General features: G+C 70.0%; 56 protein-coding genes (1 of these 56 running past the window's edge). 21 read left to right on the top strand and 35 right to left on the bottom strand.

Going from position 1 to position 56420, the window contains the following annotated elements; translation table 11 throughout:
• The 3 genes in view from AB0G04_RS40565 to AB0G04_RS40555 are tightly spaced (at most 18 nt apart) and all read right to left on the bottom strand, a layout consistent with a single transcriptional unit that may run on beyond the window.
• A protein-coding gene (locus AB0G04_RS40565; RefSeq protein WP_360994839.1) for an aldehyde dehydrogenase family protein crosses the window boundary here: on the bottom strand, positions 1 to 1215 show its 5' portion. Its footprint begins 147 nt before the window's first position; 1215 of the gene's 1362 nt are visible here — the first part of the coding sequence; it begins with the start codon at positions 1213 to 1215; its stop codon lies beyond the left edge, outside the window.
• Positions 1216 to 1233: 18 nt separating this feature from the next.
• Positions 1234 to 2580: a glutamine synthetase family protein gene (locus AB0G04_RS40560; RefSeq protein WP_360994836.1), complete on the bottom strand. Its 1347-nt coding sequence runs from the start codon at positions 2578 to 2580 to the stop codon at positions 1234 to 1236.
• A 13-nt stretch (positions 2581 to 2593) separates the two neighbouring features.
• The gene (locus AB0G04_RS40555) at positions 2594 to 4090 is read right to left on the bottom strand and encodes an amino acid permease (RefSeq protein ID WP_360994833.1); all 1497 of its coding nucleotides are present in this window, start codon (positions 4088 to 4090) and stop codon (positions 2594 to 2596) included.
• A 602-nt stretch (positions 4091 to 4692) separates the two neighbouring features.
• Between AB0G04_RS40555 and AB0G04_RS40550 the strand changes: the two genes are divergently transcribed.
• From AB0G04_RS40550 to AB0G04_RS40525, 6 genes are all read left to right on the top strand, one after another.
• On the top strand, positions 4693 to 5019 hold the full coding sequence (locus tag AB0G04_RS40550; protein ID WP_360994830.1) for a MerR family transcriptional regulator: 327 nt from the start codon (positions 4693 to 4695) through the stop codon (positions 5017 to 5019).
• 33 nt (positions 5020 to 5052) lie between these two features.
• A complete protein-coding gene (locus AB0G04_RS40545) occupies positions 5053 to 6300 on the top strand; it encodes a sensor histidine kinase (protein WP_360994827.1) in 1248 nt (415 codons plus the stop codon).
• Positions 6297 to 6953 (top strand): response regulator transcription factor, encoded by a 657-nt coding sequence (locus tag AB0G04_RS40540; protein WP_360994824.1) that lies wholly within the window; start codon positions 6297 to 6299, stop codon positions 6951 to 6953. The genes AB0G04_RS40545 and AB0G04_RS40540 overlap by 4 nt, the downstream gene beginning before the upstream one ends.
• Positions 6954 to 7010: 57 nt before the next feature.
• Positions 7011 to 7904 (top strand): ATP-binding cassette domain-containing protein, encoded by an 894-nt coding sequence (locus AB0G04_RS40535; protein WP_360994821.1) that lies wholly within the window; start codon positions 7011 to 7013, stop codon positions 7902 to 7904.
• Complete coding sequence (locus tag AB0G04_RS40530) at positions 7901 to 8968, top strand: ABC transporter permease (RefSeq protein WP_360994818.1); 1068 nt, start codon at positions 7901 to 7903, stop codon at positions 8966 to 8968. The genes AB0G04_RS40535 and AB0G04_RS40530 overlap by 4 nt, the downstream gene beginning before the upstream one ends.
• 101 nt (positions 8969 to 9069) lie before the next feature.
• Complete coding sequence (locus AB0G04_RS40525) at positions 9070 to 10050, top strand: LLM class F420-dependent oxidoreductase (RefSeq protein WP_360994815.1); 981 nt, start codon at positions 9070 to 9072, stop codon at positions 10048 to 10050.
• Positions 10051 to 10067: 17 nt separating this feature from the next.
• Here AB0G04_RS40525 and AB0G04_RS40520 read toward each other — a convergent pair whose 3' ends face one another.
• Both AB0G04_RS40520 and AB0G04_RS40515 read right to left on the bottom strand, forming a co-directional pair.
• Positions 10068 to 12050, bottom strand: a complete 1983-nt coding sequence (locus AB0G04_RS40520; protein WP_360994812.1) for a PAS domain S-box protein — start codon at positions 12048 to 12050, stop codon at positions 10068 to 10070.
• Between the two features lie 236 nt (positions 12051 to 12286).
• Entirely contained in the window at positions 12287 to 12898 is a 612-nt protein-coding gene (locus tag AB0G04_RS40515; RefSeq protein ID WP_360994809.1) for a PadR family transcriptional regulator, read from the bottom strand.
• A 121-nt stretch (positions 12899 to 13019) separates the two neighbouring features.
• Here AB0G04_RS40515 and AB0G04_RS40510 point away from each other — a divergent pair, with 121 nt between their 5' ends.
• Positions 13020 to 13859, top strand: a complete 840-nt coding sequence (locus AB0G04_RS40510) for a GNAT family N-acetyltransferase (RefSeq protein ID WP_360994807.1) — start codon at positions 13020 to 13022, stop codon at positions 13857 to 13859.
• Between the two features lie 367 nt (positions 13860 to 14226).
• On the opposite strand, the gene ispG is transcribed toward AB0G04_RS40510, so the two are convergent.
• From ispG to dxr, 3 genes are all read right to left on the bottom strand, one after another.
• Positions 14227 to 15399 (bottom strand): flavodoxin-dependent (E)-4-hydroxy-3-methylbut-2-enyl-diphosphate synthase, encoded by a 1173-nt coding sequence (ispG, locus tag AB0G04_RS40505; RefSeq protein ID WP_360994804.1) that lies wholly within the window; start codon positions 15397 to 15399, stop codon positions 14227 to 14229.
• Positions 15400 to 15477: 78 nt separating this feature from the next.
• Entirely contained in the window at positions 15478 to 16737 is a 1260-nt protein-coding gene (locus tag AB0G04_RS40500; protein WP_360994802.1) for a site-2 protease family protein, read from the bottom strand.
• The gene (gene dxr, locus AB0G04_RS40495) at positions 16737 to 17945 is read right to left on the bottom strand and encodes a 1-deoxy-D-xylulose-5-phosphate reductoisomerase (protein ID WP_360994799.1); all 1209 of its coding nucleotides are present in this window, start codon (positions 17943 to 17945) and stop codon (positions 16737 to 16739) included. The genes AB0G04_RS40500 and dxr overlap by 1 nt, the downstream gene beginning before the upstream one ends.
• 114 nt (positions 17946 to 18059) lie before the next feature.
• Between dxr and AB0G04_RS40490 the strand changes: the two genes are divergently transcribed.
• Both AB0G04_RS40490 and AB0G04_RS40485 read left to right on the top strand, forming a co-directional pair.
• Positions 18060 to 18881 carry a YhjD/YihY/BrkB family envelope integrity protein gene (locus tag AB0G04_RS40490; RefSeq protein ID WP_360994796.1) on the top strand — a complete coding sequence of 274 codons (822 nt, stop codon included), beginning with the start codon at positions 18060 to 18062 and terminating at the stop codon, positions 18879 to 18881.
• A gap of 17 nt (positions 18882 to 18898) precedes the next feature.
• A complete protein-coding gene (locus AB0G04_RS40485) occupies positions 18899 to 20452 on the top strand; it encodes an NAD(P)/FAD-dependent oxidoreductase (RefSeq protein ID WP_360994793.1) in 1554 nt (517 codons plus the stop codon).
• Here AB0G04_RS40485 and AB0G04_RS40480 read toward each other — a convergent pair.
• On the bottom strand, positions 20449 to 21999 hold the full coding sequence (locus AB0G04_RS40480; RefSeq protein WP_360994790.1) for a Rieske 2Fe-2S domain-containing protein: 1551 nt from the start codon (positions 21997 to 21999) through the stop codon (positions 20449 to 20451). The two genes, AB0G04_RS40485 and AB0G04_RS40480, sit on opposite strands and share 4 nt — an antisense overlap.
• A gap of 159 nt (positions 22000 to 22158) precedes the next feature.
• On the opposite strand from AB0G04_RS40480, the gene AB0G04_RS40475 reads away from it, so the two are divergent.
• A complete protein-coding gene (locus AB0G04_RS40475) occupies positions 22159 to 22398 on the top strand; it encodes a DUF2631 domain-containing protein (RefSeq protein ID WP_360994787.1) in 240 nt (79 codons plus the stop codon).
• Positions 22399 to 22450: 52 nt separating this feature from the next.
• Here the strand turns inward: AB0G04_RS40475 and AB0G04_RS40470 are convergent, their stop codons facing one another.
• The 7 genes from AB0G04_RS40470 to rpsB all read right to left on the bottom strand — a co-directional run bounded on the left by AB0G04_RS40470 (position 22451) and on the right by rpsB (position 29628).
• Entirely contained in the window at positions 22451 to 23722 is a 1272-nt protein-coding gene (locus AB0G04_RS40470) for a DivIVA domain-containing protein (RefSeq protein WP_360994784.1), read from the bottom strand.
• Between the two features lie 37 nt (positions 23723 to 23759).
• Positions 23760 to 24953 (bottom strand): 23S rRNA (adenine(2503)-C(2))-methyltransferase RlmN, encoded by a 1194-nt coding sequence (gene rlmN / locus AB0G04_RS40465; protein WP_360994782.1) that lies wholly within the window; start codon positions 24951 to 24953, stop codon positions 23760 to 23762.
• A 43-nt stretch (positions 24954 to 24996) separates the two neighbouring features.
• Positions 24997 to 26037, bottom strand: a complete 1041-nt coding sequence (locus tag AB0G04_RS40460) for a phosphatidate cytidylyltransferase (protein ID WP_360994779.1) — start codon at positions 26035 to 26037, stop codon at positions 24997 to 24999.
• 257 nt (positions 26038 to 26294) lie between these two features.
• Positions 26295 to 26852, bottom strand: coding sequence for a ribosome recycling factor (frr, locus tag AB0G04_RS40455; protein ID WP_360994777.1), 558 nt, complete (start codon positions 26850 to 26852; stop codon positions 26295 to 26297).
• A gap of 62 nt (positions 26853 to 26914) precedes the next feature.
• The gene (gene pyrH / locus AB0G04_RS40450; RefSeq protein WP_360994922.1) at positions 26915 to 27625 is read right to left on the bottom strand and encodes a UMP kinase; all 711 of its coding nucleotides are present in this window, start codon (positions 27623 to 27625) and stop codon (positions 26915 to 26917) included.
• 159 nt (positions 27626 to 27784) lie between these two features.
• Positions 27785 to 28615 carry a translation elongation factor Ts gene (tsf, locus tag AB0G04_RS40445; RefSeq protein ID WP_360994774.1) on the bottom strand — a complete coding sequence of 277 codons (831 nt, stop codon included), beginning with the start codon at positions 28613 to 28615 and terminating at the stop codon, positions 27785 to 27787.
• Between the two features lie 77 nt (positions 28616 to 28692).
• The gene (rpsB, locus tag AB0G04_RS40440; RefSeq protein ID WP_360994771.1) at positions 28693 to 29628 is read right to left on the bottom strand and encodes a 30S ribosomal protein S2; all 936 of its coding nucleotides are present in this window, start codon (positions 29626 to 29628) and stop codon (positions 28693 to 28695) included.
• Positions 29629 to 29969: 341 nt separating this feature from the next.
• On the opposite strand from rpsB, the gene AB0G04_RS40435 reads away from it, so the two are divergent.
• From AB0G04_RS40435 to AB0G04_RS40425, 3 genes are all read left to right on the top strand, one after another.
• On the top strand, positions 29970 to 30329 hold the full coding sequence (locus tag AB0G04_RS40435) for a YraN family protein (protein ID WP_360994768.1): 360 nt from the start codon (positions 29970 to 29972) through the stop codon (positions 30327 to 30329).
• On the top strand, positions 30329 to 31864 hold the full coding sequence (locus AB0G04_RS40430; protein WP_360994765.1) for a YifB family Mg chelatase-like AAA ATPase: 1536 nt from the start codon (positions 30329 to 30331) through the stop codon (positions 31862 to 31864). The genes AB0G04_RS40435 and AB0G04_RS40430 overlap by 1 nt, the downstream gene beginning before the upstream one ends.
• Positions 31865 to 32175: 311 nt before the next feature.
• Complete coding sequence (locus tag AB0G04_RS40425) at positions 32176 to 33438, top strand: DNA-protecting protein DprA (RefSeq protein ID WP_360994763.1); 1263 nt, start codon at positions 32176 to 32178, stop codon at positions 33436 to 33438.
• 116 nt (positions 33439 to 33554) lie between these two features.
• Here AB0G04_RS40425 and AB0G04_RS40420 read toward each other — a convergent pair whose 3' ends face one another.
• On the bottom strand, positions 33555 to 33740 hold the full coding sequence (locus AB0G04_RS40420; protein ID WP_052164533.1) for an AlpA family phage regulatory protein: 186 nt from the start codon (positions 33738 to 33740) through the stop codon (positions 33555 to 33557).
• 532 nt (positions 33741 to 34272) lie between these two features.
• Here AB0G04_RS40420 and AB0G04_RS40415 point away from each other — a divergent pair.
• Both AB0G04_RS40415 and AB0G04_RS40410 read left to right on the top strand, forming a co-directional pair.
• Positions 34273 to 34530: a hypothetical protein gene (locus AB0G04_RS40415; RefSeq protein WP_360994760.1), complete on the top strand. Its 258-nt coding sequence runs from the start codon at positions 34273 to 34275 to the stop codon at positions 34528 to 34530.
• Between the two features lie 158 nt (positions 34531 to 34688).
• The gene (locus AB0G04_RS40410; protein ID WP_360994758.1) at positions 34689 to 35093 is read left to right on the top strand and encodes a winged helix-turn-helix domain-containing protein; all 405 of its coding nucleotides are present in this window, start codon (positions 34689 to 34691) and stop codon (positions 35091 to 35093) included.
• Between the two features lie 212 nt (positions 35094 to 35305).
• Here the strand turns inward: AB0G04_RS40410 and AB0G04_RS40405 are convergent, their stop codons facing one another.
• The gene (locus AB0G04_RS40405) at positions 35306 to 35767 is read right to left on the bottom strand and encodes a pyridoxamine 5'-phosphate oxidase family protein (RefSeq protein WP_360994755.1); all 462 of its coding nucleotides are present in this window, start codon (positions 35765 to 35767) and stop codon (positions 35306 to 35308) included.
• A gap of 86 nt (positions 35768 to 35853) precedes the next feature.
• Between AB0G04_RS40405 and AB0G04_RS40400 the strand changes: the two genes are divergently transcribed.
• Both AB0G04_RS40400 and AB0G04_RS40395 read left to right on the top strand, forming a co-directional pair.
• Complete coding sequence (locus tag AB0G04_RS40400) at positions 35854 to 36963, top strand: tyrosine-type recombinase/integrase (protein ID WP_360994752.1); 1110 nt, start codon at positions 35854 to 35856, stop codon at positions 36961 to 36963.
• A gap of 32 nt (positions 36964 to 36995) precedes the next feature.
• Positions 36996 to 38183 (top strand): aminotransferase class V-fold PLP-dependent enzyme, encoded by a 1188-nt coding sequence (locus AB0G04_RS40395; protein ID WP_360994919.1) that lies wholly within the window; start codon positions 36996 to 36998, stop codon positions 38181 to 38183.
• Positions 38184 to 38362: 179 nt separating this feature from the next.
• On the opposite strand, the gene AB0G04_RS40390 is transcribed toward AB0G04_RS40395, so the two are convergent.
• The 13 genes from AB0G04_RS40390 to proS form a co-directional block, all read right to left on the bottom strand.
• Positions 38363 to 39040 carry a M23 family metallopeptidase gene (locus tag AB0G04_RS40390; protein ID WP_360994749.1) on the bottom strand — a complete coding sequence of 226 codons (678 nt, stop codon included), beginning with the start codon at positions 39038 to 39040 and terminating at the stop codon, positions 38363 to 38365.
• A gap of 73 nt (positions 39041 to 39113) precedes the next feature.
• Positions 39114 to 39437, bottom strand: a complete 324-nt coding sequence (locus tag AB0G04_RS40385) for a DUF2469 domain-containing protein (RefSeq protein WP_360435634.1) — start codon at positions 39435 to 39437, stop codon at positions 39114 to 39116.
• Positions 39434 to 40273, bottom strand: a complete 840-nt coding sequence (locus AB0G04_RS40380) for a ribonuclease HII (RefSeq protein WP_360994747.1) — start codon at positions 40271 to 40273, stop codon at positions 39434 to 39436. The genes AB0G04_RS40385 and AB0G04_RS40380 overlap by 4 nt, the downstream gene beginning before the upstream one ends.
• A 1-nt stretch (position 40274) precedes the next feature.
• On the bottom strand, positions 40275 to 40748 hold the full coding sequence (locus AB0G04_RS40375) for an NUDIX domain-containing protein (protein WP_360994744.1): 474 nt from the start codon (positions 40746 to 40748) through the stop codon (positions 40275 to 40277).
• Positions 40749 to 40773: 25 nt separating this feature from the next.
• Positions 40774 to 41433, bottom strand: a complete 660-nt coding sequence (lepB, locus tag AB0G04_RS40370) for a signal peptidase I (protein WP_360994741.1) — start codon at positions 41431 to 41433, stop codon at positions 40774 to 40776.
• Entirely contained in the window at positions 41430 to 42320 is an 891-nt protein-coding gene (gene lepB, locus AB0G04_RS40365) for a signal peptidase I (protein WP_360994739.1), read from the bottom strand. Before lepB (AB0G04_RS40365) ends, lepB (AB0G04_RS40370) begins: the two co-directional genes overlap by 4 nt.
• 170 nt (positions 42321 to 42490) lie before the next feature.
• The gene (gene rplS / locus AB0G04_RS40360) at positions 42491 to 42847 is read right to left on the bottom strand and encodes a 50S ribosomal protein L19 (protein WP_360994736.1); all 357 of its coding nucleotides are present in this window, start codon (positions 42845 to 42847) and stop codon (positions 42491 to 42493) included.
• A 124-nt stretch (positions 42848 to 42971) separates the two neighbouring features.
• Positions 42972 to 43736: a tRNA (guanosine(37)-N1)-methyltransferase TrmD gene (gene trmD, locus AB0G04_RS40355; protein WP_360994733.1), complete on the bottom strand. Its 765-nt coding sequence runs from the start codon at positions 43734 to 43736 to the stop codon at positions 42972 to 42974.
• Positions 43737 to 43746: 10 nt separating this feature from the next.
• Positions 43747 to 44325: a ribosome maturation factor RimM gene (rimM, locus tag AB0G04_RS40350; protein WP_360994916.1), complete on the bottom strand. Its 579-nt coding sequence runs from the start codon at positions 44323 to 44325 to the stop codon at positions 43747 to 43749.
• A 6-nt stretch (positions 44326 to 44331) separates the two neighbouring features.
• The gene (locus tag AB0G04_RS40345) at positions 44332 to 44589 is read right to left on the bottom strand and encodes an RNA-binding protein (protein ID WP_014447131.1); all 258 of its coding nucleotides are present in this window, start codon (positions 44587 to 44589) and stop codon (positions 44332 to 44334) included.
• Positions 44567 to 45085: a 30S ribosomal protein S16 gene (rpsP, locus tag AB0G04_RS40340; RefSeq protein WP_360994731.1), complete on the bottom strand. Its 519-nt coding sequence runs from the start codon at positions 45083 to 45085 to the stop codon at positions 44567 to 44569. Before rpsP ends, AB0G04_RS40345 begins: the two co-directional genes overlap by 23 nt.
• A 133-nt stretch (positions 45086 to 45218) precedes the next feature.
• On the bottom strand, positions 45219 to 45899 hold the full coding sequence (locus tag AB0G04_RS40335; RefSeq protein WP_360994728.1) for a DUF402 domain-containing protein: 681 nt from the start codon (positions 45897 to 45899) through the stop codon (positions 45219 to 45221).
• Positions 45900 to 45907: 8 nt separating this feature from the next.
• Positions 45908 to 47314 (bottom strand): proline--tRNA ligase, encoded by a 1407-nt coding sequence (proS, locus tag AB0G04_RS40330; protein WP_360994725.1) that lies wholly within the window; start codon positions 47312 to 47314, stop codon positions 45908 to 45910.
• An 83-nt stretch (positions 47315 to 47397) separates the two neighbouring features.
• On the opposite strand from proS, the gene AB0G04_RS40325 reads away from it, so the two are divergent.
• Both AB0G04_RS40325 and AB0G04_RS40320 read left to right on the top strand, forming a co-directional pair.
• Positions 47398 to 47898, top strand: coding sequence for a SigE family RNA polymerase sigma factor (locus AB0G04_RS40325; RefSeq protein ID WP_360994723.1), 501 nt, complete (start codon positions 47398 to 47400; stop codon positions 47896 to 47898).
• Complete coding sequence (locus tag AB0G04_RS40320; protein WP_360994720.1) at positions 47888 to 49354, top strand: PQQ-binding-like beta-propeller repeat protein; 1467 nt, start codon at positions 47888 to 47890, stop codon at positions 49352 to 49354. The genes AB0G04_RS40325 and AB0G04_RS40320 overlap by 11 nt, the downstream gene beginning before the upstream one ends.
• 3 nt (positions 49355 to 49357) lie before the next feature.
• Here the strand turns inward: AB0G04_RS40320 and AB0G04_RS40315 are convergent, their stop codons facing one another.
• The 4 genes from AB0G04_RS40315 to AB0G04_RS40300 form a co-directional block, all read right to left on the bottom strand.
• The gene (locus AB0G04_RS40315; protein ID WP_360994717.1) at positions 49358 to 50434 is read right to left on the bottom strand and encodes an amidohydrolase family protein; all 1077 of its coding nucleotides are present in this window, start codon (positions 50432 to 50434) and stop codon (positions 49358 to 49360) included.
• An 18-nt stretch (positions 50435 to 50452) separates the two neighbouring features.
• Positions 50453 to 51046, bottom strand: coding sequence for a Uma2 family endonuclease (locus tag AB0G04_RS40310; protein ID WP_360994714.1), 594 nt, complete (start codon positions 51044 to 51046; stop codon positions 50453 to 50455).
• Between the two features lie 61 nt (positions 51047 to 51107).
• A complete protein-coding gene (gene ffh, locus AB0G04_RS40305) occupies positions 51108 to 52676 on the bottom strand; it encodes a signal recognition particle protein (RefSeq protein ID WP_360994712.1) in 1569 nt (522 codons plus the stop codon).
• A 65-nt stretch (positions 52677 to 52741) separates the two neighbouring features.
• Positions 52742 to 52960, bottom strand: a complete 219-nt coding sequence (locus tag AB0G04_RS40300) for a hypothetical protein (protein ID WP_360994709.1) — start codon at positions 52958 to 52960, stop codon at positions 52742 to 52744.
• 230 nt (positions 52961 to 53190) lie between these two features.
• Between AB0G04_RS40300 and AB0G04_RS40295 the strand changes: the two genes are divergently transcribed.
• Positions 53191 to 54948 carry a stealth family protein gene (locus AB0G04_RS40295; RefSeq protein WP_360994706.1) on the top strand — a complete coding sequence of 586 codons (1758 nt, stop codon included), beginning with the start codon at positions 53191 to 53193 and terminating at the stop codon, positions 54946 to 54948.
• Between the two features lie 23 nt (positions 54949 to 54971).
• Positions 54972 to 56234, top strand: coding sequence for a nucleotide sugar dehydrogenase (locus AB0G04_RS40290; protein WP_360994703.1), 1263 nt, complete (start codon positions 54972 to 54974; stop codon positions 56232 to 56234).
• Positions 56235 to 56420 lie beyond the last annotated feature (186 nt).

Raw genomic sequence — 56420 nt, 5'->3', positions numbered from 1 at the left:
TCCGGTCTCGACAGCCCGGGAGACCCGCAGCGCGCGGCCCACGTCTCGCGTCCAGAGCGAGCCGGAGAGGCCGTACTCGGTGTCGTTCGCCAGCCGGACCGCTTCCTCCTCGTCACGGAACGGGAGCACGGAGACGACCGGGCCGAAGATCTCCTCGCGCCAGTGCCGGTCGGCGGTGGAGCCGGCCAGCAGCACGGTCGGCGGGAACCACCAGCCGTCCTGTTCGGGCGCCGATCCCTGGAACGCCACGTCGGCGTCCTCCAGATAGGAGGCCACCGAGGCCCGTTGACCGGAGGAGATCAGTGGGCCCATCTCCGAGGAATCGTCCGCCGGGTCGAGCACCCGGAAGTTCCGGACGGCCGGCTCCAGCAGGCTCAGGAACCTCTCGTAGACGGACGCCTCGACGAGCAACCGGGAACGGGCGCAACAGTCCTGGCCCGCATTGTCGAAGACCGCACCCGGCGCGGCGGCGGCCGCCGCCTCCAGGTCGGCGTCCGCGAAGACGATGTTGGCGCTCTTCCCGCCGAGCTCCAGGGTCACCCGTTTCACCTGGTCGGCACAGCCCGCCATGATCGACTTGCCGACCTCGGTGGACCCGGTGAAGCAGACCTTCCGGACCGCCGGGTGGGTGACGAACCGCTGTCCCACCACGCTGCCCTTACCGGGCAGCACCTGGAACACGCCCTCCGGCAGCCCGGCCTCGAGAGCCAGTTCGGCGAGGCGGATCGCGGTCAGCGGGGTCAGCTCGGCGGGCTTGAGCACCACCGTGTTGCCCGCCGCCAGCGCCGGGGCGAACCCCCAGCCGGCGATCGGCATCGGGAAGTTCCACGGCACGATGATCCCGACCACGCCGAGCGGCTCGTGGAAGGTCACGTCGATACCGCCGGACACCGGGATCTGCCGGCCGGACAGCCGCTCCGGTGCGCCCGCGTAGTAGTTCAGCACGTCCCGGACGTTGCCGGCCTCCCATCGCGCGTTGCCGGCGGTGTGCCCCGCGTTGCGTACCTCCAGCTGCGCCAGCTCCTCGATGTGGTCCTCGACCACCGCGGCGAAGCGGCGCAGAAGCCGCGCCCGGTCCCCGGGCGAGACCCGGCGCCACTCACCGAAGGCCTTCACCGCGCGGTCGATCGCCGCATCGGTCTCCTCCAACCCGAGCGACGGTACGGTCGTGAAGACCGTCCCCGTCGCCGGGTTGATCACGTCAGTCGTCCCCACGCCAAGATCCTCACACACTCAGAGGCGTTCGAAGCCGCGACGCAGTTCCCAGTCGGTGACCGCCGCGTCGTAGGCGGCCAGCTCGACCTTCGCCATGTTCCCGTAGTGCGCCACCACGTCGGCGCCGAACGCCGCCGCCCCGACCTCGCTGGCCATCCACAGCTCGTGGGCGTCACGCAGCGTCCCCGGCACCCGGTCGGCGTCCGGATCCTGGTACGCGTTGCCGGCGAACTCGTCCTCCAGCGACAGCTCGTTCTCGATGCCGTGCAGCGCACCGGCCACCAGGGCGGCGATCGCCAGGTACGGGTTGACGTCCCCGCCCGGCACCCGGTTCTCCACCCGCATGCCCTGCCCGTGGCCGGCGATCCGCAGCGCGCAGGTGCGGTTGTCGACGCCCCAGCGCAGTGCGGTCGGTGCGAACGACCCCGGCTGGTAGCGCTTGTACGAGTTGATGTTCGGCGCGAAGAGCAGGCTGAACTCCCGCATCGTGGCGAGCAGTCCGGCCAGCACCCGCTGCCCGGTCTCGCTCAGGTGGGCCGGGCCGTCGCCGAGCATCGCCGACCGCCCGTCCTCGCCGCGCAGCGAGAAGTGGATGTGGCAGGAGTTGCCTTCCCGCTCGTTCGGCTTGGCCATGAAGGTGAGCGCCATACCCTCCTGGGCGGCGATCTCCTTGGCCCCGTTCTTGTAGATCACGTGGTTGTCGGCGCTGGTCAGGGCGTCGGCATAGCGGAAGGCGATCTCGTGCTGGCCCAGGTTGCACTCGCCCTTGGCGCTCTCCGGCACCAGCCCGGCGCCGTACATGTCGTTGCGGATCCGGCGCAGCACTGGCTCCACCCGTGCGGTGCCGAGCAGCGAGTAGTCCACGTTGTACTGGTTGGCCGGGACCAGGTCGCGGTAGCCCTTGGTGAACGCCTGCTCGTAGGTGTCCTTGTAGAGGACGAACTCCAGCTCGGTGCCGGCGAACGCGGTCAGCCCGTGCGCCGCCAGCCGGTCGAGCTGGCGGCGCAGGATCTGCCGGGGTGACGCCGGCACCGGGTTCCCGGCCGTGTCGAGCAGGTCGGCGAGGACCAGAGCGGTGCCCGGCTGCCACGGGATCCGGCGCAGCGTGCTGAAGTCGGGCTTCATCACGAAGTCGCCGTACCCGGTGGACCACGAGGACATCTCGTAACCGTCGACGGTGTTCATGTCGACATCGACCGCGAGCAGGTAGTTGCACCCCTCGCTGCCGCCGGACACCACCTCGTCCAGGAAGAAGCGTCCGTGCAGCCGCTTGCCCTGCAACCGGCCCTGCATGTCGGTCAGCGCCAGCAGGACGGTGTCGATGCCGCCGTTGTCGACGGAGACGTCGAGTTCCTCGAGATCCATGGGTCCAGTCCTATCAGTCGGTCGGCTCGCCGTGGGCAGCCTTTTCCAGGACGTTCTGCTTCGGCCCGGTGAACCACTTGCGGGCACTGGCGAACCACCAGATCGTGGCCGCGCCGACAACCACCGCCACAGCGACGATCGTGTAGTTGAAGGTCTCCGCGGTGATCGGGCTCGCCGGTGGGAGGACGAACAGCACGCAGATGATCCCTACCCAGACGATCGCGATCCATCCGATCGGGGCGCTCCACTTCCCGAGATGCCACGGGCCGGGTTCGAAGTCCGGGTCGAGCCGGCGCAGCAGGACCGGGCCGACGTACGCGATGTAGAGGCCGATCACCGCGATCGAGGTGGCCGCGAAGTACGCCACGGTGTTCCACAGCGACGGCAGCACCAGGATCGTGGAGAGGGTCACGCACAGCCAGATGGAGTTGGTGGGTGTACCGGTGCGGGGGTTGACCTTCTTCCAGATCCGCGAGCCGGGGATCGCGTCGTCACGGGCGAAGGCGTACGACATCCGGGAGTTGGCGGTGACCGAGGCCATGCCGCAGAACCACTGCGCGACCATGCAGATGAAGAGCAGGAACACCCCCAGGTCCGTGCCGACCGCGTCGATGAAGATCTGCGCCGGGGGCAGGCCGAGCTCGGTGCCGAGCGCGCCCTCGTAGTCCTGGATGGACCAGGTGATCGCGACCAGCAGGACGAAACCGGCGATCACCGAGACGACCACCGACAGCACGATGCCGCGGGGGGCCGCCCGGGCCGCGTCGTGGGTCTCCTCGGCGACGTGCGCCGAGGCGTCGTACCCGGTGTACGTGTACTGCGCCATCAGCAGGCCCATGAGGACGGCGTACACGCCGGCGCCGGCGAAGGTGAAACCGGTGGCGTTGTAGACCTCGGTGAACACCTCGGAGATGGGTTTGTGCTGGTCGGGGACGACAGCGAGGATGCCGACGATCACCGCGACGCCGATCAGGTGCCACCAGGCGCTGATGTCGGAGAGGACACGCACCAGGTTGACGCCGAAGGTGTTCAGCAGGCCGTGCACGACGATGATGACCAGGAAGATCAAGAACGTCGAGAGCGCCGTCACCTCCAGGCCGAAGGTCAGGCTCAGGAACGCCGCCGTGGTGATCGCGGCGCCGAAGTCGATGGCCGCGGTCACCGCGACCTCGCCGAGGAAGTTGAACCAGCCGATGAACCAGGCCCAGGCGGGCTTGTTCCTCTTGGCGAGTGCGGCAGCCCACCAGTAGAGCGCCCCGGCGGTCGGGTAGGCCGAGCAGACCTCGGCCATGGCCAGCGCCACGAACGTCACCATGATGCCGACGAAGAGCCAGCCCAGGGTGATCGCGACCGGGCCGCCGGCCTTCATGGCGATGCCGTACGAGGTGATGGCGCCGGCCAGGATGGAGATGATCGAGAACGAGACGGCGAAGTTGGAGAAGCCGGAGAGGCGGCGGTGGAGTTCCTGTTTGTATCCGAGTTGGGCGAGTCGTTCCTCGTCGGTGCTCATCGGTGCCTCCTGCACGAAGGACTGTGACCTGAGCCACGTCTTGGAGCATGATCGCTCCGCCGTGTTACGGCCGTCAATGCGCAGGGTTAATTGCGTTGCCGCGATTCGGGCCCCGGTGCGAGCCTTGTTGCAGGCGATCCCCTCGGAAGGATCACCTGTGGACACCTCTCCGCCGGCGGCGGTGCGGGGCGCGGTCACCTCTCTCTTCCTCAGCGCCCGTCCCGCACCGCCGCCGCTTCACGCATCGACAGCTGGAAGAGTTCGCGCAGGTGGTCAGACCTTTGCGCGAAAAAATCTACAGCGGCGACTCTAGAAATCTGGCCGGGAACGGCCTATCTTTGTCTTGTCGGCTTCAGCCGGCAGCAACTGGCACAGACGCTGAGTTGGAGAAGGAGGACGAGATACCGCAGCAACGCGTAATCACGTTGTCCCCAACCCGACAAGAGGTGATCGCAGCCGATGCCTTTCACTCCGGTCGACTGCTAGCGGCACGCAGCTGGTCGACCACATGCGCCGGGTGAGTCCGGCAACAGAATTGAAAAGCCAGGGCCCCGGTTACCCGCCGGGGCCCTGGACTGTTCCGGCTCGTGTACGAAGAAGACATGGATCGGGACTCCCCGTCGTACAGCATGGGCCGGGCCGCCGAGATGATCGGCGTGACCGCGGCCTTTCTCCGTAGCCTCGACGGAACCGGACTGATCGAACCCGAGCGCTCACACGGCGGCCACCGCCGGTACTCCCGTCATCAGCTCGACCTCGCCGCCCGCGTCCGGGTCCTGCTGAACGAGGGGTTCCTGCTCGCCGCCGCCTGCCGGATAGTCACGCTCGAGGACCGCCTCGAGGCCGCCCAGCGGCACATCCGTGAGCTCGGCGGAACCGTCACCCCCGACCAGGACGCCACCATTCCCACCCAGACCCGCCGCGGCTGACGTCTCCCGGCGGCCCGTGGCATCGTCATCGGCATGACATCGGTGACCTCCGACGAATGGGTGCGGCCCCGGCCGACGCCGGCGCAGCGCCGCGCCGACCTGTGGACCGGGCTGACGGTCGCGGCCGTCGCCCTGGTCAACCTGTTCCTGGCCCGGCGCGCCGGGATGTTCGAATTCCCGCACCGGGCACCGCCGGCCGAGCAGATCTGCTGGGTGCTGGCCACCACGCTGCCACTGGTGCTCCGCCGGGCGCACCCCGACGTGGTCGCCGTCGGCATCGCGGTCGCCTTCGTCGGCGGCCAGCTCCGCGGGTCGCAGGAGCAGCAGGTCACCACCGGCGCACTGTTCGCGGCGATCTACACGCTCGGCGCGTGGGGTCGTCACCGCAACCGGTCGCGGTACCTTCGCCTCGGCATCATCGTCGGCATGTTCGGCTGGCTCCTCCTCACCTTCGTGGTGTTCAGCGGCCACCTCGAGGACCCGGCCGAGAGAGCCTCGCTCGCCTTCAACGCACTGGTGGTCAACACGGCCTTCTTCGCCTTCTGCCACCTGATGGGCGACGCCGTCTGGAACGGCGTCCGGCAGAGGCACGAACTGGAGGCCCAGGCCGCCGCACTCCGCGACGCGCAGGCGCTGGCCGCCGAACGGGCGGTCCTCGGTGAACGGGTCCGGATCGCCCGCGAACTGCACGACGTCGTCGCCCACCACGTCTCGGTGATGGGCATCCAGGCCTCCGCCGCCCGCCGGGCCATGGACAAGGACCCGGCCCGGGCCCGGACCGCGCTCACCGCAGTCGAGGACGGCGCCCGCACCGCCGTCGACGAACTGCGCCGCATGCTCGGCGCACTGCGCTCCCCGTCGGCTCTGGCCCCGGCGGAGGACGTGGTCCCGAACGCCGGTATCGACCGCCTCGCCGAGATCACCGACCGGGCCCGGGACGCCGGGCTCACCGTCCGGTACGCCGTCTACGGTGATCCGGTGCCGCTGCCCGAATCGCTGTCCCAGGCCGCCTACCGGATCACCCAGGAGGCGGTGACGAACACTCTCAAGCACGCCCATGCGAGGACGCTCGACGTCCGGGTCCGTTACCTCAACGGCGAGCTCGAACTCGACGTCACCGACGACGGCCGGGGCGGCACCCCGTCCGGCGGCGGCATGGGCCTGGTCGGCATGCGGGAGCGGGTGGCGGTGCACGACGGCGCCCTCGAGCACGGGCCCCACCCCGACGGCGGCTACCGGGTGCGGGCCCGGTTCCCGTACCCGGCGGGCGTCGCCCTGTGAACGTCAGCGTGCTGCTCGCCGACGACCATCAGCTGGTCCGCACCGGCTTCCGGGTCATCCTCGAGATGGAGGACGACATCACCGTCGTCGGTGAGGCCGCCGACGGGGTCCAGGCGGTCGACCTGGCGCTGCGCCTGCGGCCCGACGTGGTCCTGATGGACGTCGAGATGCCCGGTCTGGACGGGCTGGAGGCGACCCGGCGGATCGCGGCCGGCGGCGGACCGTCGGTGCTGATCCTGACCACCTTCGACCGCGACGACTACCTGTTCGCGGCGCTGCGCGCCGGCGCGAGCGGTTTCCTGCTCAAGAACGGCACCCCGGAGGACCTGACCGAGGCGGTACGGGTGGTCGCCGCCGGTGAGGCGCTGCTCGCCCCGGCCGTCACGCGGCGGGTCATCTCCACGTTCACCACGCCCGCGACCGCCGGGGTCCGCCTCGGCCAGCTGACCCCGCGCGAGCACGAGGTGCTGGTCCTGCTCGCCGGGGGCGCCACCAACGCGGAGATCGCGACCACCCTGCGTCTCGGCGAGACCACGGTGAAGACGCACGTCAGCCGGGTGTTGATGAAGATCGGAGCACGCGACCGCACCCAGGCCGTCGTTCTGGCGTACGAGCTGGGGGTGGTCCGTCCCGGGGGTGGAGGGTCCTTCTGAAGGAGGACCTCCCCGCGCCGGACGACGCGACCTCGCTCGATCTCTAGCGTGGTACGCATGACAACCGTCCTGAACGTGGAGGCCGTTAACCGGACCTTCGGCGAACGACAGGTCCTCAAGGACGTGTCGTTCACCGTGGACTCCGGCCGGCTGACCGGCTTCGTCGGCGCGAACGGCGCCGGCAAGACCACCACCATGCGGATCATCCTCGGCGTCCTGGCCGCCGACAGCGGTGCGGTGACCTGGCGCGGCCGGCCCGTGACCCGTCAGGACCGGCAGGCGTTCGGCTACATGCCGGAGGAACGCGGTCTCTATCCGAAGATGACCGTCACCGAGCAGGTCGTCTACCTGGGACGGCTGCACGGTCTCAGCGCGGCCGACGCCCGGCGCCGCACCACCGCCCTGCTGGAACGCCTCGAGCTCGCCGAACGCGGTGGCGACCCGGTGGAGAAACTGTCGCTCGGCAACCAGCAGCGGGCCCAGATCGCGGCGGCCCTGGTGCACGACCCCGAACTGCTGGTCCTCGACGAGCCGTTCTCCGGACTCGACCCCCTCGCCGTCGAGAACGTGCTGACCGTGCTCCGCGAACGGGCCCGGTCCGGCGCCGCGGTGCTGTTCTCCAGCCACCAGCTGGAACTGGTCGAACGCCTCTGCGACGACCTCGCGATCATCGCCGACGGGACCATCCGGGCCGCCGGGTCGCGGACCTGGCTGCGCGAGCAGTACACCCTCCCCCGCTACACGATCGAGGTCGACTCCGACGCCGGCTGGCTCCGCGACGAGCCCGGAGTCACCCTGCTCGAACTGGACGGCCGCCGCGCCGTCTTCGACCTCGACGCCGAAGCCGACGACCAGGCCGTGCTGCGGTCCGCCCTGAGCCGGGGCCCGGTCCGTACCTTCGCCCCGGTCCGCCCGTCGCTCGCCGAGATCTTCCGAGAGGTGATCCAGTGACCACGTTCGAAGCCGCCAAACTGGTTGCGGGCCGGGAGATCCGGGTCAAACTGCGCGACAAGGCATTTCTTCTGGGTACGGTCCTGCTGCTCTTCTTCACGGCGCTCGGCGTCGTCCTGCCCATCCTCCTCGAAGGCGGCCCCGGCAAGGTCGCCGTGGTCGGCGCCACCCACGTGGCGGCGCTCGAGAAGGCCGGCCTTGAGGTCGAGGTCGTCGCCGACCGCGCCGCCGCCGAACGGCTGGTCCGCGACGAGGAGGTGGACGCCGCGGTCGTCGACGGGCCGGTGGTGCTCTCTCTCGAGGAAAGCCCGCAGGACGTGGTGTCCGCGCTCAGCACCTCGCCGCCGGTCGAGTTCCTCGACCCCGACGCGCTCGACGAGGCGGCGCGCTTCCTCGTACCGTTCGTGCTGTCCGTGCTCTTCTTCTTCACGACGCTGACGTTCGGCGTACAGATCGCGCAGAGCGTCACCGAGGAGAAGCAGACCCGGATCGTCGAGATCCTCGTCTCCAGCGTCCCGGTCCGGGCGCTGCTGATCGGCAAGGTCGCCGCCATGACCCTGCTCGCCTTCGGGCAGCTGGCCCTGCTGGCCACCGCCGGTGTCATCGGCATGCGGATCGCCGACGTCGGCGGCCCCCTGATCGACGCGCTGCTGCCGACCATCGGCTGGTTCCTGCCGTTCTTCGTGGTCGGCTTCCTGATGCTCGCCACCCTGTGGGCCGCCGTCGGCGCACTGGCCGCCCGGCTGGAGGACGTGAACGGCACCTCCGCCCCGCTGCAGTTCCTGGTGATGACCCCGTTCTTCCTGGTCCTGGCCCTGCAGGGCAACTCGGCCGCGATGACCGTGCTGTCCTACATCCCGTTCTCCGCCCCGATCGCCATGCCGGTCCGGATCTTCAGTGGTGAGGCCGCCGCGTGGGAGCCCTACCTGGCCCTCGCGATCCTGCTGGCCACCACGGCGGGCACGCTGATGGTCGGCGCCCGCATCTACCAGGGGTCGCTGCTGCGGACCAGCGGCCGCACCTCGTTCGCCGCCGCCTGGCGGAATCCGGCCCCGGTCGGCTGACCCGGCGACCACGCGGCCCGGCCTCCCCGCCGGGCCGCGTCGCCGGTGGGCTCGGCCGACCCGGTGGACACCACCCCGTGCCGCCCGGCAGGATCAGGGGCATGTCGATGCGATGGGGCATGACCGTGCCGTTCGGCGGCGTTCCGCTCTCCGAGCACGCCGCCGTCTTCTCAGGCCTGGCCGATGCGGGTTTCACCGATGTCTGGACGGCCGAGGTCGCCGGCACCGACGGGTTCACCCCGTTGACGCTGGCCGCCGCCTGGGAGCCACGGTTGCACCTGGGCACCGCCATCGCGCCGGTCTTCACCCGCGGCCCGGGCCTGCTGGCGATGACCGCGGCCGCTCTCGCCGAAGCCGCCCCCGGCCGTTTCCAGCTCGGCATCGGTGCCTCGTCCCCGGTCGTCGTCGGCGACTGGAACGCGGTCGGCTTCGACCGGCCGTTCGCCCGCAGCCGTGACGTGCTCCGGTTCGTGCGCTCGGCCCTCGCCGGCGAGCTGGTCGACGGCGACTTCGACACCTTCTCGGTACGCCGGTTCCGCCTCGAGCGTCCGCCGGCCACGCCGCCGCGGATCATGCTCGCCGCACTCCGTCCGGGCATGCTGCGCCTGGCCGCCGCCGAGGCCGACGGGGTGATCCTCAACTGGCTCTCGGCCGCCGACGTGGCGACCGCCCTGGCCGAGACCAAGGAGGCGAAGGCGGACTTCGACGTGGCGGCCCGCATCTTCGTGATCCCCACCGAGGATGCCGCGTACGCCCGGAACGTCGGCCGCCGGATGATCACCGCCTATCTGACGGTGCCCGCCTACGCGGCCTTCCACCGCTGGCTCGGCCGGTCCGAGGTGCTCGCGCTGATGTGGGAGGCGTGGCAGTCCGGCGACCGCAAGGGCGCTCTGGCCGCCATCCCGGATTCGCTCGTCGACGAACTGATCGTGCACGGTTCGCCGGCCGAGTGCCGGGCCCGCGTCCAGGCCTACGCCGATGCCGGCGTCACGATTCCGGTGATGGCCCTGACCCCCACGCCCGAGCTGGAACGCGGCGGGCTGCCCGCTCTGCTCGACCTGATCACCGCCCTGGGCCGCTGACCGGCTCGCCCCTCGGGTCAGGCCCGGTCGAGCGCCTCGCGGAGCCGTTCGAGCAGTTCAGCCTGAGTGAACGGCTTGGTGATCAGGATCGTGTTGGGTTCCAGGGTGCCCTCACCGGTGATGAACGGCTGGGCGTACCCGGACATGTAGACGATCGGAAGCCCGGGCCGGGCGTTGCGGACCTGTTCAGCCAGTTCCCGGCCGTGCATCTGGGGCATGACCACGTCGGTGAGCAGCAGGTCGATGTGACGGGCCGGGTCCTGGGCGATCTTGAGGGCTTCCGGGCCGCCACCGGCGCTCAGGACGTGGTAACCGTTGCGGGTCAGGATGCGTTCGGTGACGGCGCGGAGGGCCTCCTCGTCCTCGACCACCAGGATCGTCTCGCCGCCGCGCTGAAGCTGGGCGGGACCGGCCGGTGCCGTGATGGTGGCCGGCAGTTCGTCGGTGACCGGGAGCAGGGCGGTGACGACCGTGCCGGACCCCACCGTGGACGAGACGTCGGCCTGGCCGCCGGCCTGGGTGATGATGCCGTACACGGTGGCCAGGCCCAGGCCGGTGCCCTCGCCCGGCGCTTTCGTGGTGTAGAACGGTTCGAAGACCCGTTCCAGCACCTCGGGCGGGATGCCGGTGCCGGTGTCAGCGATCCGCAGGCACACGTACCGGCCGGGTGGGACGGGTGGCCGCATCCGGCGCGACTCGTCGGCGGTCACCTCGTGGTTGCCGGTAAGAACGGTGAGCGTGCCGCCACCGGGCATCGCGTCACGCGCGTTGACCGCCAGATTGACCAGCACCTGTTCGATCTGGCCGGGGTCGGCGAGCACCGGCCAGAGGCGCGGCTCCAGGTCCACGTGCAGCTGAATGTGCTCGCCGAGGGTACGCAGCAGCAACTGCTCCACCTCGCGGATCACCCCGTTGAGGTCGAGCACGCGCGGGCGTACCACCTCGCGCCGGCCGAAGGCCAGCAGCTGATGGGTGAGTTCGGTGGCGCGCCGCCCGGCCCGCAGCACCTGCTGCAGGTCGCGGGAGGCCTGTGGCCAGGCGCCGCCCGGGTCGGCGTCGGCGGCCTCCTGGATCTGCTCGGCAACGAAGCTGGTGTAGTTGAGCATCACCGCGAGCAGATTGTTGAAGTCATGTGCGACGCCGCCGGCGAGTTGTCCCAGGCTCTCCAGGCGCTGCGACTGCTGCAGCTGCGCCTCGAGACGTTCCCGTTCGGCGGCTGCGGCGAGGCGTTCCCGTTCGGCTTCCAGGCGCTGGCGTTCGGCCTGGGCCTCGATGCGCTCGGTGACGTCCCGGATGGCCGCCGAGACGATCAGGCCGTCCTCGGTCTCCATGGCGGAGAGGCTGATCTCGGCGGGGAACTCGGTGCCGTCCCGGCGGCGGGCGCGCAGGGCGTTGCCCGAACCCATCGGCCGGGGCCGCGGGTCGGCGAAGTACCGGTCCCGCTTCTCCGGATGCCCGGTCCGGACCGACTCGGGGACCAGTGTCTCGATCGGCTGTCCGAACAGTTCACTGCGCGGATAGCCGAACAGCCGTTCGGCCTGCGCGTTGACCAGAGTGATCCGGCCGTCTGCGGCGACACCGACGATCGCGTCCGGCGCGGCCTCCAGCAGGCCCTGGAACTTCGCCTCGCGGCGGACCCGGTCGCTGACGTCGCGGACCGCTGCGACGATCATGCCGCCGTTCGCCAGCGCGGAGAGCGAGATCTCGGCCGGGAACTCGCTGCCGTCGCGGCGCCGGGCGGCGAGCGGGATGCCGGCGCCCATCGGGCGCGGGCGCATGTCACGAAGGTAATCGAGACGGTGCCCGGGGTGGTGCCGGCGGAACCGTTCGGGGACCAGGAGCTCGATCGATTGTCCGAGCAGCTCGGCCCGGTCGTATCCGAACATGCGGACGGTCTGCGCGTTGACGACCTCGATGCGTCCGTCCCGGTCGACCGCGATGATGGCGTCCGGCGCGGCCTCGAGAAGGCCGGTCATCACCGCGTCGGAGGGCTCGCTCATCGCCTCACCTCGTCCCCGGTGCCGCCGCATCGCCAGCCATCATCGAGGTTAGGGCGCCACGAGCGGCCACGGGCCGAAATGGGGAGGCGCCCGGCGGTGCCGGTCGCCTCCCACGGAATTCTCTTCGGTCACTCGCTCCCGGATCTCCGGGGCTCCCGGCTGCCTGCCCCCGGCTCTTCGGTCCCGGCTCCGGATCACTCGCTCCCGGCTCCGGATCACTCGCTCCCGGCTCCGGATCACTCGCTCTCGGCGAGGATGGCGTAAAGCTTGCGCTTGGTCTCGTTGAGCACCTCGAGAGCCTTCTGCCGCTGCTCGGCGGTGCCACTGAAGCCGACCTGCTTGAGCGCGCCCATGATGCCGACCGCCGCGTCGCGGAAGTCCTGCACCTGGGACATGGTGTCGGCGCCGATCTGCGCCCACGGCGGGTTCTGTGCCGCGGCCTCGGCCTCGGGGCGCCCGTCCGCGGTGAGCCGGTAGCTCTTGCGGCCGCCCTCGGCGGCCACCTCGATCAGGCCCTCGTCCTCCAGCAGCTGCAGCGTCGGATAGACCGAGCCGGGGCTCGGGCGCCAGATGCCGCCGGTGCGGGAGTCGAGTTCCTGGATCATCTCGTAGCCGTGCATCGGCCGCTCGAGCAGCAACGCCAGGATGGCGGGGCGGACGTTCTGCCGGCCGCCGCGCCCTCGCCGCGGACCGGGCCGGCCACCGAAGTCGGGCGGCGAGAAGCCGGGGCCGCCGAAGCCACCGGACCCACCGGAACCGCCGAAGGGGAATCCGGCCGGGAAGCCGAAACCACGCCGGCGGAACTCGCCCGGCCAGCCGTGTCCGCGCTGTCCATGCATGTGCCTCATGACCTTCTCCGTTCCATCGTCGATAGTTAAACGATATATCGCAACGTGTCGGCAACAAGGTTTCTGGGATCGCGGGGTTGCGATACGTGTCGACGGCCCCGCATCTGGCAATGTGGTACCTGTGTTGACGGTGCCCATTCGTCAGCTCGGTGAGCCCGAGCGCGCAGCCGTCGAGCGGATCCTCGACGCCGACCCCTATGCGGGCGCCCAGATCGCGGAACGCGTGGCCGCGCACGGCCTGAACTGGTGGCGTTCCGACGGGCGGATCTACGGCTACGAGCCGGGCCGCCAGATCGAATCGATCATGTGGTCCGGGGCTCACCTGGTGCCGGTGGGCGCGACCCCATCCGCGACCGCGGCCTTCGCCGACCTGCTCGGCGCCGAGCCGCGCATCTGCTCGTCGATCATCGGCCGCTCCGAGGCGGTGCTGGACCTGTGGGACCGGCTCGGCGGCAACTGGGGACCCGCCCGCGACGTCCGGCCCCATCAGCCGCTGCTGGTGACCGATCGCGACGCTCCGGTCCCGCCCGACCCCGACGTACGCCTGGTGCGCTCCGGCGAGGTCGACCAGCTCTTCCCCGCGGCCGTGGCGATGTACACCGAGGAGGTCGGCGTCTCGCCCATGCAGGACGACGGCGGGCGCGGATACCGGCGGCGAATCGCCGAACTGGTCAAGGGAAGACGCGCCTACGCGCGGTTCGACGGCGATCTGGTGGTGTTCAAGGCCGAGCTGGCGATCGTGACCCGGCGGACCACGCAGGTGCAGGGCGTCTGGGTCCACCCGGACTATCGGGGCAAGGGCCTGGCCACCAGTGCGATGGCGAGCGTCGTGGCGGATGCGTTGCGGCGGGTCGCCCCGACCGTGAGCCTCTACGTCAACGACTACAACACCTCGGCCCGCAAGGTCTACGCCAACTGCGGCTTCGTCTCAGCCGGCAGCTTCGCCACAGTCCTCTTCTAACCGTCCCGCCCTGAGCAACCGCGACCCCGACCGCGTAGTTCCCGGGATGCCGCACCTCACCACGCGGGAGAGGCCGACCTGCATCGTGGCGCCTACACCCCATCGTGGCGCCTACACCCACCGGCAAGCCGCAAGTCACCACGTGCAGGAGGACGGAACGGGGCATCCCTCTCGAGAGCTGCCGCCATAGACGGTCGGCGGCGGGAACGGCGAAAATCGAGTAGCACAAACACCCCCGCAAAATGCCGCCGGTGATGAGGCAAGCGATTTGCCGACGCCCCGCGGGGTTTGCGGGGTGGCGGGAAATCGCCTGCCTCATCACCGGTTACCAGGCATTTTGCCGCGGAGCGAAGCGAAGCAATCAGACTCAGTGCACCGTCACGGTCGGCCCGGGGAGAAGCTCCCGCAGCTCGTCGGGGAGTTCGGCGCCCATCTCGTCGGCGAGCCTCAGCGCCTCCTCGACCAGCGTCTCCACGATGATCGACTCGGGCACGGTCTTGATCACCTTGCCCTTGACGAAGATCTGGCCCTTGCCGTTGCCGGAGGCCACCCCGAGGTCGGCCTCGCGGGCCTCACCCGGTCCGTTGACGACGCAGCCCATGACGGCCACCCGCAGCGGCACCGGGAACCCGTCGAGAGCCGCGGTCACCTGCTCGGCGAGCGTGTACACGTCGACCTGGGCCCGGCCGCAGGACGGGCAGGAGACGATCTCCAGACCGCGCTCGCGCAGGCCGAGCGACTCCAGGATCTGGTTGCCGACCTTGATCTCCTCGACCGGCGGCGCGGACAGCGAGACCCGGATGGTGTCGCCGATGCCCTCGGCGAGCAGTGCACCGAACGCCACGGCGCTCTTGATCGTGCCCTGGAACGCCGGCCCCGCCTCGGTCACGCCCAGGTGCAGCGGGTAGTCGCACTGCTCGGCCAGCTGCCGGTACGCCCGGATCATGACGACCGGGTCGTTGTGCTTGACCGAGATCTTGATGTCCCGGAAGCCGTGCTCCTCGAACAGCGAGCATTCCCAGAGCGCCGACTCGACCAGAGCCTCGGCGGTGGCCTTGCCGTACTTCTCCAGCAGCCGCTTGTCCAGCGAGCCTGCGTTGACGCCGATCCGGATCGGGATGCCGGCGTCGGAGGCCGCCTTGGCGATCTCCTTCACCTTGTCGTCGAACTGCCGGATGTTGCCCGGGTTGACCCGGACCGCGGCACAACCGGCGTCGATCGCGGCGAACACGTATTTCGGCTGGAAGTGGATGTCAGCGATCACCGGGAGCTGCGACTTCTTGGCGATCGCGGGCAGCGCCTCGACGTCGTCCTGGGACGGCACGGCGACCCGGACGATCTGGCAGCCGGACGCGGTCAGCTCAGCGATCTGCTGGAGCGTGGAGTTGACGTCGGCGGTGAGCGTGGTGGTCATCGACTGGACGCTGACCGGGGCGCCGCCGCCGACCAGCACCCCGCCGACGTTGATCTGACGGCTCTTCCGGCGCGGGGCCAGAGGCGGCGGGGGTACGGCCGGCATTCCCAGGCTGATCGACGTCATGGGTGGTTATTCACGACCTTCCGTGAGTTGCGACGAGAACGAGTTCGAGTCCATGGTCTCCACCGTCGTGAATGACGTTCACTTGAAGATCGAGATCGGGTTGACGATGTCGGCGGTCACGGTCAGGAGGGTGAACGCCCCACCGATCAGGATGACCGCGTACGTCACCGGCATCAACTTGTAGTAGTCCACCCGACCGGGGTCAGGCCGGCGGAAACGCTTGTAGAGCCACGAGCGAATTGCTTCGAACCAGGCGATGGCGATGTGCCCGCCGTCGACCGGCAGCAGTGGCAGCAGGTTGAACAGTCCGATGAACACGTTCAGCGAGATGAAGACCTGCCAGAAGACCTCGGGCACCCCTCTCTCGAGTGCCTCGCCACCGATCCGGCTGGCCCCGACGACGCTGATCGGGGTGTCCGGGTCACGCTGGTCGCCGGTGATCGAGTTCCACAGCGCCGGGATCTTCTCCGGGATTCGGGCCATGGCCCTCGCGGAGTTCTCCACCAGGTACCAGTTGAACGCGCCGGAGGCTGGAATCGCGCTGATCGGACTGTAGTCGACGACCGCGGGCTGATCCGTTTCCCAGCTCACACCGGCGACCGCGACCTGGGAGATCGGGCCGTCCGGGTCACCCACCGGACGTCGTTCGGCGGGGAGCAGGTCGACCGTCGTCGAGGCGGCTTGGCCGTCGCGTACGTACTCGAAGACCGTCTTGCCGGGCGGCTGTGACCGGATGGCGTCGGTGAGCTGACCGTAGTTGGCGACCGGGGTGCTGCCGACCTTGGTGATCACGTCACCGGTTTTCAGGGCGGCGGCCTTGGCCGGGCCCTCACGGCCGCTCGCCTGCCCCGGGACGCAGGTCTCGCTCTTGTCCGACAGCGACGTGGGGATGCAGGGCGCCACACCGATCATCGCGGGGGCGGCACGCTGCTCCTCGGCCGTCTGCGGCAGTCCGATGTTGGGCAGGCCGATGGTCCACGCCATGATCCAAGCGCCGACCAGGGCCAGCGCGAAGTGGGCGGCCGAGCCGGCACCCATCACGATGGTCCGCTTCCAGACCGGGAACCGCCACATGGCGCGGTGCTGGTCCTCCGGAGCGACGTCGTCGTCCTGCGGCGTCATGCCGACGATCTTGCAGAAGCCGCCGAGGGGGATGAGCTTCAGTCCGTACTCGGTCTCACCCCGGTGGAACGAGAAGATGGTCGGGCCGAAGCCGACGAAGTACTTCGTGACCTTCATCCCGAAGCGCTTGCCGGTGATCATGTGACCCAGCTCGTGCAGGCTCACCGAGATCAGAATCGTCAGCGCGAAGGCTGCGCACCCCAGCCAGAACAGCATCAGGCTCCTTCAGCCACAGTCTCGATTGTCCGTTGTGCCTGGGCACGCGCCCACGCTTCGGCGGCAAGCACGTCATCGACGGTACCCGGCTCCGCGAAATCCGGGGCCGCCGCCAGCACCTGTTCCAGCGTGTCGACGATGCCCAGAAAAGGTAGCCGACCCGAGACGAAAGCGGCCACACACTCCTCGTTGGCGGCGTTGTACACGGCCGGAAGGCACCGCCCGGCACGACCGGCCTCCTTCGCCAGCCGGACGGCCGGGAACGCCTCGTCGTCCAGCGGCCGCAACTCCCAGTTGTGCGCACTCGTCCAGTCCACCGCGGCCGCCGCCGCCGGCACCCGCTCCGGCCAGGCCAGGGCCAGCGCGATCGGCAGGCGCATGTCCGGCGGGCTGGCCTGGGCCAGGGTCGATCCGTCGGTGAACTCGACAAGCGAGTGCAGCACCGACTGGGGGTGGACCATCACCTCGATGTCGTCGTACGGCACCCCGAACAGCTCGTGGGCCTCGATCACCTCGAGTGCCTTGTTCACCATGGTGGCCGAGTTGATCGTGACGACCGGCCCCATGTCCCAGGTGGGGTGCTTGAGTGCCTCCTCCGGTGTGACGTTCGCCAACTCCTCGCGCCGGCGGCCGCGGAACGCCCCGCCGCTCGCCGTCAGCACCAGCCGCCGAACCTCGGCTGCCGTGCCGCCGCGCAGGCACTGGGCCAGCGCCGAGTGCTCGGAGTCGACCGGGACGATCTGCCCCGCCTTGGCGATCCGCCGGACCAGCGGGCCACCGGCGACCAGGGACTCCTTGTTGGCCAGGGCCAGGATGCGGCCCTCCTGCAGGGCCGCGAGCGTCGGGGCGAGGCCCAGGCTGCCGACCACCCCGTTGAGGACCACGTCACAGGGCCACCGGGCGAGCTCGGTCATCGCCTCCGGCCCAGCCACGATCTTGGGCAGTTTGAAGTCGCCGGTGGCCCATCCGCGCTTCTGCGCCTGGGCGTAGAAGGCGAGCTGGAGGTCCTGGGTCACCGAGGAACGGGCCACGCCGACCACGTCGACGCCCAGCTCGAGGGCCTGGGCGGCGAGCAGTTCGACGTTGCCGCCACCCGCGCCCAGCGCCACCACCCGGAACCGGTCCGGGTTGCGCCGGACTATGTCGATGGCCTGGGTGCCGATGGACCCGGTCGAACCGAGCAGAACGAGGTCTCGCATGCCGCCCATCTTCCCGGACGGCCGGGCCGGCGTCGCCGTCAGGCCGGGAGGCGCGCCGGGTGCCGGACATCACGGGATCGGCATCCGGGTGACGGCGAGGGCACTACGGGGTAACCATGCGGAGTGCGATCGAAGATCTCCGCTCTGTTCCGGCCACTGCGCGGCAAGGACGTCGCGCTGCACGCGGCCGCGATCACCTTCTACAGCGGCATCGCGGTGGTCCCGGTCGCGCTGCTGGCGATCTGGATCACCGGTCTGGCGGTGGGTGCGGAGCGGGTACGGGACCTGACCGGCCGGACACTGGCCGCGCTGCCGGACGAGATCGGGGCGCCCCGGGCACTCGGCGCGCTCATCGAGGCCGGACTGAACCTGACTCCCGTTCTCGCGCTGGCGAGCCTCCTGCCCGCCACCCTGTACGGCGAGGGCCTGCGCCGGGCGTTCGCGTCGATCGCCCGCCCCGGCGAGAAGCTGGTCGGCTGGCGGGGCCGGATCCTCTGGCTGCCGCTGCTCGCCGCCACGCCGGCGCTGCTGCTGTCACTGCTGCTGGCCCTGCCCACCACGAGCCGCCTGTGGCTGCGTGGCGGCTGGTCGGCGGTGCTCGGGGTGGTGCTCTCCTTCCTGGCCGTCTGGCTGCTGCTCACCCCGGTGGTGATCTGGGTGTTCCGGTACGTCGCGCCCGGCCGCCCGCCGTGGCTGCTCACCACGCTGATCGGTTCCTTCACCGCCGCGAACCTGTCCGGGTTCCTGCACGGATTTGTGCTCTTCTCCTCGCTGCCCCTGGACCTGGGGGTGCCCTTCGGCGGGTTCACCGAGGTCGGTGCGGTGGTGGCGATCGGCTTCTGGCTCTACCTGTTCCATGTGGTGCTGCTCGCCGGTTTCGCGGCGACCCGGGCCGTCGAGACGCATTTATCGGATGATTCGGCGAGGTCACCGGAGGAGGCCTAGAGGTAACCTCGCGAACCATGACCCCCATCCCGGACCGTGCCGACGTGGTGATCATCGGAGCCGGTCACAACGCTCTCGTCTCCGCGATCCTGCTCGCCCGTGCCGGCCTCGACGTCGTCGTGCTCGAGGCCGCCGGTGTGATCGGCGGCGCCACCCGCACCGAACACCCGTTTCCCAAGGTTCCCGGCCTCGGCCAGTCCACCGGGTCCTACCTGCTCGGGCTGATGCCGCCCGAGCTGCTGCGGACGCTCGACGTGGACATCCCCACCCTGCGGCGCGATCCGCATTACTTCCTGCCCGGTGCCGGGGCCGGTTCCCCGTACCTGCTGTTCGGCAGTGACGCCCGTGCCAACCGGGCGCAACTCAGTGAGCGTGACGCGATCGCCGACGAGACCCTGGCCATCGAGATCGGGGCGATCCGCGCCGACCTGGCGCCCGCCTGGCTGGAGGAACCCGCGCCGGTCGAGGAGATCGCCGACCGGCACATCCGGCCGCAGCTGCAGAGCACCTTCCTTGATCTGGTACGCGGCTCGGTCGCCGACTACCTGGCCCGGTTCGGGTTCGCCAGCGAGCTGCTGGTGGCGATGTACGCGGTCACCGACGGCCTGTCCGGGCTGAACGCGGGGCCGGACGATCCGGGTACCGGGCACAACTTCCTGGTGCACAACATGTGCCGGCTGCCGGGCTCGGACGGGACCTGGCTGATCGCCGAGGGCGGGATGGGCACCGTGTCCCGGACCTTCGCCGACGCGGCACGGGCCGCCGGGGCGCGGATCTTCACCGATGCCCGGGTGACCGCGGTGACCGTCGACGGCGGCGCGGCCAGTGGCGTGGTGCTCGCCGACGGGCGGAGTGTCTCGGCCAAGGTCGTCCTCGGCGGCTGTGACCCGTACCAGCTGATGGGTCTTGTTCCGGAAGGTTCTCTGCCCGCCGCCTTGACCGAGCGCATGGCCGCCGTCAAGCGGCCCGGCAGCACGCTCAAGGTCAACCTCGCGCTGCGTGACCTGCCGCGATTCGACTGCCTGCCGGCCGATGCGCCGTCGCCGTTCGGTTCGACCATTCATCTGCTGCCCGGCGAGGGATCGCCGATGACCAACCTGCGGCGGATGTGGGCGGACGTCCAGGCCGGTGTCCTGCCGGCCGAGCCGACCATCGAGTGGTACCTGCACACCACCGTCGACCCGTCGCTTCGCGACGACGCCGGACACCATTCCTCGGCGTTGTTCGTGCAGTCGGTGCCGTTCGAGCCGGCCGGTTCCTCCTGGGATCAGGAGCTTCCGGCGTACGTCGACAGGCTGCTCGCCCTCTGCGACCGGTACGCGCCCGGCACCTCGGACCTGGTCGCGGACGTGTTCCCGCTCACTCCCCCGGGCATCGAGAGGCATTTCGGGATCACCGGCGGTCACATCCACCACGTCGACAACACGGTCGCGTTCGACAAGCGGATGCCGTACTTCACCGGACTGGACGGGCTGTACCACGGGTCGGCCGGGGCGCACCCGGCCGGCAGCGTGATCGGAGCGGCGGGCCACAACGCGGCCCGCCGCATCCTCAAGGACCTGGCGACCTAGTCGTTCCGGGTCGCCCTGATCTTGTGGCCGACGCCGGTGAGGCAGCGGCCACTGGGCAGGTCGAACTTCCAGCCGTGCAACTGGCAGGTCAGCACGTTGCCCTCGACGATGCCGAACCGGGACAGGTCGGCCTTCAGGTGGGGGCAACGTCGCTGCACGGTCCAGTCGCCGAACTGGATGTCCTCGGCGTCGACGGCCTTCTCGTGCTCGTCGTACCAGCCTTCGGCGTACTGCAGGCGCTCCTCGGAGAGGCACTTGAAGAAGGCGTAGACGAACTCGTTGTACTGGCCGATCCGGGCCGCGGAGAAGCGGCAGGACAGGAACAGCGAGTTCACCCAGTCACCCTCGTCGATGAAGATGAGGTGCTCGATCAATTCCCGCTGGGTACGGAAGCGGTAGCGCACCTTCTCGTCGGCGTACGCCCGGACCTGCTTGCCCGGGAAGTCCACCACGATCGACTCGACCTCGTCGCCGTCGTAGGAGACCAGGTCGAACCGGACCGGGCCGCCGACGCCCTTGGCCATGTAGAGCGACTCCTCGAGCAGCGGCTCGATCCGCTTCTTCAGCTCCTTGAGGACGTCGATCTCCGGGTGCCGCCAGGACGCCTTCTCCGCCTCGATGATGGGGCGCTTGCGGTCCCGCATCTCCTCCAGGTGCGCCTTCTTGTTGGCGAAGAACTCGTCGACCGGCGTCGGATGCGTCGTCGTCTGCCTGGTGCCGCCGTCGGTCAGCTCGGTCACACTGCCCGGCAGCTGGACGACCGCGTTGGTACCGCCGACCTTCGCGTACTCCGTCAGGAACACCGACTGGTCGGGGAAGATGTTGCCCTCGTCGCCGTGGATGTCGTTGAACTGCCACAGCTCCTCGTCGAGGAAGCACGGCGGGCCGGCGATCGGGAAGACGAAATCGGCCTTCAGGTCGTCGATGTAGCGCCAGGTGCGGTCGAACTGCCGTTCCCGCTTCTGCTTGCCGAACGCGGTCTTCGCGTTCTCCGGCAGTTCGTAGACCATCGGGTACCAGATGGCGCCGGAGAACTGCAGCATGTGCGCGTGGACGTGGCCCAGCTCGTTGAACCGGGTCAGGTCGGCGGGACGGGCGTCGTTCTGGTTCAGGACGCGGATGCCGTCGTACTCGACCCAGAGCGACGAGTCACCGATCGGGCCGTCGGTCGGGCTGATCAGCGCCTGGATCATCACCTTCAGGCCGCCGTCGAGCTCGTGCACCTCGTCCGACTTCGTCCGCAGGAAGCTGGTGAAACCGAGCGCCCGCAGCTCGTCCTCGAGCTGGGAGGTCGGGTACTCCGGCAGCAGGACGGTCGCCTTCTTGCTGATGAACCTCTTCAGGTGCTCCGCGTCGAAGTGGTCCCGGTGCAGGTGGGAGACGTACAGGTAGTCGACGTCACCAAGCGTCTCCCAGTCGAGCTGGGAGTTGTCCGGGAACGGGAACCATGAGGCGAAATACGCCGGATTCACCCACGGATCGCACAGAATGCTGCCGGCAGCGGTGTCGATCCGCATGCTCGCATGGCCGGTGCCCGTGATCCGCACTTGATCGCTCCTCTGCTTGCGGCTTCGTGGCCGCGTCTTGCGGCTTTGTGACCGCATCGAAAGTACAGCCGGGTTGCCGCGTTGTGCCCGTCACCCCCGTGACAGACTGTTTTCCGATTCATCATCTGCTTGGACACACTGATCAGAAGGGACGCCACCGTGGCTGCGGAAGAACACCACGAGGAGGTCTACGCGCCCGACCAGCTGAAGCCCGGCAACCGCAAGCGGGCTCAGAAGGGCGCGATCATCTCGGCCGCGATCATGCTGCTCTTCTTCTGGGGTAACCAGCAGGGCAACACCGAGAAGGTGTGGCTCGTCGTGATCGCCATCGGCCTGGTCGCCGTCATCATCGGCGACGCCGTGCTGCGCCGCAGTGGCCTGCGCCCCAACGACCAGTAACTCCGGGTCAAGCAAAAGAGGGGGCCGGCGGCCCCCTCTTTTCGTGTGCTGATCACCGGCGGCGCAACAGGATGTCCTTCACCTCGCGCAGCGCGGCGTCGACCTCGGCCTCGAAGTAGCCGTTCGGCACCAGGCCGAACTGAAGCATGTCGAGGTCGTTCTCGTTCACCGGCATCGGGCCGCGGCCCGTCATGGCCTGCAGGATGCCCTCGAACAGCCGGTCGACCTGCGACGGGTCGTAACCGCTGCCGAACCGGCGTGGCTGGAACGTCCGGCGGAGCTGGTCGACCCGGTAGAGCTCGCCACCCGGCTCACCCAGCGGCGGACCGAGCTGCGGCTGTTGCTGTTGCTGCTGCGGCTGCTGGCCGTAGCCGCCACCACCACCGCCGTAGGGCGGCCCGCTCATCGGCGCCCCCGGCATGGGAGAACCCGGCATGGCCATCGGCGAGCCCGGCATCGGAGCGCCCGGCATCTGCTGGCCGTAGCCACCACGTGGGTCCCGGTCGGGCATCCGGATCTCGGCGGTCATGTCCGCCTTGCCGTGCCGGCCGGCCTCGAAGCCGTCGTAACCGCCCTGGTCGTAGCCGCTCGGGTCGTAACCGGGCGGCGGACCGGGACGCTGTGGCAGCTGTGAGGGCGGCTGCTGCTGCTGCTGGCCATAGCCGGTCGGCTCGTCATAGCGCCCGTACGGGTCCGGGCCGGGTGGCAGCTGCTGGGGCTGACGCTGCGGGATCTGGGGCGGCATCATCCGGTCGTCGCGCACCGGAGCCTGCAGCCGCTCGGTCGGCGGCGAGGCCATCCGGGCAGCCGGGTTCATCCCCGCGCCCATTCCGCCCGGCACGCCCTGCGGCTGGCCGGGATAGCCCTGCGGCTGACCCGGGTAGCCCTGCGGCTGCGGAGGCTGACCCTGCATGCCACCCGGGCCGCCCGGCCCTCCCGGACCGAAACCGCCGCGGTCGAACCCGCCACGGTCGAAACCCTGACCCGGGCCCTGACCCATCGCGGGCGGGCCGGAAGCCGGAGTCGCGGTGAGGCCACTGCGCATCGAGTCACGCATCGGGTCCGGTGCGGGGCGCCCACCCCGCTCCTCGAACTCGGCGAGCTGCCGCTCGACCCGGTCGAGGTGCAGGTCGACCTGCCACTCGTCGTAGCCGCCGAACCGCACCCGGAAGACCACGTCGTGCACTTCCTGCGCGCCGACCGGCGGGCCGACCTGCTCGCCGGCCAGGGTCGCCTCGACCCGGTCCAGGAAAGCGTCGACCTCGTCGACCTTGTAGCCACGCCGCAGCGCACGCCTTCGGAAACGCTGCCCCTGACTCGTCACAACGTCTCCCACTCCGCTCGCTGGGACCTGAGCCCAGTCACTGTGCCACCTCCGCGTCGGCTGCGGCGCCCCCTGCGCTCGCGTCCGTCAGCTCACCCGCGGCCAGCTGGCCGCACGCGCCGTCGATCTCCCGCCCCCGGGTATCGCGTACCGTCGTCGAAACACCGGCCTCCTGCAACCGGCGGACGAACTCGCGCTCGACCGGCTTCGGGCTCGCATCCCACTTGCTGCCCGGCGTCGGGTTCAGCGGGATGAGATTCACATGGGCCAGCTTGCCTTTCAGAAGACGGCCGAGCAGGTCGGCACGCCAGGGCTGATCGTTTACATCCCTGATCAGGGCGTATTCGATGGAAACCCGACGGCCGGTCTGCGCCGCGTAATCGAACGCGGCATCGAGCACCTCGGCCACCTTCCAACGCTGGTTGACGGGCACAAGCTCATCGCGCAGATCATCATCGGGGGCGTGAAGTGACAGCGCAAGAGTCACCGAGAGCTGTTCAGCGATCAACCGGCGCATAGCGGGCACCAAACCCACCGTGGACACCGTGATGTGCCGTTGCGAGAGCCCCAGGCCCTCGGGAGCCGGGCTCGTCAGCCGCCGGACCGCGTCGATCACCCGCGGGTAATTGGCCAACGGCTCGCCCATGCCCATGAAGACCACGCGCGACAGGCGCGGCGGCGAACCGGTCACCGCACCGGACGCGGCCACCCCGGCCAGATACACCACCTGGTCCACGATCTCGGCCACCGACAGGTTGCGGGTCAGCCCCTGCTGGCCGGTGGCGCAGAACGGGCACGCCATGCCGCACCCGGCCTGGCTCGAGACACATGCCGTCACCCGGTCGGGGTAACCCATCAGAACGCTCTCCACGAGCGCGCCGTCGTGCAGCCGCCACAGTGTCTTGCGGGTCGCCCCGTCGTCGCACGCCTGCTCCCGGACCGGGGTCAGCAGCGTGGGCAGCAGTTCGGCGGCGAGCCGGTCACGGGAACCGGCCGGCAGGTCGGTCATCGCTGCGGCGTCGCGCACGAGGCGGCCGAAGTAGTGGGTGGAAAGCTGCTTGGCACGGAACGCCGGCTCGCCCAGGCTCGCGACGGCGCTCTTGCGGCCGTCGAGGTCGAGGTCGGCCAGATGGCGCGGAGGCATGCTGGGGCGACGGCGTGTTTTCACCGTCCCGGGCTGCAGGATGTCGGGTTGATCGGGACTGATCGGGATGACCGGAAGAATCGTCATGGCGTATCCAGTCTCCCACGTCCACCGAGTCCGTCGCCCACAGCTAGCTCGCGGTGATGATCGAGAAGAGCAGGTACGCGGTCGGGACGGCGAACAGGATCGAGTCCAGCCGGTCCATCAGGCCGCCGTGCCCGGGCAGCAGGTTGCTCATGTCCTTGACCCTCAGATCCCGCTTGAGCATCGACTCCGCGAGATCGCCGAGGACCGCCATCACCGAGATGACCGCGCCGAACAGCAGGCCCCAGTAGACCGGGACGTCCAGCAGGAAGAAGAGCAGGGCGCCGCTGCCGATCGCGGCGGCCGTCACGGAACCGGCGAAACCCTCCCACGACTTCTTCGGACTGATCTTCGGCGCCATCGGATGCTTGCCGAGGAAGACGCCGGACGCGTAGCCACCCGTGTCGGAGAGCACAACGGCGACCAGGGTGCAGATCACCCGGAGGGGACCGTCGTCCATCTGCGCGAGCAGCGCCGCGAAGCTGAGCAGAAACGGTCCGTAGACGGCGATCAGCACGCTCGGCGTGAAGTCGCGCCGGACGGCGGCCGGGCCGTCGGCCAGCCGCCACAACGACGCGGCGCCGACCGTGACGAGCAGGCCGAGGATCAGCGCGTCGGCGCCCCGGAACCAGGCCAGCCCGGTCATCAGCACGACGCCGATCATCAGCGGGATGAGCGGTGGGCGGGCTCCGGTGAACGACAGCGCGCGGGACATCTCCCAGGCGCCGACACCGGAGGCCACGACCAGGACCACGAGCAGCGCCATCGGCTGGATCAGCAGTGCGGCGAGCACGATCAGGCCGAGGCTCAGGCCGACCCCGATGGCCGCGGGCAGATTACGGCCGGCACGGCTGCCGCTCTGCGGCTTGCGGTCACGCCCGGCCCGGCGGCGGCCCGGGCCACCACCCTTCCCCGGCTCCGCGTCGGGAGCGCCCGGCTCGGTCATCGAATCCGTTCCGGGGTACGCACGGACGGTCTCGCTGTGCCGGAGAGCGGCATGGTGTTCCTCTGACTCATGGGCGAACGGCGCCGGCACGCTGGTGTCGTCGCCGGGGATCTGCCGGGCACGGGGATTGACGTAGGACATCAGGCCCCGAGCGCTGTGCTGAGCGGTGTCGCCGCCGAACGCAAGAACAAAGCCGAACCCCTACCTGCCGGAATCTCCACTCGTGTCCCGTGCCGGCCGTCCGGCGCGCCCACGGGAACCGTGCAGAGCGTACTGCAAAGGTGACGCCTGAACAGCCGTCGAGGTGGCGGGCAATTTAACCACCTGTGAACCAGCACTGGCCGGACAGGGGAGAAGCCCGGCCCCCGGAGGTAAGGGGTCCGGGCTTCCGGCGATCCTCAGACTTCGAGGAGCTCGGCTTCCTTGTGCTTGACGAGCTCGTCGATCACCGCGACGTAGCGGTGCGTCACGTCGTCGAGTTCCTTCTCCGCGCGACGGCCGTCGTCCTCACCCGTCCCGCCGTCCTTGACCAGCTTGTCGATCTGGTCCTTGGCCTTGCGGCGCACGTTGCGGATCGCGACACGGCCGTCCTCGGCCTTGCCCCGGGCCACCTTGATCATCTCGCGGCGGCGTTCCTCGGTCATCTGCGGAAGGTGGATGCGCAGCTGCGTACCCTCGTTGTTGGGGTTGACCCCCAGATCCGAGTCACGGATCGCCCGCTCGATCGGGCCCAGCTGGGACGCGTCGTAGGGCTTGACGATGACCATGCGCGGCTCCGGGACGCCGACGGAGGCCATCTGCGTCACCGGCGTGGGTGCGCCGTAGTAGTCGACCAGGATCTTGGAGAACATCGCGGGAGTAGCCCGGCCGGTACGGATGGCGGCGAACTCCTCCTTGGCGTGCTCGACCGCGCTCTCCATCTTCTCCTCGGCCTCGAAGAGGGTTTCCTCGATCACCGGCTCTTCTCGCCTCCTTGCTGTCTTCGGTGGTGCGGGACGTGGGGACGTTGTGACGCGACTCAGTCGGCGGTGATCAGCGTGCCGATCCGCTCGCCGGCGCATGCACGCACGATGGTGTCGTCGCCCTCCGCGCCGAAGATCAGCATCGGCAGCTTGTTCTCCTGGCAGAGGCTGAAGGCGGCCTGATCGGCGACGCGCAGCCCGCGCTGGAGGACTTCCTGGAAGGTGATGGAGTCCAGCTTGCTGGCGCTCGGGTCCACCCGCGGGTCGGCGGTGTAGACGCCGTCCACACCGTTCTTGCTCATCAGCACCATGTCCGCGCGGATCTCGAGTGCGCGCTGGGCGGTGACGGTGTCGGTGGAGAAGTACGGCATGCCGGCGCCCGCGCCGAAGATGACGACGCGGCCCTTCTCCAGGTGCCGGATGGCGCGCAGCGGAAGGTAGGGCTCGGCCACCTGGGCCATCGTGATGGCGGTCTGCACGCGGGTCTCGATGCCCTCCTTCTCCAGGAAGTCCTGGAGAGCGAGGCAGTTCATCACCGTCCCGAGCATGCCCATGTAGTCGGCGCGGTTGCGGTCCATCCCGCGCTTCTGCAGCTCGGCGCCGCGGAAGAAGTTTCCACCACCGACCACGACCGCGACCTGGATGCCGGCCCGCGTGACGGTGGCGATCTGCTTCGCCAGCGACTGCACCACGTCGGGCTCGACCCCGACGTCGCCGCCACCGAAGACCTCGCCGGACAGTTTGAGAACGACCCGCCGTGGCCGCATGGTCGGCGGGTTCTGATCGTCAACCGTGGCGGACTGCTCGGTCACCATCGTCATGAGACCCGCCTTTCCCTTCTTCATCTGCTAAGAGACCTTATGCGACCGGGAGGCCGGGCGCTCAATCGCGTACCCGACCTCCCGACCGATTGCTTTCCCGGTGCCTTACTCCTGGCCGACCTCGAACCGGACGAAGCCGGTCACCTCGATACCGGCCTCGGCGGTGATCTGCTTGACCGTCTTCTTGTTGTCGACGACCGAAGCCTGCTCCAGCAGGACGAAGTCCTTGAAGAAGGAGTTCACCCGGCCCTCGATGATCTTGGGCAGCGCCTGCTCCGGCTTGCCCTCCTCACGAGCGGTCTGCTCGGCGACGCGGCGCTCGGTCTCGACGACCTCGGCCGGCACCTCCTCGCGGCTCAGGTACTTCGGCCGCATCGCGGTGATCTGCATGCCGATCGCGCGGGCGTCCGAGTCGGCCGCCTCGTCGTCCTTGCCGGTGTACTGCACCAGGACACCGACCTGCGGCGGCAGGTCCTGCGCCTTGCGGTGCAGGTAGATCGCAACGGTGCCGTCGACGATCGTGAAGCGGTTCAGGACGATCTTCTCGCCGATCTTGGCGGCGTAGTCCTGGATCAGATCGGCGACGGTCTTGCCGTCCTCGATCGTCGAGGCGAGCAGCCCGGCGGCGTCGGCGACCTTGTTCTGCTCGCCGAACTCGACCAGACGCTGACCCAGCGCGACGAAGTCCGGGGTCTTGGCGACGAAGTCGGTCTCGCAGTTGAGCTCGAGCAGCGCGTTGCCGGAGTGGCTGACGATGCCGTTGGCGGCGGTGCGGCCGGCCCGCTTGCCGACGTCCTTGGCACCCTTGATGCGCAGGAACTCGACGGCCTTGTCGAAGTCGCCCTCGGACTCCTCCAGCGCCTTCTTGCAGTCCATCATGCCGGCACCGGTGAGGTCGCGGAGCTTCTTGACGTCCGCGGCGGTGTAGTTAGCCATGACTCTTCTCTCGATGATCAGTCGGGATTCGGCCGCCGCCGCCAGCAGCGGCGACGGCCGGAAGCAATCGGGACGACTTACTCAGCCGGGGCGGCGGCAGCCACCGGGGCGGGGGCAGCCTCCGCCGGGGCGGCCTCAGCCGGAGCGGCCTCAGCCGGAGCGGCCTCAGCCGGAGCGGCCTCGACCGGGGCGGCCTCGGCTGCGGGCTGGTCGGCCTTCTTCTCGGCACCCTCGTAGAGGTCACGCTCCCACTCGGGCAGCGGCTCACCGGCGGCGACGGTGCCCGCCTCGGGCTTCTCGTCGGCGCCGCCACGGCCACGGCCGGACCGCTTGATCAGACCGTCGGCGACGGCGGCCGCGATGACCTTGGTCAGCAGCTCGGCGGACCGGATCGCGTCGTCGTTGCCCGGGATCGGGAAGTCGACCTCGTCCGGGTCACAGTTGGTGTCCAGCACCGCGATGACCGGGATGTTCAGCTTCCGGGCCTCGTCGACCGCGATGTGCTCCTTCTTGGTGTCCACGACCCAGATCGCCGACGGCGTCTTGGTCATGTCACGCAGACCACCGAGGGTCTTGGTGAGCTTGGTCTTCTCGCGGAAGAGCTGCAGGGTCTCCTTCTTGGTGTAACCCGCGGCGGTGCCGGTCAGGTCACCCAGAGCCTCGAGCTCCTTCATGCGCTGAAGACGCTTGTACACCGTCTGGAAGTTGGTCAGCATGCCACCGAGCCAGCGGTGGTTGACGTACGGCTGGCCGACCCGCGTCGCCTGCTCGGCGATGGCCTCCTGGGCCTGCTTCTTGGTGCCGACGAAGAGGATGTGGCCACCCTCGGCGACGGTGTCACGGACGAACGCGTAGGCCTTCTCGATGTAGTCGAGGGTCTGGCGCAGGTCGATGATGTAGATGCCGTTGCGCTCCGTCATGATGAAGCGCTTCATCTTCGGGTTCCAGCGCCGGGTCTGGTGCCCGAAGTGGACACCGCTCTCCAGCAGTTGGCGCATGGTCACTACGGCCATGGTGGGTACTCCCTAGATCTTCCCTGGTTATCACGCTCACCGACGATGAGCGTCCTGGCGCCTGGTCGGTGGCCGCAGTCGGACCCGATGAGAATCAGGACCAGGGGAGGGCCACCGCCGAAGACCGCTTACGCTGGGTGACCAGGAAGCGGGCATTCGGAGGGCACGCGAGGTCGACCGCCGGGGCGGTCGCCGTCAACCAGCATACGCCAAGCCGCCGGGCGGTCCGGTCCGCCCTCAGCTCTAGCACGCACCGGCCCGGACCGGAGCGTCGTCCACACCACCCGGCAATCCACAGGGCGTCGCACGCCGTGACCGGAATCCTGTGAACGTCGCACGCCATGACGACTCAGCGACGGGCGATCGGTGCCTACGGCGAGCGGCTGGCCGCCCGGCATCTCCAGGCGATCGGTCTCACAGTGCTGCAACGCAACTGGCGGTGCTCCGAAGGTGAGATCGACCTCATCCTCCGTGATGGCGCCGACCTGGTCTTCTGCGAGGTCAAGACACGGCGCACGGCGACCTTCGGCCCGCCCGCGGCCGCCGTCGATCACCGCAAGGTGCGCCGGTTACGGCATCTGGCCTCCAGGTGGCTGGCCGAGACGGGGGTACGCGCGGAGCACATCCGCTTCGACGTGATGGAGGTCCTGCCGCAACGCCGCGGCGCCACCCGGCTGGTCCACATCCCGGGCGCGTTCTGATGGCGTACGCGCGAGTGCTCTGCGCCGGGCTGGTCGGCGTCTCCGGTCACGTGGTCGAGGTGGAGGCCGACCTCTCCAACGGCCTGCCCACCCTCGTGCTCACCGGACTGCCCGACACCTCCCTCAACGAGGCCCGCGACCGGGTACGGGCCGCCGTCGTCAACTCCGGCCATGACTGGCCCCAGCGGCGGATCACCGTGAACCTGCTGCCCGCGGCCCTGCCCAAGCACGGCAGCGGGTTCGACATGGCGGTCGCCGCTGCCGTGCTCACCGGAAGCGGGTCCCTGCCGCCGGAACGGCTCGACGGGGTGGCCCTCATCGGCGAGCTCGGCCTCGACGGGACCGTCCGGCCGGTCCGCGGTGTGCTGCCGATGGTCGCCGCGGCGGCACGGGCCGGGATAAGCCGGGTCATCGTGCCGCTGGCCAACGCCTGCGAGGCGAGCGTCGTCCCCGGAGTGACCGTGCGTGCCGTCGACACGCTGCACCGGCTCACCGAGTACACCCGGGGCACCGGCGCCCTGCTGGATCCGCCGGCCGTACCGCCGGTGCCCCCGCCGCCCGGCCCGGACCTCGCCGATCTCGCCGGCCAGGAGACCGGCCGGTACGCCCTGGAGATCGCCGCCGCCGGAGGACACCACCTGGCCCTCTTCGGGCCGCCGGGCGCGGGCAAGACCATGCTCGCCGAACGGCTGCCGTCGATCCTCCCCGAACTCGACGACGACGCCGCCCTCGAAGTGACCGCACTGCAGTCCATCGCCGGGATCCTGCCGCCGGACGGGCAGCTCGTCCGCCGACCGCCGTTCCAGGCCCCGCACCACAGCTCCACCCTCGCCGCCCTGGTCGGCGGCGGGTCCGGGCTGATCCGGCCCGGCGCGCTCTCACTCGCCCACCGAGGGGTCCTCTTTCTTGACGAGGTCCCCGAGATGGGCCGCGCCACCCTGCAGGCGCTGCGGCAACCACTGGAGAGCGGCCGGGTCGTGCTGTCGCGGGCCCGCGGGACCGTCGAATATCCGGCGCGTGCCCAGCTCGTGGTCGCCGCCAACCCGTGCCCCTGCGCCTCACCGGCCGGAGACCAGGCGTGCCGGTGCGGTCCCACCGTGCGGCGGCGCTACCTCGGACGGCTCTCTGGGCCACTGCTGGACCGCATCGACATGCGGGTCAACCTGCTACCGGTCCGCGCCGCCCAACTCCTGGTCGACTCCGAGCCGGCCGAGCCGTCGGCGACTGTCGCGGCACGGGTCGCCCAGGCGCGGGTGGCGGCGGCGACCAGGTGGGCATCGGGCGGATGGCCGACCAACGCCGAGGTACCGGGACCGACGCTGCGGCGGGAACCTTGGCGGCTGCCGGCGCGGGACACCGCGGTGCTGCACGGCGCGCTCGACAAAGGAGTGCTGTCGGCCCGCGGTTACGACCGATGCCTCCGGCTGGCGTGGACCGTGGCCGATCTCGACGGGCGTGCCCGGCCGTCGGAGGGCGACGTCTGCGAGGCCTACCAGCTGCGGATGGGAGAAGCCGATGTCCGCGGCTCCCGGTGACTGCGTTCTCGCGTACCCGTTCCGGCGGTTCCTGCCGCCCTGCCTCACCGGCCTTTCCCGCCTCCTCCCTCGTGCCGGGTGCTCCTCACCTCGCGGCCTCACCTTTCTCTTCGGGCAGCCGCCCGCTCCCCGCTCGTGGCGCGACCTCCCCGTTCTCGCCGCGCCTTCCCCTTCGGGCAGCCGCCCGATCCCCTCCTCGCGCCGCGACCTCGCCGCGCCTTCCCCTTCGGGCAGCCGCCCGCTTCCTCCGACGTTTCGACGGGAGAGTCTGTGAACGTCTCAGTGCTGGGCCGGCTTCATCGGTGGCCGTCTTGAGTGGGCCGGTCCCGGCCGGTGGACCGGAGGACCGGGCGGCCCGGGCGGCTCTCACCTGGCTGGCCGAACCCGGCAACCGTGCGGTCTGGAATCTTGTCGAACAGGTCGGCGCACCGGCTGCCCTGGATCTGCTGCTCAGCGGCGACATCCCGGACAAGCGTCTGCGTGCCGCGGTGTCCGCCCGGCTCGCCGCCGGCGACCCGCGCCGGATGGCGGAGATCGCGATCCGCCGGGCGGACCGGCTCGGTGCTCGCCTCGTGGTGCCGTCGGACGAGGAATGGCCACGGCGGGTCAGCGATCTGGCCGGGCTGGAACTGGACTCCGCGGGCCGGATCAACTTCGACGTCCGGCCACCGCTGTGCTTCTGGGTTCGTGGAGCGTGGCCGCTCGGCGAGACGCTGGAACGCTCGGTCGCCGTCGTCGGCGCGCGTGCGGCCACCGACTACGGCATCCACGTCACCAGCGAACTCGCCTGCACGATCAGCCGGGACGGATGGACGATCCTGTCCGGAGGCGCTTTCGGCATCGACGCCGCGGCCCATCGCGGTGCGCTGGCGGCGGGCGGGCGGACCGTCGCTGTTCTGGCGTGCGGCGTCGACCGCCCGTACCCGATCGGGAACTCGGCGATGTTCGACCGGATCATCGAGACGGGCCTGCTGGTCAGCGAATGGCCGATCGGCGCCGAGCCGCTGCGGCACCGGTTCCTGATCCGGAACCGGGTGATCGCCGCGAGCACCGCGGGCACGGTCGTCGTGGAGGCGGCCGCCCGCAGCGGCGCCACCCAGACGATGAGCCGGGTGCTGGCGCTCGGACGGCCGGCGATGGTCGTACCCGGACCGGTGACGTCTGCGATGTCCGTCGGCTGCCACGAGATCCTGCGGAGCAATCCGTACGCACGCGTCGTCACCTCCGCGGCCGAGGTGCTCGAAGAGATCGGCCGCATCGGTGAGTACCTCGCCGATCCGCCGCGCGGACCGGAACGCCGGCACGATCATCTCGACGAGGAGACCGCGCTCGTCCTCGAGGCCCTTCCGCGGACCGGGTCGGTCACCCCGGAGGAGCTGGCGGCAGAGGCACGGCTGAGCCTGCGAACCGTCCTGAGGCGCCTGTCGCTCCTGGAGGTGGCGGGCATGGTGACGCGTACGGCGGACGGCGTCTCGCTCGTCCCGCGACCGGCGCCACCGGTTCGCCGGCAAGCCGGCGCCGAACCCGGGCAGACCACGGCCGAGCGACTATCGAAATCCACCAATACCGACTGATCGGACAGTCCACATGGCGATCGGGGCACGACAGTAACCGGCCCGTCGGGAGCCGGCCGCCGCACGAGCGACGGCCGGCTCCGGGCCGGCGCCGGTCACCACCGTGACCGGGCGAATCAGTCCTCGGACTCGTCCAGGTCCCGGCGATGGACCTTCATCCATGCCTCGACGTCCTCGGTCAGCCATACCTTGCCTTGCGCAAGATCGGCCACAGGCTTCGGAAAGTCGGCACGGCTGGTGATCTGGTACGCCCGTTGCCGGCTGACTCCGCCCAGACGGATGCGGATCTCGTGCGCCCCCATGAGGCGGATCGGCTTCACTCCCACATGATCGACCGTAGGCGCGGGACTATTAGTCTCTGACCAAGTTGTTAGGAGACAGCTAGTCCGTGGTCAACTAAGGTGGTCCTATGACTAGAAGGCGTCAGACTAGCGGCCCGGTCCCCCATCATCCGCGCCATCGCCGCGACTGGCGGACCTTCTGGCGCAGGTGCATCTGCGGACTGCGGGCCCCCTGCATCGACCGTTTCCCGCCGTCACCTCCGCCGCCCTACCCACGACGCACCTACATCGCCCCCGAGCAGCGGAGACCGGGTGGTGGCGGCATCTATCGATCACGGCACGCCAGCCCCGGCGCCGGAGTTTCGCCGGCCTCCGGCAACGCCGAGATCCCCGCCCGCACGTCCGATCCGGACTCCCACGTGGGTCGCGCCGGCCACCTCACCCCGGCCCAGGAACACCGGGCCGGTGAAGACGCCGGGCAGCGAGCCCAGCGTCGTCACCGCAGTCGATGACGTCCCGCGCCCGGCCAGCCGATCACTTTCGGGGGAATTGATTGTCCACCGCACCGGAGCCGACCCACCTCCACGAGCGTCCACATTGGCGATGCCGGGCCTGTGGTCGCCCCTGGCCCTGCATCGAGGCGAGAGCGGGCCTCCTGGAGGAGTACCGCGCCTACCCGTCACTGCTGAAGATCTACCTGTCCGCCCAGATGTACGAAGCCCTCGACGACTTCACCGCCGGCGGCCGGCCCCCGCCACTGAACCTGTACGAACGCTTCATGTCCTGGACGGGGCACCACCCGCCCCCGTGAAGCCACGCCGTCCCACCTTCGGCGGCGAGAAGTTCGCGGGGGCCCGGCCGTCCACGTTCACCGGCAGGCCCATCGTCCTCGTGGTCGCCGCAGCCGGTCGTCCATGTAGCGATGTAGTTACGACATGACGAGCCCCGGCGGCACGTAGAATAGTGGCCATGATCGATCCCTCAGCGGACCGGGCGGTGTTCCGTCAGTTGGCTGACCTCCTTCGCCAGCAGATCGAGAGCGGTGAGCTCGCACCGGGTGACCCACTACCAAGCGAGTTGCGGCTGGGCGAGGACCACAACATCAGCCGGACCACGGTCCGACAGGCCATCGCTCAGCTCCGCGCCGAGGGCCTGGTCACCGTGGACCGGCCGCGCGGCACGTTCGTCCGGGTCCCGGAGCAGGTGGAAGTCGTCGAACTCAACAGCGGCGAGCGGGCCGGCGCGCGGATGCCCACCGATACGGAGCGCCGCCGGTTCAATCTTCGCGAGGGCGTTCCGGTCCTGGTGGTCACCGCTGCGGACGGGACCCGGACGGCCTACCCCGCGGATCGGTACCAGCTCACCGTTCGCTGATCGGGCCGGTCCGGACAGGCCGGCGGTCCGCGCAACGAGCGGACCGCACCGCAACCGCGCCCGGCGTTGGTCCCCGATGTGCCGCACTGCCCACGGCGGGCCTCCCTCAGCGCCCGACGAAGGGCTGCGGGCCCGCCGGCCGGTCAGGTGGGGGCCCGCCGGCCGGTCAGGTGCGGGCCCGCCAGCCGGTCAGGTGCGGGCCCGCCAGCCGGTCAGGTGCGGGTTCGGCGGCGGTGGCCCCGGCCCGCGTGCCAGGACTCGATCACCAGATGGTCGGCGGGAGTGCCGACGTAGGTCAGGGCCACCTCGTCGATGTCGATGCGGAAGAAGGCGGCGTCGGCGTGCGGGGTGCCCGGCGGGAGTGGCATCTCGACCACACGCCCGGACAGTTTGGCGTCGCCGGGGCCGTTCGACGGGTCGTCGGCCGGAGGCTCCAGGGTGGGACTGTGCATCGCGATACGTGGATCGCGGCGGAGGTCCCGCAGTTTCACCGCGCCGGGCATCGAGCCGAAGGTCAGCTCGCCGTCGATGAACTGGGCCTCGGACGCGCTGATCCGGGGTGAGCCGTCACGTCGCAGTGTGGCGATCGTCTTGTTGGTGCCAGCCTCGAAGAGTGCCCGAACACGGGCCGCGAACTCCGGGGCGTCCTTCTCGATTTCCTCCCAGCGTGCCATGTCGCCGACGCTAGACCCCGGGTATGACAGAAACGCCGTGTCCGGAGCTTGACCGGGCACCGGGTGGGGATGGACGGTCTGAGGCGATGCGGATTCGGGAACTGCACGAGCGACTGCCGGCGGCCCTGCGGGCGGCGGTGGACGAGTTCGGCCGGCATCTCGCGATGGTCGAGGGACGGTCGGAGCACACCGTCCGGGCCTATGTCGGGGACATCGTGTCGCTGCTCGACCATGCCGCCTACGAGGGCCGGAGCACCGTCGCCGAACTGGACGTCGTCGTTCTCCGCGGGTGGCTCGCGGCACGGATGGGTTCGGGGGCGGCCCGCGCCTCCCAGGCGCGGCGTGCCGCGGCGGCACGGGCGTTCACCGGCTGGGCGCACCGGACCGGTCTCTCCCCGGACGATCCCGGCGGGCAGCTGGCCAGCCCGCGGGCGCATCGCGGACTTCCCACGGTGCTCCGCGCCGACCAGGCGGCCGAACTGATGGAGTCAGCCGGCCGCGCCACCAGCCCGGAACGGTCAACCGGCCCGGACCCGAAAACCGGTTCGGAACCGCCAACCGGCCCGGAACCGTCAACCGGCCCGGAACCATCAGCCGGCACGGCCGAGGAGCGGGAACCGGGCGGGAAGAGACCGGCCCCGGAAGGACCGGCGGGCACCGCGGACGAGGAGGGTACGGCGACGGCCGGCGACGCCCTGCAGATCCGGGATCGGGCGGTTCTCGAGCTGCTCTACGCCACCGGCATCCGGGTCAGTGAGCTCTGCTCGCTGAACCGGGCCGATGTCGACCACGCCCGCCAGGTGGTCCGGGTCTTCGGGAAGGGTGCGAAGGAACGGGCCGTCCCGTTCGGGCATCCCGCTCGGCGGGCGCTCGACGCCTGGCTGCGGCTGGGGCGGCCGGAGCTGGTGAGCCGTTCGAGCCGGGACGCGCTGTTCCTGGGAGTGAAAGGTGGCCGTCTGCAGCCGACGGTGGTCCGGCGGATCGTCGGGAACGCGGCGCGGGCCGCGGGACTGCCGCACACCAGCCCGCACGACCTGCGGCACTCGGCGGCGACCCATCTGCTCGACGGGGGCGCGGATCTCCGGGCCGTGCAGGAGCTGCTGGGGCACAGTTCGCTGGCGAGCACACAGATCTACACGCACGTGTCGACGGAACGGCTCCGGGCGGCGTTCAATCAGGCGCATCCACGGGCCTGACATCGTACGATCCGAGTCATGAGCGCGCCGGAATCCGCATGATCGATCCGCCTCGGCCCATTCCGGGTGCCCGTCTGCTCTTCTCGCTGGATCCGTCGGTGTCCTATCTGAACCACGGCTCGTTCGGTGCGCTACCGATCAGCGTGCAACGTGCCCAGCAGCGGCTCCGCGACGAGATGGAGGCCAATCCACTGCGGTTCTACGGCACCGGGCTGATGGATCGCGTCCTCCACAGCCGACGGCATCTGGCGACGTTCCTGGGCGCGGACCCGGACGGCAGCGCGCTGGTGCAGAACACGACGGCGGCGGTGTCGCTGGTTCTGCAGTCGATGCGCCTGGGGCCGGACGACGAGGTACTGCTCAGCGATCACGCCTACGGCGCGGTGGCGATGGCGGTGCGGCACCGGTGCCGGCAGACGGGGGCGAGCGCGCGGACGGTGGCGGTGCCGCTGGGCCTGTCCGGGCCGCAGACGGTGGCCAGGATCCGGGCGGCGTTGCGGCCGGGCCGCACCAAGCTGCTGATCATCGACCAGCTGACGTCGGCGACGGCGGCCCTCTTCCCGGTACGGGAGATCGCCGCGGCCGCCCGCGAACAGGATGTCCCGGTACTGGTTGACGCCGCGCACGTGCCGGGCATGCTGCCGGTGGACGTGTCGGCGATCGGCGCGGACTTCTGGGTCGGCAACCTGCACAAGTGGGGCTGGGCGCCGCGTGGCACGGCGCTGCTGCACGTGGCTCCGGCGTGGCGGCGTCGGATCGAGCCGCTGGTGGTCTCGTGGGAGCACGAGCAGGGTTTCCCGCGCGCGGTCGAGTTCCAGGGCACGATCGACTACACCCCGTGGCTGGCGGCTCCGGCCGGGGTCTTCGCACTGCGTACGCTCGGCCTGGAGCTGGTCCGGGAACACAATGCGACTCTTGTCTCGTACGGCCAGCGGGTTGTCGGGGAGGCCCTCGGTCTCGCGCCGGCCGACCTGCCGCAGCCCGGCGGACCCGGGGTGGCGTTGCGTGTGGTGCCGCTGCCGGGTGGGCTGGCGTCGACCTTTCCAGAGGCGCAGGCGTTGCGGCAGTACATCGCGGAGAAGCTGGCGGCGGAGGTGGCGGTGAACGCTTGGGGCGGCCGGGGTCTGCTGCGGTTGAGTGCCCAGGTCTACAACCGCCCGGAGGAGTACGAGCTGCTTGCCGAACGCCTCCCGCAGCTGCTGGCCACCTTCCAGCGGTGAGCGAGCCCGACAAGGCGGCAAGCGGCGAGCGGCGAGACACAGCGGCGAGCGGCGAGCGGAAAGCGGCGAGCGGCGAGCGGCGAGCGGCGGGTGAACGAGTCCCGCGGGCGGTGGATGAACGAGCCACGGCGGGAAGTGGCGAGCGCACGAGGCCGTCGCGAAAGGTGATCAGCAGGTGATCAGCCGAGCGGCAACAGGCGCACCCGGCCCAGGCCAAGCAGCGCGAGGGGGTCGAGATAGACGTCACCGCGCCGCAAGCCCCAGTGCAGGCAGGCGGCCGCCGGGCAGCCCGGATGTCCGGTTTCGAGGGCTCCGATCGGGCGTCCGGCGGTGATGCGGTCGCCGGCCCGAACGGTGGCGGTGACCGGCTCATAGGTGGTGCGCAGTCCGCCGGCGTGCAGGATGCTGATCACCCCGCGCCCGGCCAGGTTCTGCGCGTAGACGACGACGCCGTCGCCGGCCGCCCGCACCGATGCTCCGGGGGCGGATCCGAGGTCGACGCCGCGGTGACCGGGCAGCCAGCGCTCGGGCGGCGGCTCGAACCGGCGCAGCACCTGAGGCGGCACCACCGGCCACCGGTATCGGGCCGCGGGCGCCCGATACCGAACCTCAGCGACCGCGCTGTATCGGGCCGCGACCACGCGGTATCGAACCTCGGCAACCGCGCTGTATCGGGCCTCGGCCGCAAAGAAACGGACGCCGGCGACCGCGCTGTGGCGGGCCTCGGCCGCAAAGAAACGGACACCGGCAACCGCGCTGTGGCGGGCCTCCGCCGCAGGAGATCGGACCACGGCGACCGCGGAACCGGACAGGGGAAGCAGAAGCAGCGGGATCAGCGCGGCAACGAGAGCGGGCATGCCGCCGAGAGTGCCGGGCCGGCCGCCCGGCTCGCGACCGCCCCTGTGGACAACCGCGGACTGTGGATGACCGTCAGCCGCCGAATCCGGCCTCGTCGGGCAGGGAGATGTCTGGTTTCTCCAGCTCCTCCACGTTGACGTCCTTGAACGTCATGACCCGCACGTTCTTGACGAACCGGGCCGGACGATACATGTCCCACACCCAGGCGTCGTGCATCTCGACCTCGAAATACACCTCGCCGTCGGAGTTACGCACGTGCAGGTCGACCTGGTTGGCCAGGTAGAACCGGCGCTCGGTCTCCACCACGTAGGAAAACTGGCGGACGATGTCGCGGTACTCCCGGTAGAGCTGCAGCTCCATCTCGGTCTCGTACTTCTCGAGATCCTCTGCGCTCATCGTGTCTCGCCCTCCATGGCACTATCTTCCCCCACCGACGGCAACGGCTGAGGCTGCTCGCCCGACGCCACGCCGACGGTACCCTCAGCCGTCTCCGGAATCAGCAGCGGCTCGGTAACGGATACATCGTCGAACAAAGACGGCGCGGGTGACGAAGCGGGGCGCCGGGCCCGGGGCGGGCGGTTGCCGCGGCCGGAGGCGGCGGCGACGTTCACATATGAGAACCGGTGTTCGGGGCACGGTCCGTGGGTGGTGAGCGCGGTGCTGTGCTCCTCGGTGATGTAACCCTTGTGCACCGCGAACCCGTAGTGCGGGAACTTCTGGTCCAGCTCGACCATGAGCCGGTCCCTGGTGACCTTGGCCAGCACGCTGGCGGCCGCGACGCAGGCGGCGACCCGGTCGCCTTTCCACACCGCGAGGCCGGGGACGCCGAGGCCGTCGACCGGGAAGCCGTCGGTCAGCACATACTCCGGGCGGACGGTGAGGGAGGCCAGCGCCCGCCGCATCGCCGCGAGGTTGCAGACGTGCAGGCCACGTGCATCGACCTCGGTCGGCGGGATGATCATGACGGACCAGGCCAGTGCTTTGGCCACCACGTGCTCGTAGACGCGCTCCCGGGCGGCGGCGGTCAGCAGTTTCGAGTCGGCCAGGCCGGGGATCTCGCCGCGCCGGCCCTCGGGCAGGATCGCGGCCGCCGCGACGAGCGGTCCGGCGCAGGCGCCACGGCCGGCCTCGTCCGCGCCGGCCACGTGCCGGAAGCCGCGACGCTGCAGCGCCTGCTCGAGTGCATAGAGACCGGCCTCGCGGCGGACGACGGTGCGCGGTGGGGCCAGCATGTCAGGAACCTTCGGGTACGGCGTCGACGGCGAGCTGCCGCAGCAACGCGGCCAGGTCGGCCGGGAAGATGTCCTCGCTGCTCGCCTCGATCTCGGCGGCCGACCACCACCGATGTTCGGTGATGGTGCGCTGTTCCTCCTCGTCCATCCCGGCCGTGTCGACCTGCCAGTCGGCCACCCGGAGCAGATAGAAGTCCTGCTCCTGCCGGTAGTCGCGGCCGTCGTAGGTGAACTCCGTCACCTCGTGCCGGACGGGCTCGCCGAGCTCGGCCGGGGTGGCCCGCAGGCCGGTCTCCTCGAGCAGCTCACGTGAGGCCGCCTCGACGGGCGTCTCGCCCTCGTCCAGCCCGCCGCCGGGAGTGAACCACCAGTGCAGCCCGGGCCGGCCCGGGTCACCGCCGTGCAGCAGGAGCACACGGCCGGCCAGATCGACCAGGAGAACCCGGCCGGCGCGGCGGTCAATCACCTCGGTCACGGGACCAAGCCTATTGCGAAGGAATCTACTTGCCCGCGTCGGGGATCGAGTCGAACTCGTCCGGCACGCTGAGCCAGGTCGCCCGGCCGACCGGCCAGAAGATCGTGAAGGCCCGGCCGACGACCGAGTCGATCGGGACGGTCGCTTCATTGACCTTGCCGGCCTCGTCGGTGGCGGCGGCGTCGGTGTAGTGCTGGAGCGAGTCGCCGGAGGCCTGCCGGTGATCACCCATCACCCACAGGCGGCCCTCCGGTACGGTGATGTTGAAGTCGTGGCTGGCCACCTGGTCGCGGGTGCCGTCGGACTCGACGTAGACGTACGGCTCGTCGAGGGACTTGCCGTTGATCATCAAGCGGCGCTCGGTGTCACAGCAGACGACGTTGTCGCCCGGCTGGCCGATGACCCGCTTGATGAAGTCCTCGCCCTCGTTGCCGGACTGCCAGGCGCCCGGAGCCTTGAAGACGACGATCTCGCCCCGGCGCGGCTCGCGGAAGTCGTAGACGAGCTTGTTGACCAGGACCCTGTCCCACAGCTCGAGGGTGTGCTGCATCGAGGGCGACGGGATGTAGAACGTCTGCAACACGAAGGCGCGCACGAGGACGGCGACGAGGATCGCCACCCCCAACAGGATCGGTAGTTCACGCCAGAAAGACCCCTGGCGCTTCTCGGTCTGCTCGTCAATCACGCTCGGAGCCTACGTCGTCCGGCCCACAACGACATGCCGGAACGCGCGGATAAAAGCACTCCGAACAGAAGGGGGAACACGTTTGTGGCGACAGCCGGACGTTCTTCCCGGACCGGGATCGGCCGGTCGGCGGCCGCCGACGGGTACTGCTCGGCGAACTGTTTCCACACGTCCGGTACGTCCAGGCCGGTGAACCGCTCGCTCGGCCAGACCACCACGAACGCCCGGCCGATGATGTTCTCGATCGGCACCGTTCCCTGGCAGCGGGCGTCCTGCGAGACCGAGCGGTGGTCGCCCATCACGAACATCTCACCGGGTGGAACGGTCACCTCGGCGAATCGGCGGCTGGTGCACTGGCCGGGAATCGGTGGCTGGGTGAGGTCGGAGTTGAAGCCCTCAGCGATGTAGGGCTCGTCGATGCCGACGCCGTTGACGGTTATCCGTCCCTGCGCGTCACAGCAGGCCACCTTGTCACCCGGAAGGCCGATCACCCGTTTGATGAAGTCACGTTCGCCGGGGCGACTGACCCCGACCAGGTCACCGATGGTCCGGCCGAGCTTGGCGAGGAAGGTGTTGCTCACCGCCTCGGTCACCTCGGGCGCCCAGTCCTCGGTACCGCGGAACACCACGATCTCGCCGCGCAGCGGATCGCGCATGTCGTAGACGACCTTGTTGACCAGCACCCGGTCCTTGATCTCCAGGGTGCTCTGCATCGACCCGGAGGGGATGTAGAAGGCCTGGACCAGAAATGTCCTGATCAGCACCGCCAGGCAGAACGCCACGATCAACAACAACGGGAGCTCCTGCCAGAGCGGCATCTCCTTGCGCCGCATCACTGACCGCCGCCGTGCCGGCCGATAGCCTTCCATCGGATCCACGCTTCGCATCTCCCGCCGCCGACCGGCCCCGGATACAGCACTACCGCCCGAGATTCCCGGCTAGGGGAAGTTACGAGCGGTAGGGCTGGAAAGGTTCACCTACAGCGCGTCAGGCACTGGCGCAAGCGTAGTTGGCCCGCGCCGGTTCCTGTCGCACCGACTGGATCAAACCGAGTGGATCAGACGGTCTGCTTCTCCCGAAGCTCCTTGATCTTCGCCTTCTTACCACGCAGCTCGCGGAGGTAGTAGAGCTTGGCGCGGCGGACGTCACCACGGGTGACAACTTCGATCCGGTCGATCGCCGGGCTGTTGAGCGGGTAGGTCCGCTCGACGCCGACCCCGAAGCTGATCTTGCGGACCTTGAAGGTCTCCCGCAGGCCAGCACCCTGGCGGGCGATCACGACGCCCTGGAAGACCTGGACACGGGACCGGTTACCTTCGACGACCCGGGCGTGCACCTTGAGCGTGTCACCGGCCCGGAAGTCCGGAAGGTCGGTGCGCACCGACTGGGCGTCAAGAGCGTCCAGCGTGTTCATCGCTGCATCCTCGTACTCTGTGGCGTGCCGGGAGTTCGGCGCGCGGATGGGTGATTCTGACCCTCCACCAGTTCAGAGGGCCCTCGTCCCGTTCCTGCGGCGCAGGACTGAGACGGCAACCCCCCTACTCTGCCACACGCGGGGCCGGGAGCTGCAATCCGGCCTCGGTCAGCGCTTTCCGATCCTTCTTGTCGAGCTGCTCCGGCGGGTAGGCGGCGTACATGTCGGGGCGGCGGTCGGCGGTGCGCAACAGACTCTGCTCACGACGCCACCGGGCGATCCGGCCGTGATCACCGGACCGCAGCACGTCCGGGACCTCACGGCCGCGCCACGACTGCGGCTTGGTGTAGACCGGGGCCTCGAGCAGACCCGCCGCGTGCGACTCCTCGGTGAGCGACTCGGCGTTGCCGAGCACCCCGGGCAGCAGCCGGGTGACCGCCTCCATGATCACGATGACCGCGACCTCACCGCCGAACAGCACATAGTCACCGAGGGAGACCTCGAGCACCGGCATCCGGTCGGCGGCGTCGTCGATCACCCGCTGATCGATGCCCTCATAGCGGCCACAGGCGAAGACCAGGTGGTCGAGCGCGGCGAGCCGGGCGGCCTCCGCCTGGGTGAAGGGCCTTCCGACCGGCGACGGTACGACCAGAGTCGCCCCCGGCGAAGCGACCGCGTCCAGCGCCTGCCCCCAGGGCTCCGGGCGCATCACCATGCCCGGACCTCCGCCGTACGGGCTGTCGTCCACCGTCCGGTGCACGTCATAGGTCCAGGTACGCAGATCGTGCACGGTGAGATCGAGTGTCCCGGCGGTCCGCGCCTTGCCGATCAGCGACAGCTCGAGCGGCGCGAAGTAGTCCGGGAAGATCGAGATGATGTCGACCTTCACAGGAGAGCCTTCACAGGTCGAGGAGGCCTTCCGGGAGGTCGACGACGATCCGGCCGCCACGCAGGTCCACGATCGGGACGATCGCGATGACGAACGGGATCAGGGCGGTGCCGCCGCCCTTCTTCGCGAGCACGATCAGATCCGAGGCCGGAGCGTGCTCGATCCGCTGGACCGTGCCGTGCTCGGTGCCGTCCGCCGACTCCACGCGCAGCCCGACGAGCTGGTGGTCGTGGAATTCCTCGGGATCGTCCGGTGGCGTCAGCTCGGAGCTGTCCACCTGGAGGAACACGCCCTTCAACGCCTCGGCGACGTTGCGGTCGTGGATGCCCTCGAAGACGGCGATGCCGCGGCCCTGATGCCAGCGGATCGACTCGAGGACGAGTTCTTTCGGGACTTCGAATTTCTCAGAGCCAGGGAGGCCGGCACCGGGAGCGGCCGCCGGGCCGGCGCTCACCCGGCGGTCCCTGGGGACCTCCGTGATGAACACCGACCCGGCGGTGAAGCGTTCCTCGGGCTCGTCGGTCCGCACGACCACCGTGACTTCGCCCCGGATGCCGTGCGGTTTACCGATCTGGCCGACGACGAGCAGCATCGATCAGTACGCGTCGACGATGTCGACCCGGATGCCACGACCGCCGATCGACCCGATCACCTGACGCAGGGCCTTGGCCGTACGACCGCCGCGCCCGATGACCGTTCCCAGGTCCTCCGGGTGCACACGGACCTCGAGCCGCTTGCCGCGGCGCGAGTCGACCAGACGAACCCGGACGTCGTCCGGGTTGTCGACGATGCCCTTGACGAGGTGCTCCAGCGCGGGCCGGAGCGCCCCGTCAGCTCGCGTCGGCGCCGGCACCGGCCGGGTCCTGTGCAGTCTCGGCGACAGCCTCGCGGTTCGGCTCGGCCGGGTCGGCGGGCTTGGTGTCGGCCGGGCGTGCCTCGGCGACCTCCGGAGCGGCGGCCTTCTTGGCCGACTTGCTCTGGGTGGCCGGCTTGGTGGTCTCGGTCAGACCGGCGGCAGCCTTGGCCTCGGCCTCGTAGACCTCGGCCTTGCTCTGCTTGCTCGGCGCGACCAGCAGCGGCGGCGGGGCCGGCAGACCCTTGAACTTCTGCCAGTCGCCGGTCTTCTCCAGGATGCGCTGCACCGGCTCGGACGGCTGGGCGCCGACGGACAGCCAGTACTGAACGCGCTCGGACTTCACCTCGATGACCGAGGGGTGTTCCTTCGGCTGGTAGATGCCGATGTACTCGATGGCGCGGCCGTCGCGCTTGGTGCGCGAGTCGGCGACGACGATGCGGTACTGCGGGTTGCGGATCTTGCCCATCCGCAGGAGCCGGATCTTAACGGCCACGGTGTATTCGCTCCTGATGACTGCGTGGTTGAGCCGAACGGGACCCGCGTGGGGATTGCGGGGCCGATGCCTCATGGACTGGCGTCGCGATCAGGGGTTAGAGGGCGCCTGACGCGTGCCGGATACCAACAAATCATTCTGCCAGACGAGCAGCCGACTCTCCCAACCGGGCCACCACCGGCCGATCCCAGCCCGGCGGCAGCTCGGTGGGAGTGGGCCAGGACGGATCGGGACGGAAGTCGGTCCAGGTGCCGTCGAAGGGGAACTCCCCCGCCTCGATCCGGGCGATCACCCGCCGGCCCTCGGCCCGTACCGCCGCCTCGTCCGGCACCCAGTAGAGGTCCGGGTAGCCCAGGCGCTCGGCGAAGTCGTCCTCGTCCTTCCAGCGCCAGCCGCGGCCGGCGTCCACCACGACGTCGAGGTCCTGGTCGATCACGTCGATCCCGGCGGTGTCCCCGTCGTCCCAGCGGACCGCGGACTCCTCCAGGTTCACGTACCACCCGGTGAACTCGCCATCGTCGTCCCGGAAGAACCAGACCGAGTGGTTCTCGCCGGGCGGGAAGAACCGCAGCACCCCCGGCCCACACCACTGCGCGATCCGGGGCGCCCGGTCGGCCGCCATCCACTCCCGGAACGGCAGATCCCGTGGGAAACGGCCGTCCAGCGTCGTCTCCACGGCGATCGTCGAACCGCGGGCCACCCAGATGAGCAGCCCACGGTCGTCGTCCGAGATCACCCGGCCGGGATGCACGAAGGCGATCCGGCCGTGGTGGGTGTCCCGGTGCAGGATCAGGCGACCCGGTTCGAAACTCATCCGAGCGCTCAGTAGGAACGGCCCAGGTAGGCGATCAGGTCCGGCTCCTCGTCCGACTCCGGCATCGAACCGTCCGCGCGGGTCAGGCAGCGGACCGTGACGGCCTTGCCGTTCGCCTCCTTCTCGCCGGCCTCGCCGACCGCCGACCACGGCACCCGGGCCCAGCCGGTCTGCGACGCCTCGATCGCCTCGCCCAGCGTCTTCACGTCGACGGTGTGCTCCTCGCGGAAGGCCAGGGCGTCGTCGTAGAGGCGCTGCTGGTCGGCCTTGAGCGCGGCCACCACCGCGTTCGTCACCTCGGCCAGCGGGGTCGGCGACTTGGTGCCGTCGATCCGGCGGGCCACCACGGCGTTGCCGTTCGCCAGGTCGCGCGGGCCGACCTCGAGCCGGATCGGGATGCCCTGCAGTTCCGCGTCGACCGCGCGACGGCCGAAGGGGATGTCCGCCCGGTCGTCGAGCTTCACCCGTACGCCCGCGGCCTTGAGGTCCTTGAAGAGCTGGTCCGCCGCCTCGGTGACACCCTCGCCCGCCTTGACCACCATGATCTGCACCTGGATCGGCGCCAGCAGCGGCGGAAGCCGCAGGCCGTTGTCGTCGCCGTGCACCATGATCAGACCGCCGACCATCCGGGTCGACGTGCCCCATGAGGTGGTCCAGGCGTGCTCGACGGTGCGCTCCGCCGACGAGTAGGTGATGTCGAACGCCTTCGCGAAGTTCTGCCCGAGCTCGTGCGAGGTGCCCATCTGCAGCGCCTTGCCGTCGCGCATCATGGCCTCGACGGTCATCGTGTTGGTGGCACCGGCGAACCGCTCGCCCCGGGTCTTGCGGCCGGGAACCACCGGGATGGCCAGCATCTCCTCCATGAACGCCTGGTAGACGTTGCGGTGGATGTCACGGGCGTGCTCACGGGCGTCGGCCTCGGTCGCGTGCGCGGTGTGACCCTCCTGCCAGAGGAACTCGGTGGTCCGCAGGAAGGTCCGCGGGCGCAGCTCCCACCGGACCACGTTGGCCCACTGGTTGAGCAGCAGGGGCAGGTCGCGGTACGAGTCGACCCACTTGGCCATGAACTCGCCGATCACCGTCTCGCTGGTGGGGCGCACGACCAGGGGCTCGGCCAGCTCCTTGCCGCCGGCGTGGGTGACCACGGCCAGCTCCGGGGAGAAGCCCTCCACGTGGTCGGCCTCGCGGCGCAGATAGTTCTCCGGGATGAAGAGCGGGAAGTAGGCGTTCTGGACGCCCTGCTCCTTGATGCGGGCGTCCATGTCGGCCTGCATGCGCTCCCAGATGGCGTAGCCGACCGGCCGGATCACCATCGTGCCGCGCACCGGGCCGTTGTCGGCGAGCTGCGCCTTGGCGATGAGGTCCTGGTACCAGCGGGGGAAGTCCTCCGCACGGGGAGTGAGCACGCGAGCCATGAGGAAGCATCGTAGTCGCGCCCCGGGTGCAACCTGCCGGGTGGGCATCCCGTGTCCCTCATCGGAGAAGGACGGGGTGGCGGATGGATTTCGACGGCTTCTACCGGGACACCTCCCGGCGGCTGCTGCGCTATGCGTACGGCCTGACCGGGGATCCCGGCGAGGCGCAGGACCTGGTGCAGGAGGCCTACGCACGAGCCTGGCAGCGGTGGCGGCGGCTCTCCGGGTACGACGACCCGGAGGCGTGGCTGCGCGTCGTGGTGAACCGGCTGTCCGCGGACCGCTGGCGACGGCTGGGCGTACGCCGGGCACGGGCCGCCGCAGAGCCGCCGCTCCCGGTGGTCGGCCCGCCGTCGGACGACGTGGTGCTGTTGGTCCGGGCGATGCGTGAGCTCCCGGACAAGCTGCGCCGCGCGCTGGCCCTGCACTACCTGCTGGATCGGTCGATAGCCGAGATAGCCGTCGAGACCGGCGCCTCTCAGAACACCGTCAAATCCTGGCTCTTCCGGGGCCGCACGATGCTCGCCGCGGCCCTCGAGGACACCTCTGTCATGGCGCAGGAAGGAGCTCGCCGTGCCCGCTGACCTGGATGAACTGTTCACCGCGCTGGGCCGGCAGGCCGACGCGATCCCGCTGCGGGGCGCCGAAGGCGCCCGGCAGCGGGGCCGGCAGCGGCGGACCCGCAGCCGCGCCGCACTGACCGCCGCCGCGGTGCTGCTGGTCCTCACCGGAACCGGGATCGCGATCAGGCGGGAGCAACCGGATCCCGAGCCGATCCTGCCGGCCACCACACCGGCCCGGATCCGCGGACTGGCGCCGGTCGGCGAGCCGCTCCGGATCGGTGACGGCCGGATCTGGAACAACGCGCGGATCTCCGGGGACCGGGTGATCGGCTTCTCCGCCGACGGCAACGGCGGGCACGACACCGTCGCCGTGGACGCCCGGACCGGGAGGACGCTCTGGCGGATCACCGGCCGGGAAAGCTTCTTCCGTGGGGTCGCCACCACGCCCCGCGCGGTGATCCTGCTGCGGGAGCTGGAGCAGCACTCCGAGGCGCTGGACGAGCCGGTCGACCGGCTCCTGCTGTTCCACGACCCGGCCACCGGCGCGAAACGCTGGGAACTGCGGCACACCGACCGCGACCAGCTCGTGCTGCATCAGGACGTGCTGGTCCGGCTGGTCGACGACACCCGCGCGATCGAGGGGTACGACCTGGCCGGTGGACGGAAGCTCTGGACAGTTCCGGCCGGGGCGGGCCGGCCGGAACTGATCAGCGGTATGCGGGTCGAGTCGGACGGCAGCGAGGATCAGAGAGGAACCACCTCGGCCCTCTGGAGCCCGGACGTGGCCAAGGCCTTCCCGTTCACCGACGACCGGCTGGTCGACCTGAGCGAGTACGGCCGGATCACGGTCCGGGACATCCGTACCGGCAAGGTCCGGTCGGTCGCGCGAGGCCGTGCGGGCGCGGAGGAGTTGCTCGCCTATGAGGGAAAGATCTACGCCACCGTGCGCATCGGCGGTGTTCTCAGCATCACCACTCCCGACAATGTCGTCTACCAGCGCGAGATCCCCTGGGAGAACGGGCCTTCCCTGCCCTGCGGACCCGATCGCCTCTGCGTCCCCGAGATGCGCGAACTGACCTCGGAGAAACGGGAGGGCAGGCTGCTCATGATCAACACAAGGACCGGGAAAGTGATCCGGACGACCCGGGCGGTGCCACGGTTCGGCAACGACTCGATACGTCTCGGCCACATCCTGACCAGCGGCACCGGACTCAAGGGCACCACGCTGTACGACGAGAACGGGCAGGCCCGGTACTCCGACAACGGGATCGGCGGGTTCGCCGACGACGGCAACGCGCTGACCCTGACCCAGGACGCCGGGGACCGCCGGTACACCGTCCGCGGCGTCTCGAACGTCGACTACCGGAAGGTGACGCTCGGCGTCATCCCGGAGGTCTCCGGCCGGTGCGACTGGAACGAGGACGTCCTCACCTGCCCGGCCGGCCGGGAGTTGTGGATCTGGCGTCTCACCCGCTGACGGTCACCTGATCACGGCGCCCCGCAGGACGATGCGGCGGGGCGCCCGGACCACCCGGAGGTCGGCGCGCGGGTCGGTGTCGTAGACCACCAGGTCGGCGAGTCCGCCCTCGACCAGGCCGGGGAACCCGAGCCACTCGCGGGCCTTCCACGAGGCGGCGGCCAGCACGTCGATCGCCGGGATGCCGGCCTCGTGCAGGTAGAGCATCTCCTCGGCGGCCAGGCCGTGCCGGATGCCGCCGCCCGCGTCGGTACCGACGTAGATCGGCACGCCGGCCTCGTGGGCGGCCAGCACCACGGACGGGAACCGGTCGCGCAGGGCGATCATGTGGTCGGCGTAGCCTTCGAACTTGCCCCGCGCGTTGTCGGCGATCTTCCCGAAGGTCCGGATGTTGATCATCGTGGGAACCAGTGCGGTCCGCCGCCGCGCCATCTCGTCGATCAGGTCGAGGGTGAGCCCGGTGCCGTGCTCCACCGAGTCGACGCCGGCCCTCACCATGATCTCCACACCCTCCTCGGAGAAGGTGTGCACCGCGGCGCGGGCGCCGGCGGCGTGCGCGGCCTCGACAGCGGCGGCCATGGTGGCGGCGTCCCAGCTCGGGGCGAGATCGCCGACGGTCCGGTCGATCCAGTCGCCGACCAGCTTCACCCAGCCGGTGCCGGCCTTCGCCTGCGCGGTCACGGCGGCGGCCACCTCGTCGCCGGCCACCTCGACGCCGATGTCCCGCAGATAGCGTCTCGGCGCCGCGACGTGCCGTCCGGCGCGGGCCAGGCGGGGCACTCCGGCTTCGTCGTCCAATTCGGGGTACGGGAAGGGCGATCCCGCGTCACGCAGAGCCAGAACACCCGCGTCCCGGTCGATCACGGCCAGCTCACGGGCCTGGTCGACGCTCTCGATCGGCTTGGCCCCGAACGCGATACCGAGGTGGCAGTGCGCGTCGACGAGCCCCGGCAGGATGAACCCGCCGTCGCTGATGGTCTCCGCACCGGCCACCGGCTCGAAGGTGACCCGATCGCCGACCAGCCAAAGGTCCCGGACCTCGCCGTCCGGCAGAACCGTCCCACGCACATGAAACGCCATGGGATAAGTCCTACCGGATCAAGCGTCCTCCCGCGCAGCGAGGTACTTGTCACGCAGGGCGGTCAGCGCCGGCAGATCGATGGTGATCGGATACGGCACATCGGTGCTGAACACCTTGCTGGTGCCGGCCACCCGCTCGTACTGCCCGGCCTCGTTCCGTTCGAAAACCGTCATCAGCATGTCGCCGTCCACTGTCGGATCGACAACCCAATAGCTGCTGACACCCGCTGCCGCGTAGATCTCGACCTTCGCGTTCATGTCCCGGAAGTGCGATGTCGGCGAGACCACCTCCATCACGAGCAGCGCGCCGTCAATCGGAACCGGTGTACGGAACATGTAACGCTCGTGCACCACAACGACATCCGGCCGCGGCTCGTTGCGACGGTCGATTTCAAGGGACAGGTCGGGGACCGACACATAACCAGTGGGGCAGTTGGGCTCCAGAGCCAGCGCGAGCTTCGCGCTGAGAATCTGATGGAAGCCGGTGGGGGACGGCAAGATCAGCCTTCCGTCGATCAACTCGTAACGGAGTCCCTCGGGAAGGCTGTCCAGGTCGTCGGTGGTCCAGTCCTGCTTCTTGAACAGGTCGGGAAGATGCGGGGCCATAGTCATGGGCTGCTCCTCAGGGGGTGTCATCAGACTACCTGAACCATGACTATGACCGCCAATCGTTTCAGCGCTCGTTCGTGTCGTCCTTCGGCTTGCTCAGCTTGTTGAAGTCGAGCTTCGGCAGCTTGAAACCGCCGGGCGCACCGCCGAGCGCACCCGGGTCCAGGCCCGGCGGGAGCTGCGGCATGCCGCCGCCCGGGAAGCCACCCGGGAACCCGGCCGGCATGCCACCGGGACGCCCGCCGACGCGGGGCCGGTTGCCGCCCTTGGTGCCCTTGCGCTTGTTCTTCGAGCTCTTCGTCGCGCTGCGGCGGCCACCCGGCAGGCCCATCATGCCGCTCATCTGCTTCATCATCTTCTGCGCGTCGGTGAAGCGGTTGAGCAGCTGGTTGACGTCCATGACGGTGACGCCCGAGCCGTTCGCGATGCGCAGGCGGCGCGAGCCGTTGATGATCTTCGGATTGGTGCGCTCACCCGGGGTCATCGAGCGGATGATCGCGGTGACCCGGTCGAAGTGACTGTCGTCGAGCTCGTCGAGCTGGCCCTTGAGCTGACCCATGCCGGGCATCATGCCGAGGATGTTGGCGATCGGGCCCATCTTGCGGACCGCGATCAGCTGGTCCAGGAAGTCCTCCAGCGTGAACTGCTCACCACCGAGCAGCTTGCTGGCCATCTTCTCCTTCTGGTCCTCGTCGAAGGCCTGCTCGGCCTGCTCGATGAGGGTCAGGAGGTCGCCCATGTCGAGGATCCGGCCGGCCATCCGGTCGGGGTGGAAGACGTCGAAGTCCTCCATCTTCTCGCCGGTGGAGGCGAAGAGGATGGGCTGGCCCGTGACGTGCCGGACGGAGAGCGCGGCACCACCGCGGGCGTCGCCGTCGAGCTTGGACAGGACCACACCGGTGATACCGACGCCGTCCCGGAAGGCCTCGGCGGTGCGCACCGCGTCCTGGCCGACCATGGCGTCGATGACGAAGATGACCTCGTCCGGGTCGACCGCGTCACGGATGTCGGCGGCCTGCTGCATCATCTCGGCGTCGATGCCGAGACGGCCGGCGGTGTCGACGATGACGATGTCCTTCGCCGCCCGCTTGGCGTGCTCGATCGAGTCACGGGCGACCTGGACCGGGTTGCCGACGCCGTTGCCCGGCTGCGGGGCGTAGACGTCGACCCCGACGCGCTGGCCGAGCACCTGCAGCTGGTTGACCGCGTTGGGACGCTGCAGGTCACAGGCGACCAGCAACGGCTGGTGACCCTGGTTCTTGAGCCAGCGGGAGAGCTTGCCGGCCAGCGTGGTCTTACCGGAGCCCTGGAGGCCGGCCAGCATGATGACGGTGGGCGGCTGCTTGGCGAACTGCAGCCGCCGCCCCTCGCCGCCGAGGATCTGGATGAGCTCCTCGTTGACGATCTTGATGATCTGCTGGGCCGGGTTCAGGGCCTGGGAGACCTCGGCGCCGCGCGCCCGCTCCTTCAGGCTGGCGATGAACGCCTTGACCACCGGCAGCGCGACATCGGCCTCCAGCAGCGCGAGACGGATCTCGCGCGCGGTGGCGTCGATGTCGGCATCAGTGAGCTTGCCCTTGCCGCGGAGCTTGCCGAAGATCCCGGAGAGGCGGTCACTCAAGGTGTCAAACACGGTGAGACTTCCCGTTGGTCGTAAAGGTTGGCGTCGACCGCAAGCCTAGCCGTACCGCCGCATCCTCACCGGTTCCGCATGCGGTAGGTCCGGGCCGCGGCCTCGATGCGCCGCTGGGTGCGGGTGCCGGGGGCGAGCGAACGCTTCACCCTCGAGTAGACGTAGGCGCCGCCGCCGAGCACCAGTGCACCCACGAGCAAGTAGTAGAGCAACGGGCCGAGGATCGAGCTGGCCAGCCAGCCGACCGCCGCCAGTGCCACCAGGATTGCGATTGCCTTGCCCATCGCCGGCCTCCTGCCGTCGTCGCGTCGTCGCGTCTTCCACCATGCCCTTCCCGCGCAACGGGCCGCATCGGCCGAGACCCTTAGCCGTTCCCTTAAGGGTGAAGCGGGCACGACCGGGCACGCCGACCCCGCCGAAGTCCTATAACCCACTTAATGGGGATATAGACCGCAACTTCCCTCTCAGCCCCGGCGTTGAACCCTCGGCGGATGTGCGGCGAAAGGACGACGGCGTGACCCTGCGGCAGGTCCTGCGGCTGGCCCCCTGGCCGGTCCGACGGCGGATCTTCGAGACGGTCGAGGCGCGTGTCCTGCCCCGCGTCGCCCCCGAACGAAGACTCGGGATCGCCCGCACCCTGATGCCTCTCGCCACGACCCGGCCCGGCCGTACCGAAGCCGCCACCCGGCGCGTACGCACCCCGGCCGGGACCCTGACCGCCCGCGTCGACCCGGCCGCCTCACCCGCCGAGATCCGCCGCCACAACCTGGACCGGGTGGTCCGGGCCCTCGACGAGGCCGGTGTCGACTGGTTCCGGGTGCCCACCCGCAGCGCGACCCGCACCGCCGTGGCCGTCCGCGAGTCCGCCCGCGCCGGCGTCCTGCGCCTGCTCCGCGACCTGATCGCCGGCGACCACGGCTCGTTGCTGGTGGTTCGGCCCGGAACCCGCCGCCGCGACCCCGCGGTGGTCGGCGTCTGCTGGCCGGTCACCGACCCGGACGGGCTGCTGTTGCTCGGCCACGACCTGGCGTGCGAGATCGAGTTCTGGCGTGAGCAGGGCGAACGCCTGATGTCGCCGCGCCGCAACCCGGTGGCCGACACGATCGCCGCCGACGAGCCGGTCACCATGTCGCCGGAACCGGTGTTCGGGGCGTTCAGTGCACCGGACGACACCACCGCGTACCGCACCCGGCGGATCTTCACGACCGTGGACCCGGACCGGATCGACTTCCCGATCGACGTCGTCTACACCTGGGTGGACGGCGCCGACCCGGAATGGCAGCGCCGCAAGGCCCACGCCCTGACCGAGAACTCCTGGGTCGGCGACGTCAGCGCACAGGCCGCCAACGACTCGCGGTACGCCAGCCGCGACGAACTGCGCTACTCACTGCGCGCGCTGCACTGCTTCGCCCCCTGGGTACGCCGGGTGTTCCTGGTCACCGACGGCCAGGTGCCGTCCTGGCTGGACATGGCGCATCCGCGGCTCACCGTGGTCACCCACCGGGAGATCTTCGGTGACACCGGACGGCTGCCGACCTTCAACTCGCAGGCCATCGAGTCGCGGCTGCACCGCATCCCCGGACTGGCCGAGCACTTCCTGTACCTCAACGACGACGTCATCCTGGGCCGGCCGGTCACCCCCGACCTGTTCTTCACCGCGGGCGGGCTGACCAAGTTCTTCGCCTCGGCCGCCCGGGTCGACACCGCACCCCGCGGACCCGCCGACCGGCCCGCCGACTCGGCCGCCAAGAACAACCGGCGGCTCATCCAGGAAACGTTCGGCCGGATGCTCACCCGCAAGATGATGCACACCCCGCACCCGTCGCGGCGCAGCGTCATCGCCGAGATCGAGGAGCGGTTCGCCGAACAGGTGACGGCCACGGCCGGGCACCAGTTCCGGCATCCGGACGACATCTCGCTGCTGTCGTCCCTGCAGCAGTACTACGCGTACCTCACCGGCAAGGCCGCCCCGGGCCGGATCCGCTACCTCTACACCGACCTGGCCAGCCCGGCGACACCGCTGCGGCTGGCCCGGCTCCTGCGCGGCCGCAACGTCGACGCGTTCTGCCTCAACGACGTGGACGTGCACAGCGCCGCCGTCGCCGATCAGGAGGCCCTGGTCGCCGAGTTCCTTCCGGCCTATCTGCCGTTCACCTGCCCGTACGAGCTGCAGCACCGGAACGTCCGCACGATCGCGGCGCCCCGGAAGCCGAACCCCGGCCGGGACGACCGGCCGGTCCCGCCGGACGTGGCCCTCCCGCCCGTCGCCTGACCTGTTGTGAAGAGGAGACTCCCTTGAGCTACGACGTCGCCATCCTGGGCCTGGGGTACGTCGGCCTGCCACTGGCGCAACAGGCCATCCGGGCCGGCATGTCGGTCCTCGGTTTCGACATCGACGAGAACGTGGTCCGCTCACTCGGCGACGGCCGTTCCCACGTCGACGACCTGAGCGACGCCGACGTGGAGAAGATGCTGGCCGGCGGTTTCCTGCCCACCTCCGACGAAACCCTGATCGGGCAGGCGCGGACCGCGGTCATCTGTGTACCGACCCCGCTCGCCGAGGGCGACGGCCCGGACCTGCGGGCCGTTCTCGGCGCCACCTCGGCGATCGGCCGCAATCTGCGGCCCGGCATGCTGGTCGTGCTCGAGTCCACCACCTATCCGGGCACCACCGACGAGGAGGTCCGGCCCCGTCTCGAGCAGCTCTCCGGGCTCACCGCGGGCATCGACTTCCACCTCGCCTTCTCCCCGGAACGGATCGACCCCGGCAACGAGGTGTTCGGCGCGCACAACACCCCGAAGGTCGTCGGCGGCTACACCCCGGCGTGCACCGACCGGGCCGAGACGTTCTACAGCCGGTTCGTCGAGACGGTCGTGCGAACCCGATCGACCCGGGAGGCGGAGACCGCGAAACTGCTCGAGAACACGTACCGCCACGTCAACATCGCCCTGGTCAACGAGATGGCGCGGTTCTGCCACGAGCTCGACATCGACCTGTGGGACGTGATCCACGCGGCGTCCACCAAGCCGTTCGGCTTCCAGGCGTTCTACCCCGGGCCCGGCGTCGGCGGTCACTGCATCCCGATCGACCCGAACTACCTGTCCCACAACGTGCGCAGCAAGCTCGGCTATCCGTTCCGGTTCGTCGAGCTGGCCCAGGAGATCAACACCACGATGCCGGCGTACGTGGCACGCCGCGCCCAGAATCTGCTCAACGCCGACGGTCAGGCCGTCCGTGGTGCGACCGTCCTGCTGCTCGGCATCACCTACAAGGCCAACATCGCCGACCAGCGCGAGTCCCCCGCCGCGCCGCTGGCCCGCCACCTCGCCGCCCTCGGCGCGACCGTCGCCTACCACGACCCGCACGTGACGACCTGGGACCTCGACGGTGTACCGGTCTCCCGTACCGACGACCTCGAGGGCGCGGCGGCCGCTGCCGACCTGGTCATCCTCGTCCAGAACCACCGCGAGTACGACCCGGACAGCCTGGCCCGCATCGCGAAGCGGTTCTTCGACACCCGCGGCGTGACGACCGTCCGTGAGGCGCACCGCCTCTAGGTCGTACGGTCCACGCAGGACCTCCACGACATCCGGCTCCGCTCTCGGCACGGCCGGGCCGGACACCCGCCACACAAAAGGCGCGTCAAACCCCGCGTGGCGGTGGGGGGGGGGCGGGGGGACGGGGGGGGGGGGGGGGGGGCCGGGGGGGGCCCCCCCCCCCCGCCGCGGGCCAGCCCGGGGGGC

This window comes from Actinoplanes sp. NPDC023801, assembly GCF_040639655.1.
Taxonomy (GTDB): Bacteria; Actinomycetota; Actinomycetes; order Mycobacteriales; family Micromonosporaceae; genus Actinoplanes.
Note: the sequence above shows the minus strand (reverse complement) of the source record. Positions and strands in the feature narration are given on the sequence as shown.

Excerpts from the sequence above, each read along its gene's own strand:
- rpsB (WP_360994771.1), bottom strand. The coding sequence starts at position 29,628 with ATGGCCGTAGTGACCATGCGCCAACTGCTGGAGAGCGGTGTCCACTTC.
- AB0G04_RS40400 (WP_360994752.1), top strand. The coding sequence starts at position 35,854 with ATGCGGATTCGGGAACTGCACGAGCGACTGCCGGCGGCCCTGCGGGCG.
- rlmN (WP_360994782.1), bottom strand. The coding sequence starts at position 24,953 with ATGACGATTCTTCCGGTCATCCCGATCAGTCCCGATCAACCCGACATC.
- AB0G04_RS40460 (WP_360994779.1), bottom strand. The coding sequence starts at position 26,037 with ATGTCCTACGTCAATCCCCGTGCCCGGCAGATCCCCGGCGACGACACC.
- AB0G04_RS40405 (WP_360994755.1), bottom strand. The coding sequence starts at position 35,767 with ATGGCACGCTGGGAGGAAATCGAGAAGGACGCCCCGGAGTTCGCGGCC.
- AB0G04_RS40380 (WP_360994747.1), bottom strand. The coding sequence starts at position 40,273 with ATGCTGGCCCCACCGCGCACCGTCGTCCGCCGCGAGGCCGGTCTCTAT.
- AB0G04_RS40560 (WP_360994836.1), bottom strand. The coding sequence starts at position 2,580 with ATGGATCTCGAGGAACTCGACGTCTCCGTCGACAACGGCGGCATCGAC.
- ispG (WP_360994804.1), bottom strand. The coding sequence starts at position 15,399 with ATGACGTCGATCAGCCTGGGAATGCCGGCCGTACCCCCGCCGCCTCTG.
- AB0G04_RS40550 (WP_360994830.1), top strand. The coding sequence starts at position 4,693 with ATGGATCGGGACTCCCCGTCGTACAGCATGGGCCGGGCCGCCGAGATG.
- AB0G04_RS40325 (WP_360994723.1), top strand. The coding sequence starts at position 47,398 with ATGGATTTCGACGGCTTCTACCGGGACACCTCCCGGCGGCTGCTGCGC.
- AB0G04_RS40315 (WP_360994717.1), bottom strand. The coding sequence starts at position 50,434 with ATGGCGTTTCATGTGCGTGGGACGGTTCTGCCGGACGGCGAGGTCCGG.
- AB0G04_RS40420 (WP_052164533.1), bottom strand. The coding sequence starts at position 33,740 with ATGGGGGCGCACGAGATCCGCATCCGTCTGGGCGGAGTCAGCCGGCAA.
- AB0G04_RS40310 (WP_360994714.1), bottom strand. The coding sequence starts at position 51,046 with ATGACTATGGCCCCGCATCTTCCCGACCTGTTCAAGAAGCAGGACTGG.
- AB0G04_RS40430 (WP_360994765.1), top strand. The coding sequence starts at position 30,329 with ATGGCGTACGCGCGAGTGCTCTGCGCCGGGCTGGTCGGCGTCTCCGGT.
- AB0G04_RS40545 (WP_360994827.1), top strand. The coding sequence starts at position 5,053 with ATGACATCGGTGACCTCCGACGAATGGGTGCGGCCCCGGCCGACGCCG.
- AB0G04_RS40390 (WP_360994749.1), bottom strand. The coding sequence starts at position 39,040 with ATGCCCGCTCTCGTTGCCGCGCTGATCCCGCTGCTTCTGCTTCCCCTG.
- AB0G04_RS40485 (WP_360994793.1), top strand. The coding sequence starts at position 18,899 with ATGACCCCCATCCCGGACCGTGCCGACGTGGTGATCATCGGAGCCGGT.
- tsf (WP_360994774.1), bottom strand. The coding sequence starts at position 28,615 with ATGGCTAACTACACCGCCGCGGACGTCAAGAAGCTCCGCGACCTCACC.
- AB0G04_RS40300 (WP_360994709.1), bottom strand. The coding sequence starts at position 52,960 with ATGGGCAAGGCAATCGCAATCCTGGTGGCACTGGCGGCGGTCGGCTGG.
- AB0G04_RS40410 (WP_360994758.1), top strand. The coding sequence starts at position 34,689 with ATGATCGATCCCTCAGCGGACCGGGCGGTGTTCCGTCAGTTGGCTGAC.
- AB0G04_RS40520 (WP_360994812.1), bottom strand. The coding sequence starts at position 12,050 with ATGAGCGAGCCCTCCGACGCGGTGATGACCGGCCTTCTCGAGGCCGCG.
- AB0G04_RS40535 (WP_360994821.1), top strand. The coding sequence starts at position 7,011 with ATGACAACCGTCCTGAACGTGGAGGCCGTTAACCGGACCTTCGGCGAA.
- AB0G04_RS40555 (WP_360994833.1), bottom strand. The coding sequence starts at position 4,090 with ATGAGCACCGACGAGGAACGACTCGCCCAACTCGGATACAAACAGGAA.
- AB0G04_RS40500 (WP_360994802.1), bottom strand. The coding sequence starts at position 16,737 with ATGCTGTTCTGGCTGGGGTGCGCAGCCTTCGCGCTGACGATTCTGATC.
- pyrH (WP_360994922.1), bottom strand. The coding sequence starts at position 27,625 with ATGCGGCCACGGCGGGTCGTTCTCAAACTGTCCGGCGAGGTCTTCGGT.
- AB0G04_RS40385 (WP_360435634.1), bottom strand. The coding sequence starts at position 39,437 with ATGAGCGCAGAGGATCTCGAGAAGTACGAGACCGAGATGGAGCTGCAG.
- AB0G04_RS40435 (WP_360994768.1), top strand. The coding sequence starts at position 29,970 with ATGACGACTCAGCGACGGGCGATCGGTGCCTACGGCGAGCGGCTGGCC.
- rplS (WP_360994736.1), bottom strand. The coding sequence starts at position 42,847 with ATGAACACGCTGGACGCTCTTGACGCCCAGTCGGTGCGCACCGACCTT.
- proS (WP_360994725.1), bottom strand. The coding sequence starts at position 47,314 with ATGGCTCGCGTGCTCACTCCCCGTGCGGAGGACTTCCCCCGCTGGTAC.
- AB0G04_RS40515 (WP_360994809.1), bottom strand. The coding sequence starts at position 12,898 with ATGAGGCACATGCATGGACAGCGCGGACACGGCTGGCCGGGCGAGTTC.
- AB0G04_RS40525 (WP_360994815.1), top strand. The coding sequence starts at position 9,070 with ATGTCGATGCGATGGGGCATGACCGTGCCGTTCGGCGGCGTTCCGCTC.
- AB0G04_RS40335 (WP_360994728.1), bottom strand. The coding sequence starts at position 45,899 with ATGAGTTTCGAACCGGGTCGCCTGATCCTGCACCGGGACACCCACCAC.
- dxr (WP_360994799.1), bottom strand. The coding sequence starts at position 17,945 with ATGGGCGGCATGCGAGACCTCGTTCTGCTCGGTTCGACCGGGTCCATC.
- lepB (WP_360994739.1), bottom strand. The coding sequence starts at position 42,320 with ATGCGAAGCGTGGATCCGATGGAAGGCTATCGGCCGGCACGGCGGCGG.